This is a genomic window from Streptomyces sp. Da 82-17 (assembly GCF_046098215.1).
Lineage (GTDB): Bacteria > Actinomycetota > Actinomycetes > Streptomycetales > Streptomycetaceae > Streptomyces.
Genome location: NZ_JBJURH010000004.1, coordinates 220108 through 276142, shown reverse-complemented (window position 1 = coordinate 276142; position 56035 = coordinate 220108). Strand labels below are relative to the sequence as shown.

The following is a 56035-nucleotide window of genomic DNA, read 5'->3' as shown; positions in this document are numbered from 1 at the left end:
GGCTGCGCTCGGCGGCGACGGCCTGGGTCAGCTCCCGCGCCTCGGCCAGCGACCAGCGCACACCGCCGGACCGGCCGACGACGGCGGGCTCGTCGCTCACCGCGAGCACGGCGGCGAAGCCGACACCGAACCGGCCGACGGTCGTGTTCCCGCCGCTGTCCCGCTTCGCGGAGGCCCGCAGCGTACTGAGCGACTCGACGCCCGCCGCGTCCAGCGGGGCACCGGTGTTCGCGGCGGCGAGCACCCCGTCCCGCAGGGTCAGCCGCAGCCGCCCGGCGACCCGGGCACGCGCGGCGGCATCGGCCGCGTTCTGCGCGAGCTCCACGATGAGACGGTCCCGGTACCCGCCGAGCGCGAGGTCCTCCTCGGCGTTCGCGTCCTCCCGGAACCGGGCCGGAGCGGCGCCCCACGCGTCGAGCACGGCCCGCCGCAGCCCCACGGTGCCGAACGGGTCGGCCCCCTCGGGCGCGGGCCGGACGAATCTGCTCACGGTGGTCCTCCTTGTGGGCGGCGGGGTGCCGCGTGCGTTGCGCTGCCGCCTGAAGGTACCGGGTGGGGGCGCACCCGGGTCATCCACCCGGCTCGGGCAGGCCGATATCTGTCAACCAGAATGCCGCTCGAGCGGCGAGGCCGCGTCCTGGCCGGGCGTGAGCGCGGTCGTTCATGACCTGCCACTTCAGGCCATGTATGCCGTCACCCGCCACTTCAGGCCATGCACGCCGTCACCGCCCGCGCATCGTCAACACCCCGCGCTGTCCGGATCACGCGTGCAGGCCAGAATCCGCGCGGTCTTGTCCGCCCTGCTGGCCTCGGCAGCGAACGACTCCCGCTTCAGTGCCTTCACTCCGGAGCTTCTCCACTGTGATGCTGCTTGCCGCAGGCACGGACGCCATCGTTTCGGCGCATACCTCTGTCTGCGCATTCCGCAGTCGCGCGTACGCCTGCGGGTCCTCCGACACGGCACGCAGGGCTCTGACGAGGTCGGCCTCGCCCACCGGCATCCGCACCGTCCCCTCCTCCTCCCAGGGCGCCCGATGCCGTCGGGGTCGGTGGCCGTCTTCACCCGCGAGCGTCGCGTGTGTGTCCGCCGCGTAGTCCACCAGGGCATCGGCGAGCGGGCCCCGAAGCCCAGCGGCGATGACCGGGTCCTTGCGCCGCTCTGTCTCCTTGCTGAGCGCGACGACTACGGCCTGCATGTTCCGTGCCTGCACGAGCGTGTGACGCCCAGGGGCGGAGCCCGTCGTCGCGTCCCGCACGGCGGCGCCCAGCTCGCCGCACTCCATGTCCGGCGCGTACCGGTCGCCAAGGAGCCGCTGCACGGCACGGTCCTCGAGGAGACCGTGGCAGCCTGACTCGCGCACGAAGACGTCGTACCCGACCAGCCCGCCGCCGGCCAGGACGAGTGCGGCCGCACCGCAGAGAAGCGCTCGCTTGTTCACTGCGCCCTTCTCGGAGACTTGCAACCGTGTGCTTCGGCCGAGCGCTCGGCGAAGGCCCGGAGGGCAGCCCGCTGCCGGGCGGGGTCGGGTGCGGCCTTGCCGTGCAGGCTCTCCGCGGTGAAGAACGCGGTGCCGCCTTGAGCTGGGCATGAGGCGCTGGTCCAGTACACGCCCTCCGCGCCACCGGACCGGCCTCGGAAGACTCCGTCCTCGCCGCGCTTGTAGGTCTGCACGTGGCCGCCCTCGTCGACGTAGGGGCCGTAGTAGGCGGCAAGCCGGAAGGAGGGTTCGCCGGCCCGGTCCAGGACGAGGCAGTCCTCGACGGGGGCCAGCGGGTCGGCCGCTGTCTCCCAGGTCGGAGCCTCGACGTTCGCGCAGGTGCCGGTGGCCTCGCCGGGTGCCAGGGCCGGGGCGTCGTCAAACCGCGTGGGAACCTGCGCGGCCACGCTTCGGACCGGCTCGCCCTCGGGGGCCTGGCAGTCGGCACGTCGGGCCGCGTTGGCAGCGGTCTCGGTGGCGAGGCGAGCCAGCTGCACACGCTGGCTCGCCGTCATCGGACCCACTGCCTCCAACGGCAGGCGGACGCGGAGGTTCACCACGAGAGGGGACTGCCCGTCACGGTCACACGGCATGACCACCGAGGCTCTGGGGTCCGTGGCACGAGTGTTGAGGAGACCGCGCCAGCCGTTTCCGATGGGCGACACCGTGTAGGTGTCGGCGTCCGACATGAAGCGGTCGAGGTCGAGGAGCAGTTCCCGGCTTCCGGCGGTCCGCGAGGCGGTGACGGTGAGTGACTGATCGTAGCCGTCGGCATCTGGCCGCTCCGCACTCAGCGTGCACTGCTGGGGGCCGCGGGACTCGTCGTGCCAAGTGGTGTCGCCCGAGGTCAGACGGCGGTCACCGAGCAACTCCTCGGCCTGCGCCACAGGGACGAGACCGCCGCACGGAGTCGACGAGTCTGCCCCGCCGACCCAGCCTTCGTATATCCCGGTGAAGTAGACAGCCCCGGCGATGGCAGCCAGCGCACCGGCAGAGGCGACAGCAATGCACGCGGTACGCCGACGACGCGGAGTTGTGTCGTTCATGAGCCGATCGCCTTGTTCGCGAGCTGTTCGCCGGTGGTGTGGTCGTTGCGCATGTCGAGCTGGAGGTCGTTGACGGTCCAGTGGTCCTTGCCCGGATTGCCGTCTTCCTGAGCCCAACTGTCGACCAGAATGCGCATCTCGCGCTGCGACTTGAGGCTTTCGTCGGCAACCTCGTCGGCCGCCTGATCGTTGTTCTCGTCCTTCTCCTTGTTGGAGATGTCGTAGGTCCAAGCGTCGAGCGCGCGTTGCGCGCCGTCACCGATACCGGGAACCGCCGTCACAGGAGCACCGACCAGATGGTAGACGGCCTTGGCCTTCCAGTCCTCCTGAGCGTTGGCATCGTCCCGCTTATCGTTGATGACGTCTTCACGCACGGCGTCATAGGCACCAAGCGCCGCAGCACCCTTGCGGGCAGGGTCCCGCACGGAATCCGCGGTGTTACCGCCTTCCTCCATCTGCTTGGCGGTATGGGCCATCTCTGCCTTGTGCATGGTGCTGTAGGCGTCGGGATCCTCGGCCACACCTCGCATCACCCGGATCAACTTGTCGGAGTCGGGGGCAATGTGGGCGTTCTTGTCGCTTCCGAACAGTCCGTCGCCACCTTCCGCCGGCGCATGGTCCGTGTGTGAACTCTCCACCCCGGAAAGGATCTCGTGCGTGTCGTTGGTGTAGTCGGCGAGACAATTCGCCAGGGGCTGCCGCAAGTTCGGCTTGATCGCCTCGTCCCCGACTGCTGTGTCGAGTCTGCTGATCGTGTCGCGCATGATCCGCGCCTGCCCATCGGAGTGGGGAGGCCCTTCCTGGTCGCCGGTGGTGGCCGACTCCAACAGGCTGCCGAGGCCCACCCGGCTGTTTGACGGATCGCGCCCATACGAATCGATCAGGTTCTCGGTCCTGCGAGCCCGCTCCTCGACGTTGTGCTGGGGCCATTCACGGTCGTCCAGCAGGTACTTGAGGTTGTCGTTGCCGCCCTTGGGATCGAGGTAGTCGGTGGCCGTCCTCGGGTTCTCAGCCATGATCCCGAGCATGTTGTCCACCGGGTCGACGATCTTCCCCTTGTCGGGTTCGTCGCCGGAGCGGATGCGCTGCGTCTCGTCCCAGATATCCGGGTTCTTGCGTTCGGCGGCGATGATGTCGTCGGTGAGGCCCTTGACCATGTGCGCGGGATAGCTCCGCCGGTCACCCTGCTCAAGGAGCGTCGTAAGGGTCTGATAGCCGTACGGGCCGGTCGAGTTGCCCTCGGGCCGCTGCGTACCCAGCTTGGCCATGTCCTTGCGCCACTGCTCCGAGAATTCCTTGTCCCGGTTGGCCGTGGCGATGTTGTTGGCGAGGGCGGACTGGATGCTGCCGTAGCGTTCGGCGGCCTTCCCGTCGCCGGCCTGGGACTTCTCCAGGTCCTCGGCCAACCGCAAAGTGCCTTCCGGGCCGAGGTCGTTCAGCACCATCCGGCTGAACTCCGGGTCCTTGCTGTTGTGCGTCATCACGCGGTCCAGCTCCTCGAGCTGACCCGGGGTGAGCTTCTCGCCCCGCTCGTACTTCTTCAGGAGCTTGCCGGCGCGCTGCGCCTCGTCCTGGTCGATGGAGCTGGTGGTGTTGTCGTTGAAGCCGTCGGAACGCTTGCCGGCGTTGCGCTTGAGTGCCGTTACCGCGGACTGGTCGGCGTTGTGGGCCGTGATCAGGATCAGCTTGATCTGCGCCTGCCAGTACAGGACTTTCGCCTCGTTGTCGGAGGGCAGCAGACCGCCCCCGTTGCGCTCGTCCCCGTCCTTGTCGGGGTCGATCAGACTCACCTTGCCGGTGTCGCTGACGGCGACGCCGTCCTTCTTGGCGTCCCGGACGAGCTGGTGCAGGTCGTCCTGGCACTTCTTCAGGTCGTCGTGGGCATCGCCCAGTACGGCCTTGATGCCCTTGGCCTCGGCCCAGGCGTCGCTGAACTCCTTGTCGGCGGACAGCACTCGCACCCGTGCGGCGGCCGAGGTCGGGTCGAAGCTGTTCCAGCCCGCGGCGTCGAACGGCGCCACGACACCGTTCGTGTACTGCTCGTCGAGCGCCTGAAGCAGCAGAATGCGCTCCTGCCAGCGGTCGGCAGCAGTCTTCAGGACGCTGACGTCCAGGTGGTAAAGGTCTCCGAAGAGAATCATGCGGTTCGTTCGCCCCCTGTCAGCCGAAGTCGGAGAGCGAACCGCGGACCGCGTTCATCTCTGCTTCGTTCGCGGATTCCGTACGGGTGTAACTACCGGCGGTCTGCGCGCAGTTCTCGCCGATGGTGCGGCAGTTGCGGACGAGATCGCCGACCTGCTGATCCCAAAGCTCCATCACTTCACCGATCGCCAACCCGAGCTCCCCGGACCAGAAGTCGGCCCCGAGCCTGCCCCCGGCCGCGATCATCGTCTCGTCGTCCTCGACCCGCCCCTTGGAGTGCAGGATTCCAGCGATCTCCTGGGCGTTCTCGCCGGCCCGGTTGAGCGCCACAGGGTCGGCGACCCCGCTCATGGTCTGCGCCTGGCCTCCCCCGCCCGCCATGGTCTGGATGCCCGCGCCACCGCTGAACCCCGGGTCGGGGGCGAAGCCTCCGGTGGGGTTGAGGTCGCGCACGTCGGCCGGCCGGTCGGGAACGTCCAGGCGGTGCACGGGAGTTGTCCGCCCGTCGGCTGCCGCCGTCATCGGCTGAAGTCCGCCCGAGAAGCCCGGGTCGACCGCGTCCCCCTGAGCGAGATCCCGGTCCCGGACGTCCCGGCTCATGTCCGGGCTCGGCAGCGAGTGCACCGAACGCGGGTCCGGCCCCGTCAGCGGCGTGGTGGGGGCCTGAATCCCGGACCCCGTACCGGAACCGGACGGGACGTCAGCCCCCGTCATCGGCGGCAGGCCCCCGTAGTTGAAGCCCGGGTCCGGGCTCGGAGCGGGATCGACATCGAGGATGCCCCGGTCGCCCGCATCCGGCGGCGGCATCTCGTGGGCCGTCCGCGGATCCCGCCCGGTCAGCGGTGCGGTGGGCGCGACGATCCGTGGATCAGGACCCTCGTACGGTGCGGAAAGCGGACGTACGTCTTCTGAGCCGGTGCTCAACAATCCCCCCTGCTGCAACAGCCCGCCCCCGTTGGCGTGCCTTGGTTCCGTGCTCCACGGCAACTCGGCCCGTGCGCCGCCACCATCGACGACCTGCGGCTTTCTCCCTGAAGCCCGGCCACCCTACGCACAGACGACGGGTTCGCACCATGCCGGGGCGGGGAAGGGAACGGCGCTCCGGACGTAGTGATTCCGGAAATCACCCCCGCGGCCCGAGCCCCCGCTCCGCGAGCCGCTTCCGGGCGCGCTCGGCCCAGGCGGCCCCGCTCGACGGCCTACCCGTCCGGGTGCGCGCCCCGGGCCCGCTCCAACTGTCCGCCGGACAGCCGCGGTTGTACGTACCTGTCCTTGTCGACGGACGCGAAACTCTTCCCGCGTACGGAGAACGCGACCATCCCGAAGCGCGTGCCTTCCGCGGCCTCGGGGGGGCGCGGGCTCCGGTCACCCTTCCTTGAGGGCGTCCACGAACGCGGTCCAGCTGGAAGGCGAGAAGAGGAGGGCGGGGCCGTGGGGGGACTTGGAGTCGCGGACGGGGACGGCGGTGGGGTGGGTGTCGGTCACTTCGAGGCAGGAGCCCGACTCAGAGTTGCTGTAAGACGACTTGCGCCAACCGGTCATCGCCGCAGCGTCGGGAATCGTGCGGTCATCCATGGCGCCTGTGCTCCTCTGCTCGCGCCTTCATGAGAGCCAACGACCCATCCAACGGCAGCGCGTCGCTCAGCGCAACGTCATAGGCGTGCTGGAGGTGCCGGACGACCACCGGGGAGTCGTGGACCTGACCGACGGACACCGCCTCGGTGTACGCGGCCGGCGGCTGGTCGTCGAACCACATCAGCGTCACCATGCCGTGCAGAAGGCCGTAGGCCCCCACGGTCGAGGGCATCACGTGCACCCGGATGCGCCCGCGTTCCACCAGGCCGATCAGGTGCTCGATCTGCTCCGCCATCACCTCGCCACCGCCCACGGGACGACGCAGAACTCCCTCGTCGAGCAGTGCCCAAACCACTGGCGTCAGCGGATCCTGGAGGATCAGCGCCCGTTCCAGGCGTGTGACAACGTGCCTGTCACATTCCTCGGCGCTGCGCGGCTGAGGCCAGGATCCGAGCACGGCGCTCGCGTATCGGCGCGTCTGCAGGATGCCCGGCACATAGATGGGAGCGAACTCCCGGATCATGACGGCCTGTTGTTCCAGTACGCGGGCCGGCTCGAAGTAGTCCGCGAGGGCGGAGTCGCTTCCCGGCCGGAAACTGCTCAGCACATCCCCCGTACCCAGCGCCTTGTCCAAGCGCCGCGCATCCTCCGCCGACGGAACACGCCTCCCCGCCTCGATGTGGGCGATATGGCTGCGCGTCATGTGCGCCTCGTCGGCCAGCTGCTGCTGCGTCAGGCCGAGCCCCTCGCGCTGCGTGCGCAGCCACTCCCCGTACTTGGTGGTCATCCGCCAACCCCCGTTCTCTGCCGCCCACTTGTGACAAATGAGCGGTCACGCCGTACCCCCTGGTCAGGCTAGCGACGGCGACGTCACTCTGTGAGCGGATCACTACGGAGAGCAGGAAGGTGCAGCTCATGAGTACGGCCGAGGAACGGATCCGGGAGGCGGAGTGCGTGCGGGACGTGTTGGGGGTCGCGTTCGCGGGGGTGGGGGTGAAGTTGCCGTCGTTCGGGATCGACCAGGTGTCGTGCGCCCGCGAGGATCCGTACCCGCTGATCGAGTTGGGGCGGTGCGACGTCGCGACGGCGCGGATGCTCGCGGAGGCGCTGCTGCGGGTGGGGTCGACGGTGCGGGACGAGGAGACCGGCCGGGTCGGTGAGGTGATGGGGCACGAGGGCGGGCGTGTGCAGCTGCGGCCGCTGCTCGGCGGGCGGGAGTGGGACGCACGCCCGGACCGCGTACGTCCGGTGACGGCGACGGATTTGCTGAGCGCGCGGGTCGCGGCGGTGAACTCGCTGACGCGGAGGGGCGGTTCGGCGTGAGGCGGCTGTTGCTGCTGTTGCTGGCGTGGCTGTTTCCGGCGCGCGGGGCCCGACGGCGTACGGCGGTCGCGGTCGCCGAGCGTCCGGCGCCGCCGCGCGTACGGGTGCGCAGAAGTCCGTACGCGGAGGACGCGGCGGACGACCGCACCCTGTACATCGACCCGCCCCTGTGGAACACCCTCCGCCCCTACGTCCACGTCCACGCCCGCCCGAGGCTGGTGCCTGCGGAACACCGCGCCCAGGCGCAACGGCGGTGGGCCCTGGAGATGGCCCTACGGGGGCGGGACGTGGGGCCGGAGCGGATTCATGGGGTGCGGGTCGGGGTGGAAGCGGCGTGAGGGGCATGGCCTCTCAGAGGCCCGACGCAATTCCAGGCGGGCCGCACCTGGCCAACATCCCTCTCCCGCCACACGGTTCACTTCCTTAGACTGAATCGCCGAAAACGAAGGCGATCAGCCGAATCGGGGGCCGAGCATGAATCACACGCGCCAACGCGCTGAAAGATGCAACGGGCGCACGGCAGCGAGGGGTCGCAATGACCTCTAAATTTGCATAGTTGAACAAACAGGACTTCTCCGACCTGGAAGCTGCAGCCAAGGCGTGGCGCAAGCTCTCCAGCATCATGGACTCATTGACGGCCCGTCACAGAGAACGAGTGACCGGACCTCTGCATCATTCGTGGAAAGGTGACGACGCCGAAAAGGCCCTGTACTTCCTGGAGGATGTGGAAAGTCGCCTGGGCGTTGCCGAGACTGAGGCAATGGCAATCGCCTCAGTCCTGGAGAACACCAAGTTCTGGATGGAGCAGGCCCAGACAGACCTTCGCAACGCGATACGGCGAGCCGAGGAGGACGGCTTCGAGGTGGATGGCGATGGCTGGGTCAGCGACCCGACCACCTCGGACCTCCCTCGCAATGACCCGGATGCGCAGCAAGTCATAGCCGACCGCAGCGGCTTGCTCGGGGACTACCGTGCCCGTATCGACAAGGCTCTGGCCGACGCGGAACGGGCCAGCGACAAGGGCTCCAAAGCACTGGCAGACCTGAACGGCGACATCCTCACCGACTCGTCGAATCACGACGCCGCAGCCGAGTCCGCAGCCGACGCCAAGAGCGCGATGAAGGCACTCGGGATCCAGGATCCACAGATCCCGAAGGACGATCCGAAAGCCGCCGCAGAGTGGTGGAAGGCTCTTAGTCCTGAGGAACGTCAGGAATACGCAGCGCTCTATCCGAAGCAGATCGGCGCGACAGACGGATTACCTTCCACCGTGAGGGACGATGCGAACCGCACCGCCCTGGCCCAGGAGTTGAACCTCCTGCAGGAGGGCAACATCAAGGAAGCTTATCCGGGAGAGAGCCCCGACTCGTACAACAAGCGCCTCGAAAACGCCCTGAAACTCAACGAACAGCTGAATGAACGAGACGGCGCTCACAAGGGAAAGGAATTATATCTCCTGGGCTACGACTCCAAAGGCGACGGCCGCGCCATTATCGCCATGGGGAACCCCGACACTGCGGCACATACCGGAGTGCTCGTGCCGGGAACCAATACCGATATGAACGAGGTGCCCGGCCAGGTAACACGTATCGGAAAACTCCAATCAGCCGCCGAGAAGAGCTCTGACGACGAATCGGTGGCCATGATCTCCTGGATCGGCTACGACGCCCCGATGGCCAAGGGGGACGGCGGTTACGACGGTGTCGCCACTGACGGACGTGCCCATGAAGCTGGTCCCGATCTCCGCCGTTTCACTGAAGGCATGCGCGCCTCTCACGAGGGTCCGCCAAGTCACACCACGGTCCTGGGACACAGCTACGGATCCACTGTTGTCGGTGCCGCCGCATCCGAGGGCAAGGGGCTCGGCGTGGACGACGTAGTGGTGGTCGGTAGCCCTGGCATGACAGTCGATCACGCAACCGATCTGCAGATGGACCCGGAACACGTCTGGGCGGGCGGCGCCAAGGACGACAGCATCATCAACGACTTCGCTGGCGGCACGCTCGGCCGGGACCCGCTGCGGGAGAACTTCGGCGGCAACAACTTCAAGGTGGACACCCATGGGCACAGCGGCTACTGGGACGGGGACAAGGAGAAGACCAGCGAATCCCTTGCGAATCAAGGAAGAATCATTGCTGGAAAGAGTCCGACGGAAGTTCCCAAGAAGGACTCTTACGACAGCCCGCCGCCAGACCCGATCATCATCGGCTGAAAACCGCACAATTCACCTGGCACCGGCGCTACTGGCCACCATTCTCGCAATTGGAGGTTGCATGTCTTCCCCGAGCCCTGAAAAGAGCCCCAATGCCCCGCTGCCTCGCATGGAGAAGGCCGCGGCGCTGAAGTGGGCCAAGGACTACACCTCCTACATGGCCAAGGTCACCGAGGTCGAACTGATTCAGTCCACCGAGACCGTCGAATACGAGGACTGCCTTGGCGAAAACGATGAGGTGGCCGAAGACGGTCGATACAACCTCTTCTACTACGTGCGCTCACCTGCTCCCACCAAGGAGCACACCCGCGTCGTGCGCATCCTGCATGAAGAGCTCAAGAAGAAGGGCTATGAAATCACCGGCTACCGGGAGTTCAAAAATTCCTATGAATCGGCCATCTTCTCTGCACGGAACCCGAAGAACAACTACTCCGTAGAGGCGGAGACAGTAGGCAGTGGCAGGACCAAGCCTCAACGCCTGACCTTCGCCGTCCGCACCCCGTGCATGCTCCCGCCCGGCGCCAAGCAGCAGCAGTTCTGAGGGAGACGATCCGAAGATGTCCAAAGGGCCACGTGTCGACTCGGCAGTCCTGCGCTCATCCGCCCACGACTGCGACGGCATCGCCGATGAGATGAAGAAGCCGTCGGCCACTGCCACCGAAGAATCCTCGACCGCTGCTTCCTCACTGGCCGGTTGGTCCGTGGGCCAGGCGCTGCAGACCATTGCCACCAGCTGGGAGCCTGCGCTTGAGGGACTACGGCGCCGGACCCAAGCCGGCGCCGAAAACCTGCGGGCCTCCGCGGACGGTCACGACTGGAACGAGAAGCGTATCGAGCAGGACTTCGAGAAGGCCGGGGCAGACATGGCACCCCAGGCTGCGTACGGCGAGCTGCCCCCGTCCATGCGCAACCTTCGGCCGCCACCCTCCAATGGCCACGCGCCTGGGCCTCCTACCAAGAGCGCCGAGGAGATGACGGACCCTCGGCAGTCCTACGGTACGAACATGCCGACCTACGACGACTCCATCAGAACCCAGCCCCATCCGTCACCGTCACTCGGGGACTTCGGCTGAGTCAGTAGGCCCTCGCCTGCGAGGCAGCGCGTCGCGGGAGAGGGCCCAACTTGCCGGTGGGGGCGGGTGGGTGGGCGAGGGGCTGGGCTTGGGCGTGCCGGGTGCTCGGCTGCTTACGACGAGGGCGCCCCGTGCGTGCCGGGTGCCGAAACCTCGTGCCCCATACGTGGCACCCAGCCCCCCCGTACCGCCGAGAAACCTCAGCTGTGGCCCAAGTCCTCCGAGCCGTCCCCCGAAGGTTCCGTCGGGACCGAGCCTTCCGGGGAGGGGCGCAACGGCAGGGCGTCGACGTTCATCGAGTCGAAGACGTGCGGCGCCGGGCGGGGCGGCTTCGGCATGACCGCCGCCTCGGAGTGGCCGCCGCAGCCGTACGCGAGCGACACCACGTGGCCGTCGGCCGGGCTGAACTCGTTGGCGCAGACGCCGAACGCCTGCCGTAGCGAGCCGCCGATCGGCACCAGGAACGCGCAGCTGACGCATGTGGCCGGCGCGGCCTGCGCCATCTGCGTCTTCGCGCCGTACGACTCCTCCCAGCGGTCGGCCGCGACATGCAGCCCGTACCGCGAGAGGACGCGCGCGCGGCGCATGCCGAGCTCCTCGGCGACCGCCGCGATGGAGCCGCGGGACGGGGCGAGCGGCAGGTTGGCGGGCGGGCCGTCGGTGACCTCGGCGTCCTCCGCCTCGACCAGGTCGGCCATCTCCTCGGAGACCGCGGAGTTCGGGGCGGGCTCGTCCTCCCCCGAGTACCCGGGCTCCAGGCGCAGGTCGTCCGCGTCGGTGGGAAGGAGGTCGCCGGGGCCGAGGTCGCCGGGGCGCAGGCGCTCGCTCCACGGCACCCATTCGGGGGCGAGGAGCGCGTCGGGCCCGGGCAGCAGCACCGTTTCGTCGAGGGTGACGACCTTCGCGCGGGAGGCGCGGGCCACGGTCACGGCCCAGCGCCAGCCGCGGTAGCCGATCTCCTTGCACTCGAAGAAGTGCGTGACGACCCGGTCGCCCTCGGAGACCACCTGGACGTGCTCGCCGACGACACCGGGGGCCGCGGCCTCCTCGGCGGCCGCCCTGGCGAGGTCGACCGCCTCGGCGCACAGGCGGTCAGGGGTGCGGCTTCGCGTTGTCGCTGCGCTCACAGGTATCGCTTCTCTCCTACGCCGTCTCACGGGTGCGCCGTCCAATCGGTACGGGGCACGGACGGAGCGGACCAGTGGGCCGCGTCGACGTCCGCGCCCGGTCACTCCCGGGCGCGCCTACGTCATCCATTCTGCGGGATGCCGAAGAGGCGCGCGGCCAAGAACAACCGCCGCAGGCGCGCTACGCACGCTACCCCCTCAAAGCGCCCGAGCCCACACGGCATCCGCTCCGAGGACATCTCCAAATGATCTCGGAACCGGACGCCGGCCGGTTTCCGGGGGGTGTACGGAACCGGTCCGGCAGGTCGTCACCACGATCGGAACGCCCGGCTTGGGGCACTATGACGGGGTGGCCTTTCCGTCAGGATCAAGCCCACGGCCGCCGAAGCCGTCGAGCCCGCCGCAGCGGTCGAGCCCGCTGCGCAAGGCGGGCCGCGCGGTCGGCCGTGCCCTGCACCTGCCGTTCACCGGCCCCGCGCGGGGCATCAGGAAGGCGACCCACGCGCAGGGCGCGGGCGAGTCGGGTCTCGGCAAGCTGATCGAGCTGCACGCCGTGAACGGCGCGGGCGACGTGATGATCACCGTGGCACTCGCGTCGACGGTCTTCTTCTCCGTGCCGACGGACGAGGCGCGCGGCCGGGTCGCGCTCTACCTGGCGATCACCATGGCCCCGTTCACGGTGCTCGCCCCGGTCGTCGGCCCGCTCCTCGACCGGCTGCCGCACGGCCGGCGCGCGGCGATGGCCGGTTCGATGCTGGCGCGGGCGCTCCTCGCGCTCGCCCTGTCGGCGGCGGTGTCGACGGGCTCGATCGAGCTGTATCCGGAGGCCCTCGGCGTCCTCGTCTCGTCGAAGGCGTACGGAGTGGTCCGCAGCGCCGTCGTACCGCGACTGCTGCCGCCGACGTTCTCGCTGGTCAAGGCCAACTCGCGGGTCACCCTCGGCGGGCTCCTCGCCACCGGTGTGGCCGCTCCGATCGGCGCCGGGCTGCAGCAGATCGGGCCGCAGTGGCCGCTGTACGGGGCGTGCGCGGTGTTCCTCTTCGGGGCGTTCCTGTCGTTCCGGCTGCCGCACAAGGTCGACTCGGCGCGGGGCGAGTCGAGGGCGCTGCTGGCCGCCGACGAGCAGCATCTGCATCTGCCGCACGGCAAGAAGCCGGGCCTGCGCACGGTCGGGATCTCGGTGACGCACGGCCTCGCCGCGAACGCCTCGCTGCGCTGCCTCTCCGGGTTCCTGATCTTCTTCCTGGCGTTCCTGCTGCGCGAGGAGCCGCTCGCCGGGCAGAGCGCCGCCGTCTCGCTCGGCATGGTCGCGGTCGCCGCGGGCGTGGGCAACGCCCTCGGCACGGCGGTCGGCGCGGCCCTGCGGAAACGGCCGCCGGAGCTGATCATCGTGGCGTTCGTCGGCCTGGTCCTGCTCGTCTCGATCACCGCGTCGGTGTTCTACGGGGCGCCGGTGATCGCCGCGCTCGGCGCCGTCGCGGGCCTCGGCCAGGCGCTGGCCAAGCTGTCCCTGGACGCGCTGATCCAGCGGGACGTGCCGGAGCTGGTGCGCACGTCGGCGTTCGCGCGCTCGGAGACGCTGCTGCAGATGTCGTGGGTGCTCGGCGGCGGCATCGGCATCACGCTGCCCCTGGAGGGCGGCCTCGGCCTGGGCGTCGGCGCCTGCATCGTGGCCCTCGGCTGGCTGACGACGGTGCGGGGCCTGGTCGTCGCCGCCCACCGGGACCACCCGCACCCGCACTTGAAGTGACCGGCACGATAGCCTTTCGCGCATGACCTCCCTGCGTATGACGGCCAAGGGCCGCCGCACCGCTGCCGCCCTCGGCGCCGTGTCCGCCGGACTCCTCGTCCTCTCGGCCTGCGACAAGCCGACGCCGCTCGCGACCGTGACGGTCAACGGCACGTCCGAGAACACCGAGGCGGCCTGCTACAGCGACGGCAAGGCGATCGGCGAGAGCGAGATCAAGTCCTGCCTGCAGAAGGAAGCCGAGAAGTCCATCACGGTCGGCATGGACGACAAGGTCCGCTTCGGCGTCGACCCGGAGGTCGCCGAGACCGGCTGGACCCTGTTCATCGGCGGCCAGCAGGCCGAGCAGGAGCCGTTCAAGAAGACGTACCGCTCCATCCCCGGCAACGTGTTCTTCTCCTCCGGCCAGGGCGGCCCGGCGCTGAAGAAGGCCCAGGTCTCGCTGGTGCAGACCGACGGCAACCAGCTCAAGGGCATCTGGCACTTCGAGCTCAAGAAGGGTGAGTAGGAGTTCCACGAGCTCCTGAGCACTCGATCTTGACCGAGCACCGGACACCCGCCGAGCACCGGACACCCGCCGAGCCCCGGACTCCGACCCGGCCCGGGACCCCGCCCCGGATCCTGGTCGCCGCAGCGGTCCCCGCCGAGCGGGACGCTGTGGCCCGGGCCGTGGCCGCCGCCCCGCCCGCGCACCGGCCGGCCGTAGACTGCCTCGCCGTCGGCGTGGGCCCGGCCGCGGCCGCCGCCGGCACCGCCATCGCGCTCACCACGGCCGCACTCCGCGGTGAGCCGTACGACCTGGTGGTGTCGGCCGGGATCGGCGGCGGTTTCCAGCCCGAGGCGCCGGTCGGCTCGGTCGTCGTCGCCGACGCGATCGACGCCGCCGACCTGGGCGCCGAGACCGGCGACGGCTTCCTCCCCGTCACCGAACTCGGCTTCGGCACCTCCGTGCACACCCCGCCGCCCGCGCTCGTCCGCGCCGCGGCCGCCGCGACCGGCGCCCGTACCGGCGTCGTCCTCACCGTCTCCACCGTGACCGGCACCGCACGCCGGGCCACCGAGCTGCGCGAGCGGCATCCGCGGGCCGTCGCCGAGGCGATGGAGGGCTTCGGCGTCGCCGAGGCCGCCGCCGCGCACGGCCTCCCGGTGTTCGAAGTGCGGGCCGTGTCCAACCCGGTGGGCCCGCGCGACCGCGCCGCCTGGCGCATCGGGGACGCCCTCAGCGCGCTCACCGACGCGTTCGGCGCCCTCCTCCCCGTACTGGCCGAAGCCCTCGTGGCCGCCGCCGAAGTCACCGAACAGGAGTCGCCGTGAGCCTGCGGATCGCCTACTCGCCGTGCCCCAACGACACGTTCGTCTTCCACGCCTGGGCGCACGGGCAGGTCCCGGGCGCGCCCGAGCTCGACGTGACGTTCGCCGACATCGACATCACCAACGGCATGGCGGAGCGCGGCGAGTTCGACATCCTGAAGGTGTCGTACGCGGTCCTGCCGTACGTCCTCGACGAGTACGCGCTGCTGCCCTGCGGCGGAGCGCTCGGCCGGGGCTGCGGCCCGCTCGTCCTCACCCGGGAGCCCGGCGCGGACCTGGCGGGGAAGACGGTGGCGGTGCCGAGCGAGCGGTCGACGGCGTATCTGCTGTTCCGGCTGTGGGCCGCGGACACGCTGCGCGGTGGGGCGCCGGAGATCGTGGTGCTGCCGTTCCACGAGATCATGCCGGCCGTGCGGGACGGGAAGGTCGACGCGGGCCTGGTCATCCACGAGGCCCGGTTCACGTACCAGGAGTACGGCCTGCACTGCCTCGCCGACATGGGCGAGCACTGGGAGCACACCACGGGCCTGCCGATCCCGCTCGGCGCGATCATCGCGAAGCGCTCGCTGGGCGCGGACACCCTGAACTCCCTTGCGGACGCGGCCCGTTCGTCGGTCCGGATGGCCTGGGACGACCCGCAGGCCTCGCGGGCGTACGTCCTGGAGCACGCGCAGGAGATGGACCCGGCGGTCGCGGACCAGCACATCGGCCTGTACGTCAACGAGTTCACCGCCGACCTCGGCGAGAACGGCTACGCGGCCGTGCGCGGACTGCTCACCCGCGCCGCGGCCGAGGGGCTCGTACCGCCCCTCGGCCGGGATGCGCTGCGGTTTCCGTAGAACGGGCCGCCAGGTTCAGACGTCCAGCTGGTCCGCGACCGCGCGGAGCATGCCCGCGATCTTCGCGCCGTGCGCCTTGTCGGGATAGCGGCCGCGCTCCAGCTGCTGCGAGACGCTCTCCAGGAGCGTCGTCAGGTCCTGCACGATCGACGCCAGCTCGTCGGGCTTGCGGCGCTGCGCCGCGGCGACCGAGGGCGCCGGGTCCAGGAGCGTCACGGACAGCGCCTGGTCGCCGCGCTGGCCCGCGACGACGCCGAACTCGACGCGCTGGCCCGGCTTCAGCGCATCGACTCCGGATGGCAGCACGGACGAGTGAACGAAGACGTCGCCGCCGTCGTCACGGGAGAGAAAGCCGAAGCCCTTCTCGCTGTTGAACCACTTGACCTTGCCGGTAGGCACGTCTGTCCGTCCTCTGTCTGTTCTCGTACGCGCGTCGCACGCGGCCCTGGATAGCAGTCTGGCGGGCCCTTCGACCCGCCGGTACCAAGGCTAATGGTCAGGTGCCGGGTGACAAGACTGGTTTCTCGCTCTCCGTGCGGTGTCCGTCGCGGTCCCCCGGCCCCGTCCCGGCGCCTTCGCGCAGGGAACTACCCTGGCCGTGTGAGTGACACACCTCAGGGCGCGGGCGACCGGCTGGTTCGCATCGGCGCCATCGTCTTCTTCGTGGGCGCCGTGGCCACCCTGGTCACTGTGGCCCCGCTGTTCCTCGGCACCGAGCCGTTCCCGACCGCCGCGTACCTCGTGAGCATGCTGATGGGCGCGGGCTTCGCGATCGCCGCGGCCGGCGTGCTGCGGTCCATCGCGGTGCAGCGCCGCCAGGCCCGCCAGGCGACCCGCTAGGGCGCGTCTCCCGTACGGATCAGGCGCGGTACGACTCCAGCCAGGCCGGGAAGTCCGTGAGGTCGCCGAGCACGACGTCGGCGCCCGCCGCCCGCAGTTCGTCCGGCGCGCACGGGCCGGTCGGCACGGCCACGGAGAGCGCGCCCGCGGTGTGGGCTCCGCGTACGTCCCCGACGTGGTCGCCGACGTACACCGTCGCCCCGTGCTCGCGCAGCGCGTCCGCCTTGGCCTCCGCCCACAGCCAGCCGATCACCGCGTCCGCCTCGATGCCCAGGTGGGCGAGGTGCAGCTTCGCGTTGGGCTCGTGCTTGGCGGTGACGACGATCGCCCGGCCGCCCTGGGCCTGCACTGCGGCGACGGCCTCGCGGGCGCCGGGCATCGCGAGGGTCGGCTCGATCGCGTACGTGGGGTAGATCTCACGGTAGCGGTCGGCCATCTCCGGGATCCGCTCCTCGGGGAACCAGTACGCGAGCTCCTCGTCGAGCGGCGGCCCGAGGCGCGTGACGGCCAGGTCGGCGTCGATGAACGTGCCCGTCTCCGCGGAGAGCGCCCGGTAGGCGGCCCGGATTCCGGGGCGCGAGTCGATCAGGGTCATGTCGAGGTCGAAGCCCACCGTGAGGGGGGCGTCGGGCCGGGGGGACGCGGGGTTCGGTTGCGATGCCATGACGGCCATTGTGCCGACCCCGACCGAAAGCCTGGCCGAAACCCTGCCCCTTACACTTAGCCAAGCCTAAGCAAACGTCACGTCTCGTCGCCTGATCGAACGTCACGTCTCGTCGTCCTCCACACCGTCCTCAAAGGGTCCTATGGCCGCCGCTCCTCCCGCCGCCGCGCGACGCAAGCCGGCGGCCCGACGCATCGCCCTGACCGGCGCGGCCGTCGTGGCCCTCGCGGTCGCCGTCCTGCTGTCCCTCGCGGTCGGCGCCCGCGCCATCGCGCCCACCGCCGTCCTCGACGCGCTGCTGCACGGCGGCCAGAGCGACGCCGCCCAGGTCGTCCGCGAACTGCGGGTGCCGCGCACCGTGATCGGCGTGATGGTCGGCGCGGCCCTCGCCCTCGCCGGGACCGCGCTGCAGGGCATCACCCGCAACCCCATCGCCGACCCCGGCATCCTCGGCATCAGCCAGGGCGCCTCGGCCGCCGTGGTCCTCGCGATCGCGTTCGCCGGGGTGCACGAGCTGAGCGGGTACGTGTGGTTCGCGTTCGTCGGCGCCGGGATCGCCTCGGTCGCCGTGTACGCCATCGCCTCCCGCGGGCGCGGCGGCGCGACGCCGGTGAAGCTGGCGCTCGGCGGCGCCGCGATCAACGCGCTCCTCGTCTCCGTCACGATGGCCGTCCTCACCACGAAGGCCGCGGCGCTCGACGAGTTCCGCTTCTGGCAGGTCGGCGCGATCGCCGGCCGGGACGCCCAAGTGGTCGCGCAGACCTGGCCGTTCCTGCTCGTCGGCGTGGTCCTCGTGGTGTCCGTGGCCCGCGGCCTGGACGCGCTCGCGCTCGGCGAGGACGTGGCGAAGGGCCTCGGCCAGAACGTCGCGGCGGTACGGATCGTCGGCGGGCTCGGCGCGACCGTCCTCACCGGCGTCGGCGTCGCCGCGGCCGGGCCGATCGCGTTCATCGGCCTCGCCGTACCGCACATCGCCCGCGCGGTCGTCGGCAGCGACCACCGCTGGGTGCTGCCGATGGCGGCGCTGCTCGGCCCGGTCATGCTGCTCGTCTCGGACACGGTCGGCCGTGTCGTCTTCCCGCCGAGCGAGGTCCCGGCGGGCGTGATGACGGCCCTGATCGGGGTGCCGTTCCTGGTGACGCTCGTACGACGGAAGGCGGTGGCGGCGTGAGCACGCGTACCGCGGTGGGCGAGGACTCCACGGCTCTGCCCACCCCGAACCGGGAGCGTCGACGTCCAGCCGGATACGCCGTACTGAAGGCGGGGCGGGCCTCGTTCCTCGTCCACCGCCGAGCCGTAGCGGTCGCAGCCACCCTCGCCCTTCTCCTGGCGGCAGCGTCCCTCGCCTACCTCTGCGTCGGCGAAAGCTTCGTACCCCCCGCCGAAGCCCTGAAGGTCGTCCTCGGGCAGCCGTCGGCCGACGAGCTGGTCGTGGGCACGCTGCGGCTGCCGCGCCTCGTCGTCGGCCTGCTCGTCGGCGCCGCGTTCGGGGTGGCGGGCGCGCTGATCCAGACCGTCGCCCGCAACCCGCTCGCGAGCCCCGACATCATCGGCATCAGCCAGGGCGCGAGCGCGCTCACCGTGGGCGCGCTGACCTTCGGCGTCACCTCGTACGCGGTGCTGCCGTACGTGTCGATCGCGGGCGGGCTCGCGGCCGCGGCGCTCGTGTACGTCTTCGCGTGGCGGGGCGGGCTGCAGGCCACCCGGTTCGTGCTCATCGGCATCGGCTTCGCGATCGCGCTGCGGTCCGTGACCACGCTGTTCATGACGAAGGGCGACTACCTCGTCGCGCAGCAGGCGCAGATCTGGATGACCGGCTCCCTCAACGGACGCTCCTGGCCGGAGGCCGAACTCCTCGGCTCCACCCTGCTGATCCTGCTGCCCGCCGTCGCCTGGGCGGCCCGCGCGCAGCGCACCGTCAGCATGGACGACGACACGGCGACCGCGCTCGGCGTGCGGCTCGGGCGGGTGCGGCTCGGGCTCGTGCTGCTCGGCGTCGTCCTCGCGTCCGTGGCGACCGGCACCGCCGGGCCCGTGGACTTCGTGGCGCTGCTGGCCCCGCAGATCGCCCGCCGGATGACGCGGGGCGCGCAGATCCCGCTGGTGTGCAGCGCGTTGACCGGCGCCGTGATCGTGGTCCTAGCCGACCTGCTCGCGCGCCGGCTGTTCTCGCCGACCGAACTGCCCGTGGGCGTGCTCACGGCGGCGGTGGGCGCCCCGTATCTGATCTGGCTGATCGTCCGTAGCCGTACCGTCGGAGGGAAGGCGTAGTCGTGACCCGGCTCCAAGCGCGCGAGTTGACGCTGGCCTACGAGGACCGCACCGTCGTCGACGGCCTCGACCTGGACATACCCGACGGGCAGGTGACGGTGATCGTCGGGCCGAACGCCTGCGGCAAGTCGACGACGCTGCGCGCGCTCGGGCGGCTCCTCAAGCCGCGGGCGGGCTCGGTGCTGCTCGACGGGACGGCCCTCGCGAAGCTGCCGACGAAGCAGATCGCCCAGCAGATCGGGCTGCTGCCGCAGTCGCCGGTCGCGCCCGAGGCGATCACGGTCGCCGACCTGGTGGCGCGCGGCCGGCAGCCGCACCAGCACTGGTGGCAGCAGTGGTCCGAGGAGGACGAGCGGGCCGTCACGGAGGCGATGGCCCGTACGGACGTCGCGGAGCTCGCGGAGCGGTCCGTGGACGAGCTGTCGGGCGGTCAGCGGCAGCGGGTGTGGATCGCGATGGCCCTCGCGCAGGAGACGTCGCTGCTGCTGCTCGACGAGCCGACGACGTTCCTGGACATCTCCCACCAGGTGGAAGTCCTCGATCTCGTACGGCAGTTGAACCACGACAAGGGCCGGACGGTGGTCGTCGTCCTGCACGACCTCAACCAGGCGGCGCGGTACGCGGACCATCTCGTCGCGATGCGCGCGGGCGAAGTGGTGGCCTCCGGGCCGCCCGCCGAGGTCGTGACGGCCGATCTCGTACGGGACGTGTTCGGGCTGGACTGCGTGGTCGTCCCGGACCCGGTGACGGGGTCGCCGCTGGTGGTCCCGGGCGCGCCGTGGGCCGCTTGATCTCTCCCCTACCCGCCCCTGAGAAGGGGCGCGGGGAACTGCGCGAGCAACCACGACGACGGGTCGGCCGAACGAACAGCGCCGCAGGCTTTCGGGAAGGGGCGGGGTGGGGTGACCAGCCCGCCGCAGGCGCCCGTCCACCCGCACCCGTGAACACCACCGCCACCCACCGAAAGGGCACCCCATGAGAACCCGCACCCTGCTCCTCACCGCCACCGCCGCCACCACCGCCCTCGCCCTCACCGCCTGCGGCGCGGGGGACGCGGGGGACTCCACGGAGGCCGCGAAGGGCAGCACGCACACCGTCAAGACCGCCATGGGCGACGTGAAGGTCCCGGACGCCCCGAAGCGCGTCGTCGTGCTCGACACCGCCGAACTCGACTCGGCGATCACGCTCGGCGTGAAGCCGGTCGGCGCCACCCACGCCGACGTGCAGTCGGGCTTCCTCGACTACCTGCCGAAGGACGAGGTCAAGGGCATCGAGGACGTCGGCGCGATGATGACGCCGAACGTCGAGGCCATCGCCGGCCTGAAGCCCGACCTGATCCTCACCAGCAAGATCCGGCACGAGAAGCTGTACCCGCAGCTCAGCAAGATCGCCCCGACCGTCATGACGGAGAACACCGGCTACCCCTGGAAGGAGAACTTCCAGGTGCACGCGGACGCGCTCGGCAAGAAGGCGGAGGCGAAGCAGGTCGTCGAGGAGTACGAGACCCACGCCGCCGACGTCACCGAGGCCCTCGGCGGCGACGCGAAGGCCGCGGCCACGAAGGTCAACGTCGTCCGCTTCGTCGAGGGCGCCGACATCCGTATCTACGGCAGGAAGAACTACATCGCGACGATCCTGAAGGACGTCGGTCTGGGCCGCCCCGCCGTCGCGGACAAGGCCGTGGACGGCTTCTCGTACGACGTGAGCCCGGAGAAGATCGACGCCGCCGACGCCGACGTCATCTTCCACTCCACGTACGGCGACCCGAAGAAGGCCAAGGAGACCCAGACCACGGGCGGTTCGCTGTGGAAGGGGCTCAAGGCGGTCGAGGACGGCAAGGTGTTCGCCGTCGACGACCAGCTGTGGATCCAGGGCATCGGCTACACCGCCGCGAACAAGATCCTCGACGAGCTGCAGGCCGACCTCACCAAGTAGCCGTAGGCGTACGGCAGTTGCTACTCCGGCCGTTGCCGCTGCGACCTCCACACCAGGAACAGCGCGGAGGCGACGGCCGCGAGGCGCACCACCCACGGCCAGGTCTCCGCGAACGCGTCGGCCGTCGCGCCCTTCGGCACGGCCTCGCCCCACCGCCCGTCGAACCGCCCCCACAGCCACACCACTCCGGCCGCCGCGGCCAGGCCGGGGATGCCGAGCGACGCGAACTTCGCCTCGCGCTGGGTGAGCCGGCGCGAGGTGTACGCGATCGCCCAACCGACGCCCAGCGCGACCCAGTTGCCGATCGCCGCCCCCACGACGAGTGCCGCGGCGGCGAGCAGGAGCAGCGGGTTGCTGAAGCTGGGCGCTCCCCGCGCGGCGCTCGCCCGACGCAGGAACGGCAGCTTCCGCCCGCCGCCGTCGGGCTCCTCCTCGCCCTCCGCCGCTGCGTCACCGGTTTCCGCGTCCGCCTTCCTCAGCGACGGCTTCCGGTCCGCGTCGGACGCGCCGCCCTCGCCGTCCTCGTCCTCGTCGCCCCCATCGTCCTCGTTCTGCGGGCGGGGCGGGCGCAGTATCTCCGGGATCTCCACGCCGCCCACGAAGCCCGGAACGGAGTCGGTGAAACCCTGCGGACCGTCGTCGATGCGCCACCAGTCGGGCGTTGACCCGCTCGGGCCCATCTCGTCCTCGCCCGCGAGGTGTGGCGGCGTACTCCGCACCGGCGGCGGCTCGACGGCCGCCTCGGGCTCCTTCGCTTCCTTCGTCAACCGCGGCCGCGGCACGAACCGCCGCCGGTGCCCCGTGCGGCCCTCCCCGTCCGGCGCCTCGTCGGCCCGCTGCTCGGGCACGGAAAGGAACGACCACAGGCGGGACTTGGGCGACGCGGGGGCGGCGGGTCCGGAGGCGGCGGGTTCGGGGGCGGGTCCGGAGGCGGCGGGTTCGGGGGCGCGCGGCTCAGGCGCGGGCGCGGGCTCGGGCTTCGGTTCGTGCGCGGGCTCGGGCTTCTCCTCGTACGACGGCTCCGGCCGCGCCGCCGGTGGCGCGGGGGCGTCGCCGGCCGCCCGGTCCACGACCTCCTCCGGCGTGCCGAGGCGGTCCAGGATGCGGCGGACGCCGGACGGGCTGTCGCCGGGGGTCTTGCCGCCGGACACCGTGGCGCGGCGGCGGTCGATCTCGGAGCGGAGGTCGGCGACCAGGCGCATCCGGGTCTTCGACGGGAGCTGCCGCTGCTGGGCGAGGTCGCCGACCCGGCTCAGGTAGTCGAAGACGAGCTGATCGCTCTCGATCGCCACGAGTTCCCCCTGCGTACTGGGCTGAGTCCCTTCCGGTAAGTCCCTTCCGGGGCGCGCGCGTTGTGCTGTCGGGCCACCCGACCGTATCGCGCGAGGGACCGCCGTGTCGGTCCCACCTACTACCGTGTGAAGGATGACGACCGAGAGCACGGCAGGCGCGGCGGCTCCCCGCACGCTCGCCGAAGAGCTGAGGCAGCGCGACGACGCGTCGCTCGCCACCCTCCTGCGAGCCCGCCCCGACCTGCTGTCCCCCGTGCCGAACGACCTGACGCAGCTGGCCACGCGGGCCGGCACGAGAGCGTCGGTGGTGCGCGCGCTCGGCCGGCTCGACACGTTCGCGCTGCAGACCGCCGAGGCCCTGGCGGTGGCCCCGGAGCCCGCGTCGTACGAGACGCTGCGCGCGCTGCTCACCGGGGACGACGGGGACGCGGAGGTGGACGCCGCGCTGCCCGGCGCGCTCGGCACGCTGCGCGACCAGGCGCTGGTGTGGGGCGGGGACGAGCGGCTGCGTCTGGTGCGCACGGCCCGCGAGTTGCTCGCGCCCTCGCCGCAGCACCCGTCGCCGACGGGGCTCGGGCCGACGGTCGCCGAGGCCACGTCCGGGATGTCCCCCGGCCGGCTGCAGCAGCTCCTCGAAGCCGCGGGCCTGACGTCGACGCACGACCCGGTGTCGGCGGTCTCCGCCCTGACAGACCTCTTCACGGACCGTACGCGGATGTCCGCCCTGCTCGACGAGGCCCCGGTCGACGCCCTGGACGTCCTCGGCCGCCTCACCTGGGGCCCGCCGTACGGGCAGGTCACGGCCGACCCGGCGGCGCATCTGCGGTGGCTGCTCGACCGCGGGCTGCTCGTGCCGACCTCGCCGGGCACGGTCGTACTGCCCCGCGAGGCCGCCCTGCACCTGCGCGGCGGCCGCGCCCACCGCACCACGCAGCCGCTGCCGCCCGAGGTCCCGGCCGCGGCGGAGCACCGGCCGCGGATCGTCGACTCGACGGCGGCCGGGCAGGCCCTGACCGCGGTCGCGACGGTCGAGGAGCTGCTCAAGGAGTGGCACGAGGGCGGGCCCGCGGTGCTGCGCGCGGGCGGCCTGAGCGTGCGCGACCTGAAGCGCACGGCGGTCGCCCTCGACGTCCCGGAGCCGACGGCCGCGTTCTGGGTCGAACTCGCCTACGCGGCGGGCCTGTTGGCGTCGGACGGCGGCTTCGAGGGCGCGACCTTCGACCCGTACGCGGAGGACGCGGCGTCCCGCCGGGCCGACGAGCGGTACGCGGCGACGCCCGCGTACGACGAGTGGCTGGAGCTCACCGCCGCCGAGCGCTGGGCCCGCCTCGCCGTGGCCTGGCTGTCGGCGACACGCACGCCGGGGCTCGTCGGCGGGCGGGACGGCAAGGACCGGGTGCTGTCCGCGCTCGGCCCGCACCTGGACCGCTCGGCCGCGCCCGAGGTGCGGCACCGGGTCCTCGGGCTGCTCGCCGAACTGCCTCAGGGCGCGGCCCCGGACCCGGAGGCGGTCCTGGCCCGGCTGCGCTGGGAACGCCCGCTGCGCACCGGCCCGGCCGCCGACCCGAGCGGCGCCGACCTTCGCGCCCGCCTGGCCCGCTGGACCCTGGAGGAGGCGGAACTCCTCGGCGTGACGGGCCGCGGGGCCCTGTCGGCGACGGGACGGGCGCTGGTGTCGGGAGCGGGGTCCGTACGCACGCAGGGCGCGGATTCCGTACGCGGGGAGAACACGCAAAGCGAGGGCGGGCTGCAATCCACCCTCGCCGAACTCCTCACCCCCCTCCTCCCCGAGCCCCTCGACCACGTGCTGTTGCAGGCCGACCTGACGGCGGTGGCGCCCGGCCCGTTGGAGCGGCCGCTCGCCGAGACCCTCGGGGTGCTCGCGGACGTGGAGTCGAAGGGCGGTGCGACGGTCTACCGCTTCACGCCCGGCTCGGTCCGCCGCGCCCTGGACGCGGGCCGCACGGCCGACGACCTGCACACGTTCCTGGCGACCCACTCCCGTACGCCGGTGCCGCAGCCGTTGTCGTACCTGATCGACGACGTGGCGCGCAGGCACGGCCACCTGCGGATCGGCGCCGCCTCGGCGTACGTCCGCTGCGACGACGACTCGGTGCTCGGCGAGATCCTCGCCGACAAGCGCGCCGCCGCCCTGCGCCTGCGCCGCCTCGCGCCGACGGTCCTGGCCGCGCAGGCCGACCCGGCGGCGCTCCTCGACGGCCTGCGGGCGATGGGCTTCGCCCCGTCCGCGGAAACCCCCGAGGGCGACGTCCTGATCGCCCGCGCCCACGCCCACCGCACCCCGCCGCGCACCCCGCCCGCCCCCGTGCCGGAGGGCCCGCCGGTGCCGGACGGCACCCTGCTCGGCGCCGCGGTCCGCGCGATCCGCGCCGGGGACATGGCGTCGACGGCCCCCAAACGCCAGGCCCCGGCCGCCGCGTCCCGCCCGGCCCCCGGCGAACTCCCCCGCACCACATCGGCGGAGACCCTCGCCACGATGCAGGCCGCGGTCATGACGGGCGAGGCCCTGTGGATCGGCTACGTCAACGCGGAAGGCACAGCCAGCCAACGCGTCATCGCCCCGGTCCGAGTGGAAGGCGGCTTCGTCACGGCCTACGACCACACGGCCGACGAGGTCCGCACGTACCCCTTGCACCGGGTGACGGGGGTGGCGGAGCTGGGGGAGGACTGAGGGCCGGGCACTGAGTCCCACGCCACACCGCGTTCCCCCCGTTTGCGGCACACTGGACGTTTGGCCTCTCGGGTTGCGAGGGGTGTTGATCGGAAAGGGTGCGTGCGTGAACGGTCCCCTCATCGTCCAGTCGGACAAGACCCTCCTGCTCGAGGTCGACCACGAGCTGGCCGACGCCTGTCGTCGGGCCATCGCGCCGTTCGCGGAGCTGGAGCGGGCGCCCGAGCACATCCACACGTACCGGCTGACCCCGCTCGGGCTGTGGAACGCGCGGGCGGCCGGGCACGATGCCGAGCAGGTCGTGGACGCGCTGGTCGAGTTCAGCCGGTACCCGGTGCCGCACGCGCTGCTCGTCGACATCGCCGAGACCATGGACCGGTACGGCCGCCTCACCCTCACCAAGCACCCCGCGCACGGTCTGGTGCTGACCACCACCGACCGGCCCGTGCTCGAAGAGGTCCTCAAGTCGAAGCGGATCACGCCGCTCGTCGGCGCCCGGATCGACCCGGACAGTGTGGCCGTGCACCCGTCGGAGCGCGGGCAGATCAAGCAGACGCTGCTGAAGCTCGGCTGGCCGGCCGAGGACCTCGCCGGGTACGTGGACGGTGAGGCGCACGCCATCGATCTCGACGAGAACGGCTGGGCGCTGCGCCCCTACCAGCAGCAGGCCGTGGAGAACTTCTGGCACGGCGGCAGCGGTGTCGTCGTACTGCCCTGCGGCGCCGGTAAGACCCTGGTCGGCGCGGGCGCGATGGCGCAGGCCAAGGCGACCACGCTGATCCTCGTCACCAACACCGTGTCCGCGCGGCAGTGGAAGCACGAGCTGGTCAAGCGGACCTCGCTGACCGAGGACGAGATCGGCGAGTACAGCGGTACGAAGAAGGAGATCCGGCCCGTCACCATCGCCACCTACCAGGTGCTGACGACGAAGCGGAAGGGGATCTACCCCCACCTTGAGCTCTTCGACTCCCGCGACTGGGGCCTGATCGTCTACGACGAGGTGCATCTGCTGCCCGCGCCCGTCTTCAAGTTCACCGCCGATCTGCAGGCGCGGCGGCGGCTCGGGCTGACCGCGACGCTCGTACGCGAGGACGGGCGCGAGTCCGACGTGTTCTCGCTGATCGGGCCGAAGCGGTTCGACGCGCCGTGGAAGGAGATCGAGGCGCAGGGGTACATCGCCCCGGCGGACTGTGTCGAGGTGCGGGTCAATCTCACGGAGTCGGAGCGGCTCGCGTACGCCACCGCCGAGACCGAGGAGAAGTACCGCTTCTGCGCCACCACGGCCACGAAGCGGAAGGTCACCGAGGCGCTCGTACGCAAGCACAAGGGCGAGCAGACCCTCGTCATCGGGCAGTACATCGACCAGCTCGACGAGCTCGGCGCGCACCTGGACGCCCCCGTCATCAAGGGCGAGACGTCCAACGCGGTGCGGGAGAAGCTGTTCGACCAGTTCCGCGAGGGCGAGATCTCCGTGCTCGTCGTGTCCAAGGTCGCTAACTTCTCCATCGACCTGCCCGAGGCGACGGTCGCGATCCAGGTGTCCGGCACGTTCGGCTCGCGGCAGGAGGAGGCGCAGCGGCTCGGCCGGGTGCTGCGGCCGAAGGCCGACGGCCACGAGGCCCGCTTCTACTCCGTGGTCGCCCGCGACACCATCGACCAGGACTTCGCCGCGCATCGGCAGCGGTTCCTGGCGGAGCAGGGGTATGCGTATCGGATCGCCGACGCGGATGATGTGCTGGCGGGTGAGGGTGCGTAGGCAGGGCTAGGTACGCCGGGTCCGTCCCGTTGACTCGGTGTCCGTCGATCGCCCTTCGGGCTCGTCCTCGAACGCCGGACGGGCCGACCCCGCCCGCTGGGTCGGCAGTGCGACCGTCCCTGTCGTACGTCCCGTCCGTACCGCCACCCACACCAGCAGCGCCAGCCCGAACACCGGATACGGCGAGGCGAGCGGCTGTTGCCACCAGGGGTATTGGAGGTCCAGCTTGCCGTCGTGCGGCAGGAGCCAGTGGGTGCGGGCCGTGAAGAGGAGGGCGACGAACGCGGCTGTCCAGACGCGGCGTTCGGCGAGCAGCAGCGCGCCGAGGGGCACGCACCAGACCCAGTGGTGGGACCAGCTGATCGGCGAGATGAGCAGCGCCGTGAACGCGGCGGTCAGCAGGCCCCACTGCGTGTGGCCGCCGCGGTGCGCGCGCCGGGCCACCCACAGGCCGAGCAGCGCGACGAGCACGGCGGGCGCCGCCCACAGGAGGCCCGGTTCCTCGTTGCGCAGGACGCGGGCGACGAACCCCTGCAGTGACTGGTTGTCGACGATCCACGCCTTGCCGACGCGGGCGGTCTCGAACATCCGCCGGGTCCAGAAGTCGACGCTCGCGCCGGGCAGGACGAGCACGCCGAGCAGCACCGTGCCGATGAACGACGCGGTGGCCGTGACGGCCGTACGGATGCGGCCGATCAGCAGCAGGTAGACGACGAAGAAGCCGGGCGTGAGCTTGATGCCGGCGGCGATTCCCAGCGCGAAGCCCTTGCCGACGGCGCCCTCGGGCCGGCCGAGGTCCCACAGGACGAGGCAGGCGAGGGCGAGGTTGATCTGCCCGAACAGCAGGGTCTGGAAGACGGGTTCGAGCCAGATGCCGAGCGCGGTCGCGGCGAGCGGCAGCCAGGGGCGGGAGCGCATCCCGGCGAAGCGGAACGACAGGTGGGCGAGGAGCGCGAGGAGCGCGACGTTCCCGACGACGAAGGCGATCTTGAGCAGCGGTATCGGCAGCCAGGTCGTGGGCACGAAGAGGATCGCGGCGAACGGCGGGTACGTCGCGGGGAGGTTCCACTCGGTGACCGTGAAGCCGTAGAGGTCGGTGCCGCCGACGACGGCCGCGCCCTCCGCCCGGTACACGAGCGTGTCGGCCATGGGGATGCGCAGGGTCACGCAGAGAGCGGTGAGGGCCGCGAGGGAGACCAGGAGCAGCACGCCGGAGGCGATGACGCGGGGTGAGCGCGGGGTCACAGTCCGGTGGATCACGGGCGTGACCTTACCTGTCAGTTACGGCGGCTTTACGACGGGGCGATCAACGGCACGGTACGGCCGGGTGGCAGGGAGGTTCAAGGGCGTTACCGGACATACGAGTTGGGGGTACCCGACGCGGACGCCGACCGGTCGCCGTCCCCGCCGGTGGGGGCCCGTCACCGCCGGTGGGCGCCCGTCACCGCGCTGGGCGCCCGTCACCGCCGGTGGGTGCCCGTCACCGCCGGTGGGTGCCCGTCTCCTCGCCGTACTCGCCGAGTACGGCCACGCTGATCGCGGCCGTCGCGAAGACCTTGGCGGCGCGCAGGGCGTCGCCGAGGCGGTGGCTGTGCCGCGCGCCCGTCGCGGCGGTGGCGCCGCTGCCCGGGCCGGGGCGGCCGGGTGCTGGGGTGAAGGTTGCGCTGCTCATGCCTCCAGTGTCGGACCCGGCACATAAGGACGGCGAAAACCGTTCGCCCCTCCCTTGCCGCCTGACCTAAACTCGCGCTTTCCCCGCCTCCCTCCCGGAGAGCCGCCGCCCGCTCGGAAACCGGCCGGCGCCCCCACACCCGTACCTGCGTACTTGCGTACCTTCCGCCGGAGGCTGCCCCCGTGACCGCCGTGTCCTCTGCGTCGACGCCCGCGTCCGACGACCCGCTCGCGCGTGAGCGTGCCCATCTGACCGCCTCGCGTGCCGCGCTGCGCGCGATGCGGGCCGACGTCGAGGCCCTCGACATCGCCGACGTGACCGCGAACTGGGTCAACAAGGCCGTCCTGCAGGGCCAGATCGACGACCGGATCAAGGCGCTCGCCGACCTCGCGCACACCCCGCTGTTCTTCGGCCGGCTCGACTTCCTGCACGAGGTCGGCGCGGACGAGGCGGAAGGCGGCGAGGGGTCGAGCTTCTACATCGGGCGGCGGCACGTGCACGACGCCGACGGGGACCCGATGGTGATCGACTGGCGTGCGCCGGTCTCGCAGCCGTTCTACCGGGCGTCGAAGAAGGACCCGATGGACGTGGCGCTGCGCCGCCGCTTCGGGTACACGGGCGGCGAGCTGACCGCGTACGAGGACGAGCATCTCTCCGATCCGGCCGAGGCGGCGCAGGTCAGCGCGTTGCTGCAGCAGGAGATCGAGCGGCCGCGCGTCGGCCCGATGCGGGACATCGTCGCGACGATCCAGCCGGAGCAGGACGAGATCGTCCGCAGCGGCCTCGGCGGCACGGTGTGCGTGCAGGGCGGGCCCGGCACCGGCAAGACGGCGGTGGGCCTGCACCGGGTGGCGTATCTGCTGTACGCGCACCGGGAGCGGCTGGCCCGTACGGGCACGCTGGTGATCGGCCCGAACTCCTCGTTCCTGCACTACATCGAGCAAGTGCTGCCCGCGCTCGGCGAGTTGGAGGTCAAGCAGGCCACGGTCGCCGATCTCGTCGCGCACGTGGAGGTGCGCGGGTCCGACGATCCGGCGGCGGCGCTCGTGAAGGGCGACGCGCGGATGGCGGAGGTGCTGCGGCGGGCGGTCCGCTCGCACGTGAGCATGCCGACGGAGCCGCTGATGGTGGTGCGCGGCTCGCGCCGCTGGCGGATTCCGGCGTACGAACTGGAGGAGATCGTCCGGGAGTTGCTGGACCGGGACATCCGCTACGGCGCCGCTCGGGACGCGCTGCCGCAGCGCATCGCGCACGCCGTGCTCGTACGGATGGAGCAGGCGGGCGAGGCGCCGGACGACCGGGTGCAGGACGCGGTGGCGCGGAACGCGGCGGTGAAGGCGGCCGTGAAGGCGGTCTGGCCGGCGGTGGACCCGGCGAAGCTGGTGCTGCGGCTGCTCTCCGACGCGGAGTTCCTGGCCGAGCACGCGGCGGGGGTCCTCGACGAGGAGGAGCAGAAGGCGATCCTGTGGGCGAAGCCGGCGCGGTCGGTGCGGTCCGCGAAGTGGTCGGCGGCGGACGCGGTGCTGATCGACGAGGCGCACGACCTGGTGGCGCGCACGCACTCGCTCGGGCATGTGGTGCTCGACGAGGCGCAGGACCTGTCACCGATGCAGTACCGGGCGGTGGGCCGCCGCTGCACGACGGGCTCGGCGACCGTCCTCGGCGACCTCGCGCAGGGCACCACGCCCTGGGCGACGCGGAGTTGGGCCGAGGCGCTCGCGCACCTGGGCAAGTCGGACGCGGTGGTGGAGGAGCTGACGGCGGGCTTCCGCGTGCCGCGCGAGGTCATCGCGTACGCCTCGCGGCTGCTGCCGCACATCGCGCCGGGGCTCACGGCGGTCGAGTCGGTACGGGAGGCTCCGGGGTCGCTGGAGGTGCGGCGGGTGCCGGACGGGCAGGACGGGCAGGACGGGCAGGACGCGGCGGTCGTCCGGGCCTGCGTGGAGTCGCTCGCGCACGAGGGGTCGATCGGGCTCATCGCGGCGGATGCGCGGGTGCCGGTCCTTGCGGAGGCGCTGGGCGCGGCGGGGGTGCCGTACCTCGAACCCGGCACGGAGACCACCCCGGACGTCCGCCTCACCCTGGTCCCGGCGTCGCTCGCCAAGGGTCTGGAGTACGACTACGTGGTGCTGGACGAGCCCGCCGCGGTGGTCGACGGCGAGCCCGACGAACGCACGGGCCTGCGGCGTTTGTACGTGGCGCTGACGCGCGCGGTGTCGGGGCTTGTCGTCGTCCACGGCGCAGCCCTGCCCTCACAGCTGCACCCCTAGAGGGCTCCGCCCCCTGGACCCCCGCTCCTCAAACGCCGGAGGGGCTCCCGGGGTTCGTCGTCGGCTCTCCGCCGGTGGGTGGGCACAGCAGGGCGGGTGGGGCCCGCCCATCCACAGCGGGGGGGACGTGCCCCGATAGGGGCGCGGGGAACTGCGCGACCAGCCGCGACGGCAGGAAAGCCGGGCAGCAAGCCGAAGGGGGCAGGGCGTGCCCCGATAGGGGCGCGGGGAACTGCGCGACCAGCCACGACGAAAGCCGCAGACGAAGGACGACCGGGGCCCCCCGGGGGGGCGGGCCGGGGGCTACCCGTCCAGTACCCCCCGCCACAACGCCACCGCCTCCGGCGAGACGGGCGCCGCCCACCCCTCCGGCCGCGCCGCACCCCCGATGTGGAACGCATCGATCCCGGCCGCACGGAGCTGCGGAACGTGGTCGAGGGTGAGGCCGCCGCCGACCAGGATCTGCTGGCGGTACCCGGGCTCACCCGCCCGCAGCGCCTCCGCGAGCAGCACGGGCAGCCCGTCCCCGACGCCCGCCGCCGACCCCGCGGTCAGATACGTGTCGAGCCCGGGCAGGTCCGCGAGTTGCTTGCGGAGCGCGTCCCGGTCCGCGGCGCGGTCGATGGCCCGGTGGAACGTCCACCGCGCCCCGTCGAGCGCGGCCACGACCTCCTCGACCGCCGGGAGGTCCGCCGCCCCCGTCTCGTCGAGGAACCCGAGCACGAACTCGTCGGCGCCTTCGGCCCGCAGGGCGCGCGCGTCCCGTACGAGCGCGGCGACCGCCGCCGCGTCCCCGGCGGCGAAGCCGTCCGAGGCCCGCAGCATGACGCGCAGCGAGATGTCGACGGCGGCGCGGATCTCGGCGAAGGTCGCGAGGTCGGGCGTGAGGCCGTCCGCCGCCATGTCCGTGACCAGTTCCAGGCGGTCCGCACCACCGGCCTGGGCGGCGACCGCGTCCCGGGCGTCGAGCGCGATCACCTCCAGGACTGCACGCTTGCTCATGGGCCCTCTTCCTACGCAGCCGACCGATACAGGTCTAGTCCAATCTCCGGTTTCCAGACTAATGGCTGTGCCCGGAGTCCGCCCCACCGTCGCGCTCCTGGACACCCTCACCCGCGGAGCCGTCGGTCCGCACCGTGAAGTCCGCCGTCCGCACCTTCCCGTCGTGCTTGAAGTCGAGGAACAGCCGGTACGTGCCGCCGCTCGGCACCTCGGCCGTGAACGGGACGACCGGGCCGGGCCCGCTCTTCCCGGGGTGGACGTGCAGATACGCGAGGTCGCCGGAGCGCAGCGCGACCAGGTGGCCGTACGCCCCGAGGTAGGGCTCCAGGTCGGTGACCGGCTTGCCGTCCTTCTCGACGCGGAGCTTCAGCTCGCTCGCCCGGCCGGGGGCGAGGCTGCCGTCGAGCGTCACCTCGTACCCGCCGGGCAGCTCGTCGCGGGCGGCGGGCTCGGCGAGCGGCGCGGGCTCGTAGTCACCGGCGACCGCGAGGTCCGCGCCGAGTGTGAGGCCCTCGCCGCCCTTGGGCTTGAAGTCGGCGAACACCCGGTACCCGCCGGCCTTCGGCAGGTCGACGGGGGTCGACCAGGTGCCGTCGGCGGCCCGCGTCGGGTGCAGGTGCCGGTAGGTGTCGAGCTCCCGCGAGGCGACGATCAGGTGCAGTTCCTTGCCGTGCTCCTTCTCGTACGCGGTGACCTTGCGGCCGTTGCCGTCCTCGACGGTGAAGCTGAGGCGCTCCTTCTCGCCCGCTTCGAGGCGCGGGGTGTTCAGGTCCAGGCTGTACCCGTCCTGGGAGACCTGGAGTCCGCCGGGCGGTTCGGTGCCGGCCCCGTCGCTCGGGGCGGGCTGCTCGTGTCCGCCGCCGTGCCCTTCATCCGGCTCGTGCGACTCCTTCGCCGTCTCCTCCTGCACGACCGGATCCGCGGCTCCGCCCACCGCGTACGCGGTTCCGAAGGTGGCGCCGATCGCTGCGACGAAAACGGTGATCTTCCCTGCGGTGTTCATGGCTCGCTCCCCTGGTCTCCCGTGATCTCCATCTCCGGCGATCTCCCGGTGTCCACACCACCGAGGTTACCCCCCGGGGGTATCAAGTCAAGTCGGGGAAAGGCTTGCGCGGCGAACCCCCCAGGGGTATACATGAACCCGTCGCAAAGATACCCCCCAGGGGTAATAGGGAGGCAGGAGTCATGACCACCACCACACCCGGCACGGCCGCGGACGCGGAGGTCGCAGCGGAGGTCGAACTGGCCATCGGCGGCATGACCTGCGCCTCGTGTGCCGCGCGGATCGAGAAGAAGCTGAACCGCATGCCGGGCGTCGAGGCGACCGTCAACTACGCCACCGAGAAGGCCAAGGTCAGCTTCGCGGGGGACGTCGCGGTCGCCGACCTGATCGCCACCGTCGAGGCCACCGGCTACACGGCGCAGGAACCGGCCCCCGAGCCCGTACGCGGAGAGTCCGCGCCCGACGAGGGCGGGCCGGACGACGAACTCCGGCCGCTGCGGCAGCGGTTGACGGCCGCCGTGCTCCTCGCGGTCCCGGTGATCGCGATGGCGATGGTCCCGGCCCTGCAGTTCGAGTACTGGCAGTGGCTGTCCCTGACGCTGGCCGCGCCCGTCGTCACGTACGCGGCCTGGCCCTTCCACAAGGCGGCCTGGACGAACGCCCGGCACGGCGCGGCCACGATGGACACGCTGATCTCGGTCGGTACGTCGGCGGCGTTCCTGTGGTCGCTGTGGGCGCTGTTCTTCGGTACGGCCGGGACGCCCGGCATGACGCACCCCTTCGAGCTGACCATCGCCCGCAGCGACGGCGCCGGGAACATCTACCTGGAGGCCGCCGCCGGTGTCACCGCGTTCATCCTGGCGGGCCGCTACTTCGAGGCGCGCTCGAAGCGGAAGGCGGGCGCCGCGCTGAAGGCACTGCTCGAACTGGGCGCGAAGGAGGTCACGGTTCTCCGGGACGGCCGTGAAGTCCTCGTTCCGGTCGGCGAGTTGAAGGTCGGCGACCACTTCCTGGTGCGGCCCGGGGAGAAGATCGCCACGGACGGCACGGTCGTCGAGGGCTCCTCGGCCGTGGACGCGTCGATGCTGACCGGCGAGTCCGTGCCCGTGGAGGTCGGCGTCGGCGACTCCGTGACCGGTGCGACGCTGAACGCCGGCGGGCGGCTCGTCGTCGCCGCCACCCGCGTCGGCGCCGACACCCAGCTCGCCCGCATGGCCAAGCTGGTGGAGGACGCGCAGAACGGCAAGGCGGCGGCGCAGCGGCTCGCCGACAAGATTTCCGCCGTGTTCGTGCCGGTCGTCATCGCGCTCGCCGTGGCCACGCTCGGCTTCTGGCTCGGCAACGGCGCCGGTCTGACCGCCGCGTTCACCGCCGCCGTGGCCGTGCTGATCATCGCCTGCCCCTGCGCCCTCGGGCTCGCGACGCCGACCGCGCTCATGGTCGGTACGGGGCGCGGCGCCCAGCTCGGCATCCTCATCAAGGGCCCGGAGGTCCTGGAGTCCACCCGCCGCGTCGACACGATCGTCCTCGACAAGACCGGCACCGTCACCACCGGCCGCATGACCCTCCTCGCCACGCACACCGCCGACGGCGTCTCCGAGGCCGAAGTGCTGCGTCTCGCGGGCGCGTTGGAGCACGCCTCCGAGCACCCGATCGCCCAGGCCGTCGCGGCGGGCGCCGCCGAGCAGGTCGGCGCGCTGCCGGTCCCGGAGGACTTCGCGAACGTCGCGGGCCTCGGCGTCCAGGGCGTCGTCGAGGGGCACGCGGTCCTGGTCGGCCGGGAGAAGCTGCTGGCCGAGTGGGCGATCGAGCTGCCGGCCGACCTTGCCCGGGCCAAGGCGGAGGCGGAAGCGTCGGGCCGTACGGCGATCGCGGTGGCCTGGGACGGACAGGCGCGGGCGGTCCTCGTGGTCGCCGACGCGATCAAGGAGACCAGCCCGGAGGCGATCCGCCGCCTGCGCGGGCTCGGCCTCACCCCGATCCTGCTGACCGGCGACAACCGGGCGGTCGCGGAGTCCGTGGCGGCGGAGGTCGGCATCGCTCCCGAGCACGTCGTCGCGGAGGTCCTCCCGCAGGACAAGGTCGATGTGGTGAAGCGGCTGCAGTCCGAGGGCAAGTCCGTCGCGATGGTCGGCGACGGCGTCAACGACGCGGCCGCCCTCGCCCAGGCCGACCTGGGCCTGGCGATGGGCACGGGCACGGACGCGGCAATCGAGGCGGGCGACCTGACCCTGGTCCGCGGCGACCTGCGGGCGGCGGCGGACGCGATCCGGCTGTCCCGCAAGACCCTCGGCACGATCAAGTCCAACCTGTTCTGGGCGTTCGCCTACAACGTGGCCGCGCTGCCGCTGGCCGCGGCGGGGCTGCTGAACCCGATGATCGCGGGCGCGGCGATGGCGTTCTCGTCGGTCTTCGTCGTCGGCAACAGCTTGCGGCTGCGGGGGTTCAAGGCGGCGGAGTAGGCGCCCCTGGGACCGGCCCCGGGCCCGGCGAGGGCGGACACGAGCAACGGCCCGTGCCCGTCCTTGCCGCATGCCCAACTCCCAGTGGGGCGCGGAAGGTTGGGGTGTCTCATTCACGGCATGGATGCTGCGGAACGTGACTACACTGAAACAGCGAGTCAACCCGCAGGAAGGGGAGAGCGATGAGGCGCACAGCACTCCACTGGTTCAAGTCGAGCTACAGCAGCAGCGAAGGCGGCCAGTGCCTCGAAGTCGCCTACGACTGGCGGAAGTCCAGCTACAGCGCCAGCGAGGGCGACCACTGCGTGGAGATCGCCGCGCACCCCACCGCCGTCCACGTCCGCGACTCCAAGAACCCCGACGGTCCCGTCCTCACCGTGAGCCCCGCGACCTGGACCGCCTTCGCGCGCGAGGCCGGCCGGAACGCCATCTCGTGACCCGACCCGTTGTCACGTACGACGAACTCTGCCAACTCGTCGATGGGTACGAGGAGTTGGCGAAGGCACAGGGCCTGCTGGTGCGGGCGGACATCGCGGAACTAGAGATCACCGTCCGCACGATCGACGCCACACCCCGGCGGGGCCGCATCCTCTCGGAGCTCGCTTTCCAGATACAGACCCAGGACGACAAGGCCGCCCCACTCGTGGGATGCCGCGCGCACCACCCCGACCTGGGCCTCTGCCGTACGGCAGACCTACTCGTCGTCACCGAGGACGCGCTGGACGGACAGTCCGACGACTTCGCGGTGTTCGGCCCGGAGGTTTCCATCGCCATCGAGGTCTCCTCCGCCGACGACGGGCACGCCGCCCCGCCCGTCTACGGCCGCATGGGCGTCCCCGCGTACGCGCACATCGACCCCAGGAACGCCACCATCACCGTCCACGACGGGCCCACCCGTACGTACAAGTTCGGGGACGCAGTCCGGCTCAACGACTGGACAATCGACACGTCCAAGTTCCCCACCTGCTGAGAGGCGGCTCCTCTGAGTCAAGGCGCGCGGCGTGCGCGCGCGAACTCGCACCACACCACCTTCCCCGGCACCCTCGCCCCCACCCCCCACTTGTCGGCCAGGCACGACACCAGCAGCAGCCCGTGCCCGCCCTCGTCGCGCGCCTCGCAGGGGATGTGCGGCTCCCCGTCCCCGCTGTCGTGCAGCTCGACGCGCAGTACGGTCCCGTCGTACGCCAGCCGCACCAGGAACCCCCGCCCCGGCGGGACGCCGTGCAGCAGGGCGTTGGTGGCCAGCTCGCTCACGCATAGCAGTACGTCGTCGCCGCCGGGGGCCAGGCCCCAGTCCCCGAGGGCCTCCCGCGCGAACCGCCTGGCTGCGGGCACGGAGCGGCGCTGCCGGTGCAGGAACTTCTCACGAAATACGGGCAGTTGGAGTGTCTCGTTCACCCCGCGAGCGTCGCGGAGCGTGACTACGCTTCGGCAGTGCGTCGACCCCGACAGATTTCTTGTCGGGGTCCGTTCGAGGTCGAGGGCCACCGGGGGTGGGGACGTGGGCATCATGAGCCCTGGCAAGCGTCAGAAGAAGAACCCGTCGGCGATGCGGATGGTGGGTGAGCGGCTCTCCCTGTTCCGTAGAGCGGCGGGCATGACCCAACGGGTGCTGGCGAGTCGACTGGTCGTGGCGGAGGCGACGATCGCGGCGATCGAACAGGGGCGACGACCCCTGTTGCCGGACATGGCCGAGGCTCTGGATCAACTTCTGGCCACCAAAGGAGCGTTGTCAGTCGCGGTGGCCAACATGCCGGAGATCGACGAGTTCCCGCTGTGGGCCGAGTCGTACATCAAGCACGAGCGTGAGGCGATCGCGCTGTCGCTGTACGCAAACCAGGTACTGCCCGGCCTGTTGCAGACCTGGGATTACGCGGAAGCGGTGTTCCGCGAACGGGTCCCCTCGTACGACGAGGACGAGATCAGCGCCAAGACCGCGGCTCGGGTGGAGCGTCAGTCGATCCTGCAGCGGAAGAATCCGCCGACCGTCAGTTTCGTCATCTGGGAACCGGTACTCGGCCTCAAGATGGGGGACCGGCCCACGCAGGTCGCGCAGCTGCAGCACCTGCGGGAGTGCGCCCAACTACCTTGCGTATCCCTGCAGATCCTGCCACTGGACAGCAGGCACCATGCCGCGCTCGACGGCCCCTTCGTACTGTTGGAGACGCCCGAGCACCAGCACCTCGCGTACACGGAAACCCAGCGCGGGAGCCAATGGGTTGCCGACCGAGACGAGGTGTCCATCCTTCAACGCAAATATGCGATGCTGCGAGCCCAGGCCCTCACCCCAGACCACTCCTTGGGCCTGCTGGATGGCCTGCTAGGAGAGCGATGAGCACCGCATTGCACTGGTTCAAGTCGAGCTACAGCGGCAGCGAGGGCGGCGAATGCCTCGAAGTCGCCTACGACTGGCGGAAGTCCAGCTACAGCGCCAGCGAGGGCGACCACTGCGTGGAGATCGCCGCGCACCCCACCGCCGTCCACGTCCGCGACTCCAAGAACCCCGACGGGCCCGTCCTCACCGTGAGCCCCGCGACCTGGGCCGCCTTCGCGCGCGCGGCTAGGGCCTGTCCGGCGGATCTTGTATGACGGTGCCCATCGGACTCATCAGTCCGATGGGTAAGAGCGTGGTTCGGGCCGTATAGGGGGCGGGTAACGATTGATCGCTATCGATCACCCCACAGGAGGTACGGATATGGCGGAGAAGCAGCCCGCGCCTGAGATCCCCGGCTTGACGATCGTCGAAGCCTCGCAGGTGGCGGAGGAGGACAAGGCTTCGCTCACTGTCGACTGGCAGGACGACGAACTGGTTCTCAAAGCCCGTGACGGTGATGCTGTCCCCTCACGGATTCGCCTCACCGATGCCGACGGCAACACGGTGGCCACCTATGTACTGGCTCCTGCCGGTCGCGCGGCCGCGGCCCCGTACGCGGAGGTCACGGATCCCGATGGTGGCGAAGACTGGCAGATCAAGCACTCGCCGTTCTACAAGCTCAGGTGACACAGGGCTGGCGTAGTAGGTGCGTCAGCGGAGCCAAAGTTTGATCGCTGCGAGGGTGACAGTGCCGTGGAAGACGTAGGCGCGCTTGTCGAACCTCGTGGCCACGGCACGGAAGTTCTTCAGTGCGTTGATCGTCCGCTCGACCTCGTTCCTGCGTTTGTAGATCGTCTTGTCGAAGCCGGTGGGCCGGCCGCCTCTGCTGCCACGGCGCTTCCGGTTGGCCCGCTGATCCTTCGGCTCGGGGATGGTGTGCTTGATCTGCCGTCTGCGCAGGTAGCGTCGGTTTCGGCGGGAAGAATACGCCTTGTCACCCCCGAGGTGATCGGGGCGAGTGCGGGGACGTCCGCCGTCCTGACGGGCGACCCGGACACGCTCCATGACCGGGATGAGCTGCGGGGCATCACCCCACTGCCCCGGTGTGAGCAGAAACGCGAGCGGACGGCGGCCTCCCTCGCCGGCCAGGTGGATTTTGCAGGTCAGTCCGCCCCGGGAGCGTCCGAGTCCCTCGTCGGGGCGGTGCTGCCGGGGCGTGCGTCTTTTCCCGGCACTCGCGGCGGCTTCTTGCGTGCTCTGGCGGCGTGCTGGTGAGCGCGGCATGAGGTCGAGTCCACGCTCACCATCGACCAGTCGATGCGGCCGTCCGCGTCCGCGTCGGCCAGGCCCTAGCCGTGCCGGAACCGCCCCCGGTACTCCGTAGGCGTCGTCCCGAGCCTTCGCCTGAAGGCTCGGATCAGAGTGTCCACCGTGCCGAAGCCGCACGCCGTCGCCACCCGGTCGAGGGTGTCGTCCGTGGACTCCAGGCGCTGGCGGGCCACTTCGACGCGGGCCGACTCCACGTAGGACGCCGGTGTCACGCCGAGTTCCGTCTTGAAGAGGCGGGTCAGCTGGCGTTCGCTGAGGTGCGCCGCCGCCGCGAGATCCGGGACCGTGAGCCGCCCGGCGAGGTTCTGCGTGACGTACGCGCGCAGCTCGTCCATGCGCCGCGTCGTCGAGCCCGGTTCCGTCGGCACGCTGAATTGGCTCTGCCCGCTGGGGCGTTTGAGGTACATCACCAGTTGCCGCGCCACCCGCAGCGCCGTCGCCTCGCCGAAGTCCTCCGCGACCAGCGCGAGCGACAGGTCCAGGCAGGCCGTGATGCCCGCGCCCGTCCACACCCGGCCCTCGCGGATGAAGATCGGGTCCGCGTCGACCCGTACCGCCGGGTGCTCGGCGGCCAGCTGGCGCGCCGTCGACCAGTGCGTGGTGGCCCGCTTGCCGTCCAACAGGCCCGCCGCGGCGAGGAGATGGGCGCCCACGCACACCGAGGCGGTACGACGAGCGACAGCCGCCAGCTTGCCCACCCAGCCGACCGTCCGCGGGTCCGTCACCGCCCGCACCCCGCCCGCCCCGTCCGGCTCGACCGAGCCCGGGACCAGGAGCGTGTCGATGGGGCCGCCCGCCACCTCGTCGTACGTCACGTCCGGGAGGACGCGGACACCGGCCGCCGTGCGCACCGGGTCCAGGGACTCCGCGGCGAGCACGACCCGGCAGCCGGACGCCTCCGGCCGCTCCCGGCGCAGCAGCGCGAAGACCTCCGGCGGGCCCGTCACATCCAGCAGGTCGACGCCCTCGAAGAGCATCACCACGATCAGCCGGTCCACGGTCGCCCCTTTCCACCTCGCACCGATGTCCGGATCTGCAAGTTACATGACATTGCCGCCATCACCGCGCGTCCCTAGCGTGGAACGCATGGCAACCACGAGCACGACCACGAGCACCACCACGACCCTGCGCGAACTCAGCGGACTCGACCAGACCCCCGCCCGGCTCGGCGACGCGACGCTGATCCTCGTCGACTACCAGAACACCTACACCCGCGGCACCCTCGAACTCACCGGCTGGAGCGAGGCGTTGGACGCCGCCGCCGACCTCCTCGCCCGCGCGCGGGCCGCCGGCGCGAAGGTCGTGCACGTGATCCACGACGGCGGCGAGGGCAGCGCGTACGACATCCGCGCCGAGATCGGGCAGATCCACGAGCGGGTCGCGCCGGTCGACGGCGAACCGGTCGTCGTGAAGGGCGCGCCCGACTCCTTCCACGGCACCGACCTCGGCGAGCACGTCGACGCCGCCGGGCACAAGGACGTCGTGGTCGTCGGCTTCATGACCCACATGTGCGTGACGTTCACCGCGCAGGGCGCGTTCCTGCGCGGCAACCGGCCCACCGTCGTCGCCGACGCCTGCGCCACCCGCCCGCTCCGGCACGGCGCCCGCGACACCGACGTCCCGGCCGAGCAGGTCCACCACAGCGCCCTCGGCACGATCGCCGACCTGTACGGGGTCGTCGTGCCGTCGGCGGACCACCTGGGGTGAAGCGCAGCGGAGCCCACCGCCTAGGCTCCCTGGCATGACCGTCGACCTTCAGCAGCGCTGGGCCGCCGCCCTGCTCGCCGTGCGCGGTGCGGGCGGCGGACCCGACCCCGCCCCGTACGCCGCGAACCTCCTGGAGCGGTGGGCCGAACCGCAGCGGAAGTACCACACCCTCGGCCACCTCACCGCGGTCCTCGACCACCTCGACGTCCTCGCCCCGCACGCCGAGGACGCGGACGTCGTCCGGCTCGCCGCCTGGTTCCACGACGCGGTGTACCTGCCGGAGCGGTCCGAGAACGAGGAGCGCTCCGCCCGGCTCGCCGAACGCGCCCTGCCCGAGGCCGGGGTCGGCCCGGAGGCGACCGCCGAGGTGGCCCGGCTCGTCCGCCTCACCGTCGGCCACGACCCCGCCGAAGGCGACCGCAACGGCGAGACCCTCTGCGACGCCGACCTCGCGATCCTCGCCGCCGAGCCCGACGCGTACGCCGCCTACGCCGCGGCCGTGCGCGAGGAGTACGCCTTCGTGCCCGACGAAGCCTTCCGCGACGGGCGCGCGGCCGTGCTGCGCCAACTCCTCGACCTGCCGAGGCTGTTCCGCACCCCGCACGGCGCCGCCGAGTGGGAGGAGCGGGCCCGCCGGAATATCGCTGTCGAGCTGGAGCTGCTCACGGCATGATCGGGACATGGCCTCCCGAACCCCCGGCGCGGACGCCGAGACCTCGCTCGTCACGCTGCACGAGATCGCCCCGCCCGCCGCCGCCGACCTCGCCCTCGGCGGCACCGGCGGCTTCCACTGGATCGACGGCGGGCCCGAGGAGGGCACCCGGATCGGCGCCGGCCTCGTCGCCAAGGCCGACGGGGAGGGCACGTACGTACCGGGCTGGGGCGTGTACGTCATCGCGCGCGCCGGGGACGCGCGGGCCGTCGGCGCGATCGGCTTCCACACGGCGCCCGCCGACGGCCGCGTCGAGATCGGGTACGACATCGTGGCCGCCGCCCGCCGCAACGGATACGCGACCGCCGCCGTCCGCGCCCTCACCGCCCGCGCCCTCGCCGACCCCGGCGTCACGACGGTCCGCGCCCGCACCACCCCCGACAACACGGCCTCCCGACGGGTCCTGGAGAACGCCGGGTTCCGCCTCGTCGGCCGGGACGGGGAGGAGCTGACGTACGAGGTCGGGGAACTCGGGGAGCTCGGAGAGGTCGGGGAACTCGGGGAATAGGAAAGCGTTCGGTCACTGTTCGCAACGGATATGGCCGACCCTGTGACCGATCCCGGTCCCCCCGCCCCCTCCCGTACCGATAAGCGCTCCAAGACCCGGATGCCGATCGCCGTGCACACGCTCGGCCTCGCCGTCTTCGCGCTCGGCACCAGCGAGTTCATGCTGTCCGGGCTGCTCCCCGAGATCGCCCGGGACATGGACGTGTCCATTCCCAGCGCCGGCCTGCTGATATCGGCCTTCGCGATCGGCATGGTCGTCGGCGCCCCGGTGCTCGCCGCCGCCACCCTGCGGCTGCCCCGGCGCACCACCCTGATCTCCCTCATCACCGTGTTCGGCCTCGGCCAGATCGCCGGCGCCCTCGCCCCCTCGTACGAGATCCTCTTCGCCTCCCGGGTCGTGAGCGCCCTCGCCTGCGCCGGGTTCTGGGCGGTCGGCGCGGGCGTCGCCATCGCCATGGTCGACAAGGGCGCGCGGGCCCGCGCCATGGCCGTGATGATCGGCGGCCTGTCCATCGCCAACGTCCTCGGCGTGCCCGCGGGCGCGTTCCTCGGCGAGCACTTCGGCTGGCGGTCGGCGTTCTGGGCGGTCGGCGCGGCCTCCGCCATCGCCCTCGTCGGCGTGGCCACGCTCATCCCGCGCATCCCCGTGCCCGCCGAGAAGCCCCGGCTCCGCAGCGAACTGGTCATCTACCGGGACCCGCAGGTGTGGGTGCAGATCGCGCTCATCACACTCGCGGGCGGCGGCGTCTTCTGCGCGTTCAGCTATCTCGCGCCACTCCTCACCGACGTGTCCGGGCTCGCCTCCGGCTGGGTCCCGACGGTCCTCGCGCTGTTCGGCATCGGCGCGCTCGTGGGCACGACGGTCGGCGGGCGGATCGCCGACGCGCACCTCTTCGGCGTCCTGTTCAGCGGCATCGTCGCGTCGACGGTGTTCCTGGTCGTGCTCGGCGCGTTCGCGTCCGTCGCCGCGGTGTCCATCGCGGTGGCGTTCCTCATCGGCGTCTCCGCGTTCTACACGGCGCCCGCGCTCAACGCCCGCATGTTCAACGTCGCGGGCGCCGCCCCGACCCTCGCCGGGGCCACCGCCACCGCCGCGTTCAACCTGGGCAACACGACCGGCCCGTGGCTCGGCGGCCTGGTCATCGACGCGGGCCTCGGCTTCACCTCCCCCGCCTGGGCGGGCGCGGGCATGACCCTCCTCGGCCTCGCGGCGGTGATCCTGGCCCTGCGCATGCAGAAGGGGCGTTCCGTACGCGTAGCCACCGGCGGCCCCACCCCCACCGCCCGCGCGGGCGAGCCCGCGACGCCCACGGCGACGGCCCCGCCCGCGTAAACAGCCCGAGGCTCTCGTGCAGCCCGGTTCGGGGCAGCCCGGTTCGGGGCAGCCCGGTTCGGGGCCGTCCACCGGGTCGTCCAGGAGGCCCTGGCCTACCTGCACCAGCACTCGGACGACGCCCCGCCCGGGTCCGGGTCCGGGTCAGGGCTCGGGCTCGGGCTCGGGGCGAGCGCACACCCCGGCCGCACCCCCGTACCGCCGCGCGGCGGCCACGGCCTGCTGGGATCGCGGCTGAGAACCCGGCGCACTTGAGAACTCGGCGCCGCTGACGGACAGCCCCGGCAACGCCCGTCGCCCCAGCTGGGCTCGGCCCGGGCCAGGCGACGGCACCCTGACCACGCCTGGCCGGGGCCAAGGGGTCCGAGTCCGGCCCCCGCTGGAGGGCCACGCCCCGCACAGAAACCCAGTCCCCGCCACCAGTCATGAGACCACAACTCGCCCCAGCGGGCGCCTGCGTCTCGCCCCGGCAGAAACCACCCCCCGCCCCAGCAGGGACCGACCTCATCCGGCCAACAGGCCCCCGCCCCCGCCCCAGCAGGGACCACCCCCTCACCGACGCAGGGGAACTACGACTGCGGCTACGACTCCCCCCGGCCAGGGGACCGCTTCCGTCGCCTGAGTCCCGCCCGGGTGAGCAGCCGCACGATCTCGCGGCTCGACACCTCCACCGCCCCCGCCCGGACCGCGTCCGCGTACCGGTGGGAGGGGACGTCGTAGTGGTCGCGCTCGAAGGCGCGGCGGGGGCAGCCGACCTGTTCGGCGAAGGCGTGCAGCTCGTCGTACGACACGTCGCTGACCATGTGCGACCAGAGGCGGCCGTGGCCGGGCCAGGTCGGCGGGTCGATGTAGACCGTCATCGGGCCCGCACCGCCCGAGCGCTCACCGGGACACCGAGCCCAGCGACCCCACCGCCGCGACCACGATGCCCGCCTTGCCGCAGACCCAGTGCGGGTCGGCGCCCAACTCCGGCTCCACGTCGAGCGCGTGCGGATCGCCGGAGCCGCAGGCGGGGCACAGCGGCCAGCGGCCGTACTTCTCCAGGAGCCGGTCCTGGACGTCCTGCGCCACCAGACCGGCGACGAACTCCGCGCCCTGAGGCCACTGCTCGACCCACCAGCGGCGGTGGGTCACGGCGTCCTCGACGAGCGAGACGACGTCGGCCTCGGCCACGTCGCCCGCCACGAGGTCGGCGAGGACGAGCGCTCGGGCCGCGTGCAGCGCCTGCTCCAGGTGACTGGTGGGGTCCGGGGCGTTCATGCGTCCATTGTGCGCCCCACCCCCGGGGTGCCCGAAAGTCCCTCCCCCTCTCGCACCGTGAGGCCGTATGCACCACCCGTACTCGGCGCCGATGGACCCTTGACCCCCGACCGGACGGAAAATATCTTTCAAGCGTGAGCAATGACCTGAAGGAAATTTTCACCGGCGGCAACGGCGGCGCCCCGCCCGCACCCGCGGCCCTCGCCGCGAAGGTGCGCACGCTCGCGCCGTCCATGACCCGCTCCATGCAGCGCGTCGCCGAGGCAGTCGCCGGCGACCCGGCCGGCTGCGCGGCCCTCACGGTCACCGGGCTCGCCGAGCTCACCGGCACCAGCGAGGCCACCGTCGTCCGCACGGCCCGCCTCCTCGGCTACCCCGGCTACCGCGACCTGCGCCTCGCCCTCGCCGGTCTCGCCGCCCAGCAGCAGTCGGGCCGCGCCCCGGCCGTCACCGCGGACATCGCCGTCGACGACCCGATAGCGGACGTCGTCGCCAAGCTCGCCTACGACGAACAGCAGACCCTCGCCGACACCGCCGCCGGACTCGACACCGCCCAGCTCGGCGCGGCCGTCTCCGCCATGGCCGCCGCCCGCCGCATCGACATCTACGGCGTCGGCGCCTCCTCCCTCGTCGCCCAGGACCTGGCGCAGAAACTCCTCCGCATCGGCCTCGTCGCGCACGCGATGGGCGACCCGCACCTGTCCGTCACCAACGCGGTGCTGCTCCGCTCCAAGGACGTCGCCGTCGCCATCACCCACTCCGGCTCCACCGGCGACGTCATCGAACCGCTCCGCGTCGCCTTCGAGCACGGCGCGACCACCATCGCGATCACCGGCCGCCCGGACGGCCCGGTCTCCCAGTACGCCGACCACGTACTGACCACGTCCACGGCCCGCGAGAGCGAGCTCCGGCCCGCCGCGATGTCGTCCCGTACGTCCCAACTCCTCGTCGTCGACTGCCTGTTCGTCGGCGTCGCACAGCGGACGTACGAGACCGCCGCGCCCGCGCTCGCCGCGTCGTACGAGGCGCTCGCGCACCGCCACAGCCCACGCAGCCGATGACCGCGCCCGCCCCGGCACCCCACACCCCTCACCCGCCGCGTCACGAAAGAGCCGCCGCACCCATGACTGCCACCACCCCCGACAACTACGGCGAACTGCGCGCCGAGCTCGCCACGCTCACCACGGAGGCGTTCCGGCCCGAGCTCGCCGAGATCGACCGGCTGTCCACCCTGGATATCGCCCGCACGATGAACGGCGAGGACGCCTCCGTTCCCGCCGCCGTCGCCGAGCAGTTGCCGCAGATCGCCGCCGCCATCGACGCCACCGCCGAACGCATGGCCCGCGGCGGTCGCCTGATCTACGCGGGCGCCGGCACCGCCGGACGGCTCGGCGTGCTCGACGCCAGCGAGTGCCCGCCCACCTTCAACACCGACCCGGGCGAGGTCGTCGGCCTGATCGCGGGCGGCCCGGCCGCGATGGTCACCGCCGTCGAGGGCGCCGAGGACTCCAAGGAGCTCGCCCGCGAGGACCTGGAGCGGCTCGGCCTGACCGCGGACGACACGGTGGTCGGCATCTCCGCCTCCGGCCGCACCCCGTACGCGATCGGCGCCGTCGAAAACGCCCGTGCCGAGGGCGCGTTGACGATCGGCCTGTCCTGCAACGCGTCCTCCGCGCTCGCAGCTTCCGCGGAGCACGGCATCGAGGTCGTCGTCGGACCCGAACTCCTCACCGGCTCCACCCGGTTGAAGGCCGGCACGGCGCAGAAGCTCGTCCTCAACATGCTGTCGACGATCACGATGATCCGGCTCGGCAAGACCTACGGAAACCTGATGGTCGACGTCCGCGCCTCCAACGACAAGCTGCAGGCCCGCTCCCGCCGCATCGTCGCCCTCGCCACGGACGCGCCGGACGCGGCCATCGAGACCGCGCTCGCCGCGGCCGACGGCGAGGTGAAGACGGCGATCCTGATGATCCTCGCCGACATCGACGCCGGCACCGCGAACACCCTCCTGGCCGGTTCCCACGGCCACTTGAGGGCCGCCCTCACCGCCGCGACCGACCCCACGACCCCCTGACCCCACGCCCCACGGCACCTCAGCGCCCCACGGCACCTCCGCACAGCAAGGCCCGTACATGAGCACCGACAACAAGAACCGCGCCATCGCCGCCGCGATCCTGCCCCTCGTCGGCGGCGCCGCCAACATCGACTCCGTCGCGCACTGCATGACCCGGCTCCGGCTCGGCCTCCGCGACCGCAGGCTCGTCCAGGACGAGGCCCTCGCGGCCCTGCCCGACGTGATGGGCGTCGTCGAGGACGAGACGTACCAGATCGTGCTCGGCCCCGGGAAGGTCGCCCGGGTCACGCCGGAGTTCGAGCAGCTGGTGGCGGAGGAGCGGGAGGCCGCGCCGACCGGGCCCGACACGGACACGGAACCGCCCGCCGGTACCGCCGACGAGCCGCACGCCCGTACCGCCGACGAACTGGCCACTCAGGGCGCCGAGATGAAGGCCGCGCAGAAGACCAGGAACCAGACCCCGGTCAAGCTGTTCCTGCGCCGCATCGCCAACATCTTCGTCCCGCTCATCCCGGCCCTGATCGGCTGCGGCATCATCGCCGGACTCAACGGCCTGCTCGTGAACCTCGGCTGGCTGCCGTCCGTGACGCCCGCGCTCGCGGCGATGGCCTCCGGGTTCATGGCGCTGATCGCGGTGTTCGTCGGCCTCAACACGGCCAAGGAGTTCGGGGGTACGCCGATCCTGGGCGGCGCGGTCGCGGCGATCATCGTCTTCCCCGGCGTCGCGAACATCGAGGCCTTCGGCCAGAAGCTCTCTCCGGGGCAGGGCGGCGTACTCGGTGCGCTGGGCGCCGCGATCCTCGCCACGTACATCGAGAAGTGGTGCCGGAATGGGGTCTCCCCTGGTCGAGCGAAGTCGAGAGCTTGGGGAAGGGTGCCGGAGGCGGTGGACGTGCTCGTCACGCCGACGCTCACCGTGCTGCTCTCCGGACTCGTCACGATCTTCGGCCTGATGTTCGTCGCGGGCGAGGTGTCCACGGCGATCGGCACGGCCGCCGACTGGCTCCTCGACAACACCGGCGCGTTCGCGGGCCTCGTCCTCGGCGGGCTGTTCCTGCCGCTCGTGATGCTCGGCCTGCACCAGGCCCTCATCCCCATCCACACCACCCTCATCGAGCAGCAGGGCTACACGGTGCTGCTGCCCATCCTCGCCATGGCGGGCGCCGGCCAGGTCGGCTGCGCCATCGCCGTCTTCAAGCGCCTGCGCCACAACCACTCGGTCCGTACGACCATCAAGTCCGCGCTCCCCGCCGGTTTCCTGGGCGTCGGCGAGCCCTTGATCTACGGCGTCTCGCTCCCCCTCGGCCGCCCCTTCGTCACCGCGTGCGTGGGCGGCGCGGCGGGCGGCGCGTTCGTCGGGTTCTTCTCGATGATCGGCGAGAAGGTCGGCTCCACGGCCATCGGCCCGTCCGGCTGGGCCCTCTTCCCCCTCCTCGACGGCAACAAGGGCCTCGGCACGACGATCGCGATCTACGCGGGCGGCCTCCTCGTCGGCTACGTCGTCGGCTTCGTCGCCACGTACTTCTTCGGCTTCAGCAAGCAGATGCTGACGGAACTGAACGTTCCGCAGGAGCGGCCGACCCCCGCGACGCCCGCGGAACGCCCGAAGGAACCGGCGGGGGTCTGAGCCGCCGGGCCTTCCCGGGGGAGGCGTTGTCAGTGGCGGGACCTAACCTTCCCGCCATGAGCAACGAACCGAACGACGCCTCCCCCAGCCCCACTTGGGACGCCCTGCGCGCGCTGCCGACGGCGGAGCTGCGCAGGCGTACGGCGATCGTCACCGAGGTCACGGAGATCGCCCCGATGACGGTGGACGGCGCGGAACGCCACGCGTGGAACGACGGCGGCGGCCAGTCCGCGGTCTGGTACTTCACCACCGACGGCCGCGTCCTGCTGCTGACCTTCGACCACGAGTCGGACCTGAACCTGTATGCGGAGGGCACCCACGCCCTCCAGAAGTCCCTGTACGACGGCGTCCCCGCCGACCTCCGCGCCCTGGTCGAGAACCGCCCGGAGAACTACGAGTCCCTGAACCTCGTCGACGAGGACACCGGCGCCGCGATCCACTACGCGGGCGGCGTCTTCTGGCACGACGGCGAGCAGTGGCACATAGCGGAGGGCCTCCGCACCCACTGCGCACGCGAAGAGCTCGACCTCTTCACGGACTCCGGCTTCGACTACTGCCTCTCCGAATACCTCCTCACCCAGCCCCGTTTCACCCCCGAAGCCCTGACGGCGTACCGGAAGGAGGAGGGGCTGTACGAGGACGCGGACGAGGAGCGGGCCGACCTGGCCGCCCTCAAGGCCGTCTTCGAGCGGCACGACCAGCCCCAACTCCCGTATGCAGCAAGGATGTAGGGTCCCTCTGTCGTATCGCGGGGACGGGGGGAGTCGGCGAAGTGGCAGACAGCACGGCGGGGGTCACACCTCCCCAGCAGGAGCCGGAACCGGACCCCACGCCGCCGGCACCCACGCCGCCGGCACGCGCACCCCAGGACCCGGCGCCGCAGGACCCAGCCCCTCAGGCCCCGGCCCCACAGGCCCCGGCGCCGCAGGAACCCGCACCGCAGGCCGGCCCCGCCTCCGCCTCCCGCGCCGTCAGGGCCTGGCGGGGGTTCCAGTCGCTCGGGGCCGCGAACAAGATCGGCGCGCTCGGCCTGCTCGTCGCCGTGGTCACCCTCGTCACCCCCTGGCTCACCGCCGCGTACAGCGCGCTGTTCGAGGACGACGCCCTGGCCGTCCTCGCCGAGCAGCAGAACGACGTCTGCTCCACCCGCTGGCTCACGACCGAGAGCCACGCCGACCTCGCCCAGCGCGTGCCGGAGATCACCGACGCCACCCGCGCCCGCTGGCAGCGCGAGGGCAAGATCGTCCACCGCGGTCAGGTGAACGCGTCGATCAGCGTGCGCGGCAACATGAACAAAGCCGTCCAGCTCCGGGACGTGTCCATCACCGTGACCAAGCGCCACCAGCCGGGCGCCCTGGCCGCCGCCGAAGAGGGCGAGTGCGGCGGCGGCAGCGACCGCAAGCAGCAGGTCCTCGTCGTCGACCTGGACACCCTGCCCGTGGGACAGCCCGTCTCCGGCCAGTACCTGCTGACCAGCCCGCACCAGAAGGCCGCACGGAAGGCCGCCGCCGAATTCGGCCGCCCCCTCCTCGACCTGCCGACCGACGTGACCACGAGCTCGGTGTACGACCTGGTCCTCACCGGCCGCACCCAGCACTACACGACCGAGTGGCGGGCCACCCTCACCTGGTGGGACGGCAAGGAGACCCACACCACGACGATCGACAACGAAGGCCGCCCCTTCCGCGTCTCCGCCCTCCCCCGGTGAACGTCGGCAAGGCGCTGCACCGCGCCCCGCTCGCCGCCACCCTGCTCGCCGTCCTCGCCGCACACCTGGTCGGTGTGCTCCCGCAGCAGACCGCCTGGGCCGAACTGCCCGCCGACGGCAGCCCGTTGAGCGCGCTCCGCCGCCTCACCGTGGCACCGAACCCGCTGTTCAGCGAGCAGACCGGGCTGGCGGCCCTCGGACCGGACGCCCTGTGGACGGCGGTGTTCCTGCTCGTCCTGGCCGCGCTCGGCTCGGCGGTCCGCGCGGTCGCGCCCGAGCGGGTGCGGATGCTCGTACTCGCCGCGCTGCTCCCCGCGTTCGCCCCGCTCGCCGGGCTGCTCGCGCTGGCCACGGTCCGCCTGCCCGAGCTGTCCTTCGACCCGTACACGCGCGGCGACGCGGCGAACCGGCTGCTCACCGACGCCGCGCAGAGCCACGGCCACACGCTGCTGCTCGGCCTGGTCGGCGCGGCCGTCGCCGGTTGCCTCGGCCTCTCGGCGCTCGCCCGCCACCTCGCCGCCACCGAGCCCCGGTTCACGTCCGAGCCGGTCGGCTGGCTGCGCGATCAGGCCCGGCTCCTGCTGCGTTCGACCGGCCCCGCCCTGCTCGCGCTGGCCGGCGGCGCCGTGGTGCTGCTCGCCTTCACGGCAGGCCTGCCCGTGCTCCTGCTCGACCCGCTCGTCCGGATCTGGTGCGGCAGCGCGGAACTGCCCGCCCCCTGCGCCGTCCAGCTGTCGGGCGACCTCGACACCCTGCCCTCCACGTCGTGGAGCGCCCAACACCCGCTGCTGTACCGCCTGTTGACCCTCTACGCCTGGCAGAGCTTCGCGCTCCTGTACGTCGGCGGCTACGTGATCGTCCGCCGCCTCACCCGGTCCCTGCCGCGGGTCGTCGGCGCCGCCGTGTCCGCGTACGCCGCCTACCCGCCGGCCGTCTGCACGTACGTCGCCCTCCTGGACGGAGTCGACACCGCCCTGGACTCGGGGCGGCAACTCCTCACCGGCGACGAGCTGTTGCTGCAGGCACTGCCACCGGCCGGGCTGTACCACGCCCTGTTCGCGGCCCCCGTGGCCGCCGCGGTGTGCGCGGGCTCCCTGGCGCTGCGCCTCCGCCTCCGCCGCGCCCCCGCCGACACCGCCGACGGCGAGGCGCAGGACGGCGACGGCCACACGCAGGACGGGGACACGCGACAGGGGCGGCACCCCTCCCGTACGGGAGACGTGCCGCCCCTGCGGAGCTGACGCTCAGGGCTGCTGATCCGGAGGATCAGAAGTCCATGTCACCGCCCGGCATGCCGCCCGGAGCGGCCGCGGCGGCCTTCTCCGGCTTGTCGGCGATGACGGCCTCGGTGGTGAGGAACAGCGCGGCGATGGAGGACGCGTTCTGCAGGGCGGAACGGGTCACCTTCGCCGGGTCGATGATGCCCTCGGCGATCATGTCGACGTACTCGCCGGTGGCGGCGTTCAGGCCGTGGCCGACGGTCAGGTTGCGCACCTTCTCGACGACGACACCACCCTCGAGGCCACCGTTGACGGCGATCTGCTTGAGCGGGGCCTCCAGGGCGAGCTTCACGGCGTTGGCGCCGGTCGCCTCGTCACCCTCGAGCTCCAGCTTCTCGAAGACCGCGGAGGCCTGCAGCAGGGCGACGCCACCGCCGGCGACGATGCCCTCCTCGACGGCCGCCTTCGCGTTGCGAACGGCGTCCTCGATGCGGTGCTTGCGCTCCTTGAGCTCGACCTCGGTCGCGGCGCCGGCCTTGATGACGGCCACGCCGCCGGCCAGCTTCGCGAGGCGCTCCTGCAGCTTCTCGCGGTCGTAGTCCGAGTCGGACTGCTCGATCTCGGCGCGGATCTGGTTCACGCGGCCGTTGACCTGGTCGCTGTCGCCGGCACCGTCGACGATGGTGGTCTCGTCCTTGGTGATGACGACCTTGCGGGCGCGGCCGAGCAGGTCGATCGTCGCGTTCTCCAGCTTGAGGCCGACCTCCTCGGAGATCACCTCGCCGCCGGTGAGGATCGCGATGTCGTTCAGCATGGCCTTGCGGCGGTCACCGAAGCCCGGGGCCTTGACGGCGACGGACTTGAAGGTGCCCTTGATCTTGTTGACGACCAGGGTCGACAGGGCCTCGCCCTCGACGTCCTCGGCGATGATCAGCAGCGGCTTGCCGGACTGCATGACCTTCTCGAGGAGCGGGATCAGGTCCTTGACGGAGCCGATCTTCGAGTTGGCGATCAGGATGTACGGGTCGTCGAGGACGGCCTCCATACGCTCCATGTCGGTGGCGAAGTACGCCGAGATGTAGCCCTTGTCGAAGCGCATACCCTCGGTGAGCTCCAGCTCCAGACCGAAGGTCTGGGACTCCTCGACGGTGATGACGCCTTCCTTGCCGACCTTGTCCATGGCCTCGGCGATGAGCTCGCCGATCTGGGAGTCGGCGGCGGAGATGGAGGCGGTGGAGGCGATCTGCTCCTTGGTCTCGACCTCCTTGGCCTGGTCGAGCAGGGCGGCGGAGACGGCCTCGACGGCCTTCTCGATACCGCGCTTCAGAGCCATCGGGTTGGCGCCGGCGGCCACGTTGCGCAGGCCCTCGCGGACCAGGGCCTGGGCGAGCACGGTCGCCGTGGTCGTACCGTCACCGGCGACGTCGTCCGTCTTCTTGGCGACTTCCTTGACCAGCTCGGCGCCGATCTTTTCGTACGGGTCCTCGAGCTCGATCTCCTTGGCGATGGACACACCATCGTTGGTGATCGTGGGGGCGCCCCACTTCTTCTCGAGGACGACGTTGCGACCCTTGGGGCCCAGGGTCACCTTGACGGCGTCGGCGAGCTGGTTCATGCCGCGCTCGAGGCCGCGCCGTGCCTCCTCGTCGAACGCGATGATCTTGGCCATGTGAAGTGGTCCTCCCGGACGCGGTGGAAACGCAAACAGACCGGCGCCGATGCCCGCGACGGACGGCCTGCAGCCCTTGTGGTTCCTTGCCCCACCCGGCCTGCGGGCCTCACCGACCCGATCCAAGTTCTGTCACTCTCACCTTCAGAGTGCTAACGCCAATGATTAGCACTCACCCCACCCGAGTGCAAGACGCTTCCGGAGTACGAGCCCGACCTCGGGCCCACCCGAGGACCGGGCCCGGGCACGCCGAAGGGCCCGCACCCCGTGGGTGCGGGCCCTTCGTCAGCTGTGCAGTCGCGTCGGCGCGATCAGCCGGCTGCCACGCGGACCATGTCGGCCTGCGGGCCCTTCTGACCCTGCGAGATCTCGAACTCGACCCGCTGACCCTCTTCAAGGGTGCGGTATCCGTCCATCTGAATCGCGCTGTAGTGGACGAAAACATCCGCACCACCGTCGACCGCGATGAAGCCGTACCCCTTCTCCGCGTTGAACCACTTGACGGTGCCCTGAGCCATGCCTAACTCCCCTATTACTGGCCCTTGCACAGATCCGCACTTCGCGGATCCGGGTCAGACCTCACCCCCCGACAGGTGGGGGCGTGCGCCGGAACGCGTCGACCGCCGCTGAATGTATCTGCCCAACTGCCGTCTGCAACAGGTCAATTCGACGAGAAATCTGGGCGCGACCGATCGGCTGAACAGGGAGAATTCGCCGGATCCCAGAACAAGTCGGACCGGGCGAACGGAACAAAGCGTGCGAATTGCGGGGGCTCTTCGACCGCAAGTCGTCGGCGAAACCGGGAGTTCTCATATGCGCGCGGCATGCGCGGAGACCGAAAGCGGAACAGCTTTCCCAACTCTATCGCGCCCAACCATGCAGAATTGCCCCCTCCGCTTCCTGCGGAGGGGGCAATTCTGCATGTTTCCTGCGTAACGGGGCCGCAGGTCGGCCGCGGGTTCAGCAACCGCCGGCGACGGCCGGGATGATCGAGACGCCGGCGCCGTCCGGGGTGGCGGTCTCCAGGCCCTGCTCGAAGCGGACGTCGTCGTCGTTGACGTACACGTTCACGAAGCGGCGCAGCTTGCCCTGGTCGTCCAGGACGCGCGCGGCGATGCCCGCGTGGTTCTTCTCCAGGTCCGAGATGACCTCGGCGAGGGTGGCCCCCTCGGCGGCGACCTCGGCCTGACCGCCGGTGTAGGTGCGCAGGATGGTGGGGATGCGGACGTTGACGCTCATGGGATCACCTTCAGTAAGACGGTTTGGTGGCGCCCCTGAAAGGGGCGCGGGGCTGTGTCAATTTGCGGCTGGCGCCGCGCGGGCGCGAGGACGGACCACTGCCCGCAGTCGGCTACGGACAGCGGCCCCTACGGCGACTAACCGGCAAGCCCCGCCGCACGGAACGCGTCAAGCGACGGCTTGATGGTCGCGGTGGCCTGCGAGGTGGGCGCCACGGCGTCGAGCGTCTTGAGCCCGTCGCCCGTGTTCAGCACGACCGTGGTCAGCGTCGGATCGATGAGCCCGGCCTCGATCAGCTTCTTCGTCACGCCGACGGTCACACCCCCGGCCGTCTCCGCGAAGATCCCCTCCGTACGGGCGAGCAGCTTGATCGCGTCGACGACCTGCTCGTCGTTCACGTCCTCCACGGCCCCGCCGGTGCGCCGGGCGATGTCCAGGACGTACGGGCCGTCGGCGGGGTTGCCGATCGCGAGGGACTTGGCGATGGTGTCCGGCTTCTGCGGGCGGACCACGTCGTGGCCGTTCTTGAAGGCCGTGGACACCGGGGAGCAGCCCTCGGCCTGGGCGCCGAAGATCTTGTACGGCTTGTCCTCGACCAGGCCGAGCTTGATCAGCTCCTGCAGGCCCTTGTCGATCTTCGTGAGCTGCGAGCCGGAGGCGATCGGGATGACCAGCTGGTCGGGCAGCTGCCAGCCGAGCTGCTCGCAGATCTCGTACGCGAGCGTCTTCGAGCCCTCGCCGTAGTACGGCCGCAGGTTCACGTTGACGAAGCCCCAGCCCTCGCCCAGCGGGTCGCCGATGAGCTCGGAGCAGAAGCGGTTGACGTCGTCGTAGTTGCCCTCGATGCCGACGAGCTCGCCGCCGTACACCGCGGCCATGACGACCTTGCCCTGCTCCAGGTCGTGCGGGATGAACACGCAGGAGCGGAAGCCGGCGCGGGCGGCGGCGGCGCCGACGGCGCCGGCGAGGTTGCCGGTGGACGAGCAGGAGAGCGTGGTGAAGCCGAAGGCGCGGGCGGCCTCCAGGGCCTGGGCGACGACGCGGTCCTTGAAGGAGTGCGTCGGGTTGCCGGAGTCGTCCTTGATGAACAGGCCGCCGGTGACGCCGAGTTCACGGGCCAGGTTGTCGGCCTTGACGAGCTTGGTCCAGCCGGGGTTGAGGTTCGGCTTGGTGGCGACGTCGGCGGGGACGGGCAGCAGCGGCGCGTACCGCCAGATGTTGTCCGGGCCTTCGGCGATCTTCTTCTTCAGCCCCTCCGGGTCGCCGACCGGCAGGTCGTACGCGACCTCGAGAGGCCCGAAACACAGCTCGCAGGCGAAGATCGGGCCGAGGGGGAAACGCTCACCGCACTCGCGGCAGGAGAGGCCCGAGGCGGGGCCGAGGTCCACGGTGGTGGTGGTTTCTGCGGTCTGTACAGCCATGAGAGGCGAGGCCCTTTCTCCTCATCTTCCTCGCGACGCACTTCGCCACGAGACGGATTTGGCACCTTCCCTAGCCGGGAGCCTCGCGCGCCCAGTTGCGCAAGTAACCAGCTGGAGGGTTGCCGGGGCTTCAACGGGCCGTATCCCTCTGCCCCTCTGGATGAGCGGTATTCGATTGTC

At 71.4% G+C, this 56035-nt stretch carries 56 protein-coding genes, 1 pseudogene and 1 riboswitch (1 of these 58 cut by a window edge); of the genes and pseudogenes, 33 read left to right on the top strand and 24 right to left on the bottom strand.

Annotation, left to right across the window (positions count from 1 at the left end; all coding sequences use genetic code 11):
- The 7 genes from ACIDOF_RS09020 to ACIDOF_RS08990 form a co-directional block, all read right to left on the bottom strand.
- Positions 1–490, bottom strand: the 5' portion of a protein-coding gene (locus tag ACIDOF_RS09020; RefSeq protein WP_409005203.1) for a sacsin N-terminal ATP-binding-like domain-containing protein. It extends 2648 nt beyond the left edge of the window; the window shows 490 of its 3138 coding nt (coding positions 1–490); the start codon lies at positions 488–490; its stop codon lies beyond the left edge, outside the window.
- A 271-nt stretch (positions 491–761) separates the two neighbouring features.
- A complete protein-coding gene (locus tag ACIDOF_RS09015) occupies positions 762–1439 on the bottom strand; it encodes a hypothetical protein (protein ID WP_409005202.1) in 678 nt (225 codons plus the stop codon).
- On the bottom strand, positions 1436–2365 hold the full coding sequence (locus ACIDOF_RS09010; RefSeq protein ID WP_409005201.1) for a hypothetical protein: 930 nt from the start codon (positions 2363–2365) through the stop codon (positions 1436–1438). The genes ACIDOF_RS09015 and ACIDOF_RS09010 overlap by 4 nt, the downstream gene beginning before the upstream one ends.
- Positions 2366–2520: 155 nt before the next feature.
- Positions 2521–4665, bottom strand: coding sequence for a hypothetical protein (locus tag ACIDOF_RS09005; RefSeq protein ID WP_409005200.1), 2145 nt, complete (start codon positions 4663–4665; stop codon positions 2521–2523).
- Between the two features lie 19 nt (positions 4666–4684).
- Entirely contained in the window at positions 4685–5473 is a 789-nt protein-coding gene (locus tag ACIDOF_RS09000) for a hypothetical protein (protein ID WP_409005199.1), read from the bottom strand.
- Between the two features lie 558 nt (positions 5474–6031).
- On the bottom strand, positions 6032–6241 hold the full coding sequence (locus ACIDOF_RS08995) for a DUF397 domain-containing protein (protein WP_409005198.1): 210 nt from the start codon (positions 6239–6241) through the stop codon (positions 6032–6034).
- Positions 6234–7028 carry a Scr1 family TA system antitoxin-like transcriptional regulator gene (locus tag ACIDOF_RS08990; protein ID WP_409005197.1) on the bottom strand — a complete coding sequence of 265 codons (795 nt, stop codon included), beginning with the start codon at positions 7026–7028 and terminating at the stop codon, positions 6234–6236. Before ACIDOF_RS08990 ends, ACIDOF_RS08995 begins: the two co-directional genes overlap by 8 nt.
- Before the next feature lie 128 nt (positions 7029–7156).
- Here ACIDOF_RS08990 and ACIDOF_RS08985 point away from each other — a divergent pair, with 128 nt between their 5' ends.
- The 5 genes from ACIDOF_RS08985 to ACIDOF_RS08965 all read left to right on the top strand — a co-directional run bounded on the left by ACIDOF_RS08985 (position 7157) and on the right by ACIDOF_RS08965 (position 10849).
- On the top strand, positions 7157–7564 hold the full coding sequence (locus ACIDOF_RS08985; RefSeq protein WP_409005196.1) for a hypothetical protein: 408 nt from the start codon (positions 7157–7159) through the stop codon (positions 7562–7564).
- Positions 7561–7902 (top strand): hypothetical protein, encoded by a 342-nt coding sequence (locus ACIDOF_RS08980; protein WP_409005195.1) that lies wholly within the window; start codon positions 7561–7563, stop codon positions 7900–7902. Before ACIDOF_RS08985 ends, ACIDOF_RS08980 begins: the two co-directional genes overlap by 4 nt.
- A 218-nt stretch (positions 7903–8120) precedes the next feature.
- Positions 8121–9776 carry an alpha/beta hydrolase gene (locus ACIDOF_RS08975; protein WP_409005194.1) on the top strand — a complete coding sequence of 552 codons (1656 nt, stop codon included), beginning with the start codon at positions 8121–8123 and terminating at the stop codon, positions 9774–9776.
- 109 nt (positions 9777–9885) lie between these two features.
- Positions 9886–10317 (top strand): hypothetical protein, encoded by a 432-nt coding sequence (locus ACIDOF_RS08970; protein ID WP_409005193.1) that lies wholly within the window; start codon positions 9886–9888, stop codon positions 10315–10317.
- Positions 10318–10333: 16 nt separating this feature from the next.
- Positions 10334–10849, top strand: a complete 516-nt coding sequence (locus ACIDOF_RS08965) for a hypothetical protein (RefSeq protein WP_409005192.1) — start codon at positions 10334–10336, stop codon at positions 10847–10849.
- A gap of 200 nt (positions 10850–11049) precedes the next feature.
- Here the strand turns inward: ACIDOF_RS08965 and ACIDOF_RS08960 are convergent, their stop codons facing one another.
- On the bottom strand, positions 11050–11976 hold the full coding sequence (locus ACIDOF_RS08960) for a DUF3027 domain-containing protein (RefSeq protein WP_409005191.1): 927 nt from the start codon (positions 11974–11976) through the stop codon (positions 11050–11052).
- A 418-nt stretch (positions 11977–12394) separates the two neighbouring features.
- Here ACIDOF_RS08960 and ACIDOF_RS08955 point away from each other — a divergent pair, with 418 nt between their 5' ends.
- The 4 genes from ACIDOF_RS08955 (at position 12395) to ACIDOF_RS08940 (ending at position 15873) form a co-directional block, all read left to right on the top strand.
- The gene (locus ACIDOF_RS08955) at positions 12395–13726 is read left to right on the top strand and encodes an MFS transporter (protein WP_409005356.1); all 1332 of its coding nucleotides are present in this window, start codon (positions 12395–12397) and stop codon (positions 13724–13726) included.
- Between the two features lie 22 nt (positions 13727–13748).
- Positions 13749–14231, top strand: coding sequence for a DUF2771 domain-containing protein (locus tag ACIDOF_RS08950; protein ID WP_409005190.1), 483 nt, complete (start codon positions 13749–13751; stop codon positions 14229–14231).
- A 110-nt stretch (positions 14232–14341) separates the two neighbouring features.
- Positions 14342–15037: a futalosine hydrolase gene (locus ACIDOF_RS08945; protein WP_409005355.1), complete on the top strand. Its 696-nt coding sequence runs from the start codon at positions 14342–14344 to the stop codon at positions 15035–15037.
- Positions 15034–15873, top strand: a complete 840-nt coding sequence (locus ACIDOF_RS08940) for a 1,4-dihydroxy-6-naphthoate synthase (RefSeq protein ID WP_409005189.1) — start codon at positions 15034–15036, stop codon at positions 15871–15873. The genes ACIDOF_RS08945 and ACIDOF_RS08940 overlap by 4 nt, the downstream gene beginning before the upstream one ends.
- A 15-nt stretch (positions 15874–15888) precedes the next feature.
- On the opposite strand, the gene ACIDOF_RS08935 is transcribed toward ACIDOF_RS08940, so the two are convergent.
- Positions 15889–16272 (bottom strand): cold-shock protein, encoded by a 384-nt coding sequence (locus tag ACIDOF_RS08935; protein ID WP_409005188.1) that lies wholly within the window; start codon positions 16270–16272, stop codon positions 15889–15891.
- 201 nt (positions 16273–16473) lie between these two features.
- Between ACIDOF_RS08935 and ACIDOF_RS08930 the strand changes: the two genes are divergently transcribed.
- The gene (locus ACIDOF_RS08930; protein WP_409005187.1) at positions 16474–16713 is read left to right on the top strand and encodes a hypothetical protein; all 240 of its coding nucleotides are present in this window, start codon (positions 16474–16476) and stop codon (positions 16711–16713) included.
- A 19-nt stretch (positions 16714–16732) separates the two neighbouring features.
- Here ACIDOF_RS08930 and ACIDOF_RS08925 read toward each other — a convergent pair whose 3' ends face one another.
- Positions 16733–17377 carry an HAD family hydrolase gene (locus ACIDOF_RS08925; RefSeq protein WP_409005186.1) on the bottom strand — a complete coding sequence of 215 codons (645 nt, stop codon included), beginning with the start codon at positions 17375–17377 and terminating at the stop codon, positions 16733–16735.
- A gap of 142 nt (positions 17378–17519) precedes the next feature.
- Here ACIDOF_RS08925 and ACIDOF_RS08920 point away from each other — a divergent pair, with 142 nt between their 5' ends.
- From ACIDOF_RS08920 to ACIDOF_RS08905, 4 genes are all read left to right on the top strand, one after another.
- Positions 17520–18548 (top strand): FecCD family ABC transporter permease, encoded by a 1029-nt coding sequence (locus tag ACIDOF_RS08920; protein ID WP_409005185.1) that lies wholly within the window; start codon positions 17520–17522, stop codon positions 18546–18548.
- 14 nt (positions 18549–18562) lie between these two features.
- Positions 18563–19648 (top strand): FecCD family ABC transporter permease, encoded by a 1086-nt coding sequence (locus tag ACIDOF_RS08915; RefSeq protein ID WP_409005354.1) that lies wholly within the window; start codon positions 18563–18565, stop codon positions 19646–19648.
- A 2-nt stretch (positions 19649–19650) separates the two neighbouring features.
- On the top strand, positions 19651–20439 hold the full coding sequence (locus ACIDOF_RS08910; protein WP_409005184.1) for an ABC transporter ATP-binding protein: 789 nt from the start codon (positions 19651–19653) through the stop codon (positions 20437–20439).
- Positions 20440–20623: 184 nt separating this feature from the next.
- Entirely contained in the window at positions 20624–21583 is a 960-nt protein-coding gene (locus tag ACIDOF_RS08905) for an ABC transporter substrate-binding protein (RefSeq protein ID WP_409005183.1), read from the top strand.
- A 20-nt stretch (positions 21584–21603) separates the two neighbouring features.
- On the opposite strand, the gene ACIDOF_RS08900 is transcribed toward ACIDOF_RS08905, so the two are convergent.
- Positions 21604–22875, bottom strand: a complete 1272-nt coding sequence (locus ACIDOF_RS08900) for a hypothetical protein (protein WP_409005182.1) — start codon at positions 22873–22875, stop codon at positions 21604–21606.
- Between the two features lie 133 nt (positions 22876–23008).
- Here ACIDOF_RS08900 and ACIDOF_RS08895 point away from each other — a divergent pair, with 133 nt between their 5' ends.
- On the top strand, positions 23009–25567 hold the full coding sequence (locus ACIDOF_RS08895; RefSeq protein ID WP_409005181.1) for a helicase-associated domain-containing protein: 2559 nt from the start codon (positions 23009–23011) through the stop codon (positions 25565–25567).
- A 106-nt stretch (positions 25568–25673) separates the two neighbouring features.
- Complete coding sequence (locus ACIDOF_RS08890) at positions 25674–27323, top strand: DNA repair helicase XPB (RefSeq protein WP_409005180.1); 1650 nt, start codon at positions 25674–25676, stop codon at positions 27321–27323.
- 6 nt (positions 27324–27329) lie between these two features.
- Here the strand turns inward: ACIDOF_RS08890 and ACIDOF_RS08885 are convergent, their stop codons facing one another.
- The gene (locus ACIDOF_RS08885; RefSeq protein ID WP_409005179.1) at positions 27330–28583 is read right to left on the bottom strand and encodes a glycosyltransferase 87 family protein; all 1254 of its coding nucleotides are present in this window, start codon (positions 28581–28583) and stop codon (positions 27330–27332) included.
- Positions 28584–28803: 220 nt separating this feature from the next.
- Positions 28804–28995: a hypothetical protein gene (locus ACIDOF_RS08880; protein WP_409005178.1), complete on the bottom strand. Its 192-nt coding sequence runs from the start codon at positions 28993–28995 to the stop codon at positions 28804–28806.
- A gap of 182 nt (positions 28996–29177) precedes the next feature.
- Between ACIDOF_RS08880 and ACIDOF_RS08875 the strand changes: the two genes are divergently transcribed.
- On the top strand, positions 29178–31265 hold the full coding sequence (locus ACIDOF_RS08875; RefSeq protein ID WP_409005177.1) for a HelD family protein: 2088 nt from the start codon (positions 29178–29180) through the stop codon (positions 31263–31265).
- Between the two features lie 303 nt (positions 31266–31568).
- Here ACIDOF_RS08875 and ACIDOF_RS08870 read toward each other — a convergent pair whose 3' ends face one another.
- Both ACIDOF_RS08870 and ACIDOF_RS08865 read right to left on the bottom strand, forming a co-directional pair.
- Positions 31569–32267: a copper homeostasis protein CutC gene (locus tag ACIDOF_RS08870; RefSeq protein ID WP_409005176.1), complete on the bottom strand. Its 699-nt coding sequence runs from the start codon at positions 32265–32267 to the stop codon at positions 31569–31571.
- Positions 32268–32325: 58 nt separating this feature from the next.
- Entirely contained in the window at positions 32326–33270 is a 945-nt protein-coding gene (locus ACIDOF_RS08865) for a hypothetical protein (protein WP_409005175.1), read from the bottom strand.
- 182 nt (positions 33271–33452) lie between these two features.
- Between ACIDOF_RS08865 and ACIDOF_RS08860 the strand changes: the two genes are divergently transcribed.
- The 3 genes from ACIDOF_RS08860 (at position 33453) to ACIDOF_RS08850 (ending at position 36702) form a co-directional block, all read left to right on the top strand.
- Entirely contained in the window at positions 33453–35732 is a 2280-nt protein-coding gene (locus tag ACIDOF_RS08860) for a heavy metal translocating P-type ATPase (protein WP_409005174.1), read from the top strand.
- 182 nt (positions 35733–35914) lie between these two features.
- Positions 35915–36169: a DUF397 domain-containing protein gene (locus ACIDOF_RS08855; protein ID WP_409005173.1), complete on the top strand. Its 255-nt coding sequence runs from the start codon at positions 35915–35917 to the stop codon at positions 36167–36169.
- Positions 36166–36702, top strand: coding sequence for a hypothetical protein (locus ACIDOF_RS08850; protein ID WP_409005172.1), 537 nt, complete (start codon positions 36166–36168; stop codon positions 36700–36702). The genes ACIDOF_RS08855 and ACIDOF_RS08850 overlap by 4 nt, the downstream gene beginning before the upstream one ends.
- Positions 36703–36719: 17 nt before the next feature.
- On the opposite strand, the gene ACIDOF_RS08845 is transcribed toward ACIDOF_RS08850, so the two are convergent.
- Positions 36720–37130, bottom strand: coding sequence for an ATP-binding protein (locus ACIDOF_RS08845; RefSeq protein ID WP_409005171.1), 411 nt, complete (start codon positions 37128–37130; stop codon positions 36720–36722).
- A gap of 112 nt (positions 37131–37242) precedes the next feature.
- Here ACIDOF_RS08845 and ACIDOF_RS08840 point away from each other — a divergent pair, with 112 nt between their 5' ends.
- From ACIDOF_RS08840 to ACIDOF_RS08830, 3 genes are all read left to right on the top strand, one after another.
- Positions 37243–38067 (top strand): helix-turn-helix domain-containing protein, encoded by an 825-nt coding sequence (locus tag ACIDOF_RS08840; protein WP_409005353.1) that lies wholly within the window; start codon positions 37243–37245, stop codon positions 38065–38067.
- Positions 38064–38321: a DUF397 domain-containing protein gene (locus ACIDOF_RS08835; protein WP_409005170.1), complete on the top strand. Its 258-nt coding sequence runs from the start codon at positions 38064–38066 to the stop codon at positions 38319–38321. Before ACIDOF_RS08840 ends, ACIDOF_RS08835 begins: the two co-directional genes overlap by 4 nt.
- Positions 38322–38427: 106 nt before the next feature.
- On the top strand, positions 38428–38733 hold the full coding sequence (locus ACIDOF_RS08830) for a hypothetical protein (RefSeq protein ID WP_409005169.1): 306 nt from the start codon (positions 38428–38430) through the stop codon (positions 38731–38733).
- 24 nt (positions 38734–38757) lie between these two features.
- Here the strand turns inward: ACIDOF_RS08830 and ACIDOF_RS08825 are convergent.
- Positions 38758–39389, bottom strand: a pseudogene (locus tag ACIDOF_RS08825) (IS5 family transposase); the annotation flags it as partial.
- Positions 39390–39395: 6 nt separating this feature from the next.
- Positions 39396–40352: a GlxA family transcriptional regulator gene (locus ACIDOF_RS08820; RefSeq protein WP_409005352.1), complete on the bottom strand. Its 957-nt coding sequence runs from the start codon at positions 40350–40352 to the stop codon at positions 39396–39398.
- Between the two features lie 109 nt (positions 40353–40461).
- Here ACIDOF_RS08820 and ACIDOF_RS08815 point away from each other — a divergent pair, with 109 nt between their 5' ends.
- The 4 genes from ACIDOF_RS08815 to ACIDOF_RS08800 all read left to right on the top strand — a co-directional run bounded on the left by ACIDOF_RS08815 (position 40462) and on the right by ACIDOF_RS08800 (position 43634).
- Positions 40462–41082: an isochorismatase family protein gene (locus ACIDOF_RS08815; protein WP_409005168.1), complete on the top strand. Its 621-nt coding sequence runs from the start codon at positions 40462–40464 to the stop codon at positions 41080–41082.
- A 34-nt stretch (positions 41083–41116) separates the two neighbouring features.
- On the top strand, positions 41117–41755 hold the full coding sequence (locus tag ACIDOF_RS08810) for a hypothetical protein (RefSeq protein ID WP_409005167.1): 639 nt from the start codon (positions 41117–41119) through the stop codon (positions 41753–41755).
- 7 nt (positions 41756–41762) lie between these two features.
- Positions 41763–42302 (top strand): GNAT family N-acetyltransferase, encoded by a 540-nt coding sequence (locus tag ACIDOF_RS08805; protein ID WP_409005166.1) that lies wholly within the window; start codon positions 41763–41765, stop codon positions 42300–42302.
- Positions 42303–42401: 99 nt separating this feature from the next.
- The gene (locus ACIDOF_RS08800; RefSeq protein ID WP_409005165.1) at positions 42402–43634 is read left to right on the top strand and encodes a Cmx/CmrA family chloramphenicol efflux MFS transporter; all 1233 of its coding nucleotides are present in this window, start codon (positions 42402–42404) and stop codon (positions 43632–43634) included.
- Between the two features lie 581 nt (positions 43635–44215).
- Here the strand turns inward: ACIDOF_RS08800 and ACIDOF_RS08795 are convergent.
- Entirely contained in the window at positions 44216–44494 is a 279-nt protein-coding gene (locus ACIDOF_RS08795) for a DUF4031 domain-containing protein (RefSeq protein WP_409005164.1), read from the bottom strand.
- 22 nt (positions 44495–44516) lie between these two features.
- On the bottom strand, positions 44517–44894 hold the full coding sequence (locus tag ACIDOF_RS08790; protein WP_409005163.1) for a hypothetical protein: 378 nt from the start codon (positions 44892–44894) through the stop codon (positions 44517–44519).
- A gap of 134 nt (positions 44895–45028) precedes the next feature.
- On the opposite strand from ACIDOF_RS08790, the gene ACIDOF_RS08785 reads away from it, so the two are divergent.
- The 6 genes from ACIDOF_RS08785 (at position 45029) to ACIDOF_RS08760 (ending at position 51547) form a co-directional block, all read left to right on the top strand.
- Positions 45029–45955, top strand: coding sequence for a MurR/RpiR family transcriptional regulator (locus tag ACIDOF_RS08785; RefSeq protein WP_409005162.1), 927 nt, complete (start codon positions 45029–45031; stop codon positions 45953–45955).
- Positions 45956–46017: 62 nt separating this feature from the next.
- Entirely contained in the window at positions 46018–46971 is a 954-nt protein-coding gene (gene murQ, locus ACIDOF_RS08780) for an N-acetylmuramic acid 6-phosphate etherase (protein ID WP_409005161.1), read from the top strand.
- A gap of 58 nt (positions 46972–47029) precedes the next feature.
- Positions 47030–48598 carry a PTS transporter subunit EIIC gene (locus ACIDOF_RS08775; RefSeq protein ID WP_409005160.1) on the top strand — a complete coding sequence of 523 codons (1569 nt, stop codon included), beginning with the start codon at positions 47030–47032 and terminating at the stop codon, positions 48596–48598.
- A gap of 56 nt (positions 48599–48654) precedes the next feature.
- Positions 48655–49329, top strand: coding sequence for a hypothetical protein (locus tag ACIDOF_RS08770; RefSeq protein WP_409005159.1), 675 nt, complete (start codon positions 48655–48657; stop codon positions 49327–49329).
- A 41-nt stretch (positions 49330–49370) separates the two neighbouring features.
- Positions 49371–50306, top strand: a complete 936-nt coding sequence (locus tag ACIDOF_RS08765) for a hypothetical protein (RefSeq protein ID WP_409005158.1) — start codon at positions 49371–49373, stop codon at positions 50304–50306.
- On the top strand, positions 50303–51547 hold the full coding sequence (locus tag ACIDOF_RS08760) for a hypothetical protein (protein ID WP_409005157.1): 1245 nt from the start codon (positions 50303–50305) through the stop codon (positions 51545–51547). The genes ACIDOF_RS08765 and ACIDOF_RS08760 overlap by 4 nt, the downstream gene beginning before the upstream one ends.
- A gap of 25 nt (positions 51548–51572) precedes the next feature.
- On the opposite strand, the gene groL is transcribed toward ACIDOF_RS08760, so the two are convergent.
- From groL to thrC, 4 genes are all read right to left on the bottom strand, one after another.
- A complete protein-coding gene (gene groL, locus ACIDOF_RS08755) occupies positions 51573–53195 on the bottom strand; it encodes a chaperonin GroEL (RefSeq protein ID WP_409005156.1) in 1623 nt (540 codons plus the stop codon).
- 311 nt (positions 53196–53506) lie between these two features.
- Positions 53507–53713 (bottom strand): cold-shock protein, encoded by a 207-nt coding sequence (locus ACIDOF_RS08750; protein WP_030576453.1) that lies wholly within the window; start codon positions 53711–53713, stop codon positions 53507–53509.
- Between the two features lie 442 nt (positions 53714–54155).
- Complete coding sequence (locus ACIDOF_RS08745; protein WP_409005155.1) at positions 54156–54434, bottom strand: MoaD/ThiS family protein; 279 nt, start codon at positions 54432–54434, stop codon at positions 54156–54158.
- 137 nt (positions 54435–54571) lie between these two features.
- Positions 54572–55855, bottom strand: coding sequence for a threonine synthase (gene thrC / locus ACIDOF_RS08740; protein WP_409005154.1), 1284 nt, complete (start codon positions 55853–55855; stop codon positions 54572–54574).
- An 18-nt stretch (positions 55856–55873) separates the two neighbouring features.
- A riboswitch (SAM riboswitch) is annotated at positions 55874–56022 on the bottom strand.
- Between the last annotated feature and the right edge of the window lie 13 nt (positions 56023–56035).

What these genes read in the sequence shown, in the direction of transcription:
- ACIDOF_RS09005 (WP_409005200.1), bottom strand. Translation starts at nt 4,665, where the DNA reads ATGATTCTCTTCGGAGACCTTTACCACCTGGACGTCAGCGTCCTGAAG.
- ACIDOF_RS09000 (WP_409005199.1), bottom strand. Translation starts at nt 5,473, where the DNA reads ATGCCGCCGCCGGATGCGGGCGACCGGGGCATCCTCGATGTCGATCCC.
- ACIDOF_RS08995 (WP_409005198.1), bottom strand. Translation starts at nt 6,241, where the DNA reads ATGGATGACCGCACGATTCCCGACGCTGCGGCGATGACCGGTTGGCGC.
- ACIDOF_RS08990 (WP_409005197.1), bottom strand. Translation starts at nt 7,028, where the DNA reads ATGACCACCAAGTACGGGGAGTGGCTGCGCACGCAGCGCGAGGGGCTC.
- ACIDOF_RS08985 (WP_409005196.1), top strand. Translation starts at nt 7,157, where the DNA reads ATGAGTACGGCCGAGGAACGGATCCGGGAGGCGGAGTGCGTGCGGGAC.
- ACIDOF_RS08970 (WP_409005193.1), top strand. Translation starts at nt 9,886, where the DNA reads ATGGAGAAGGCCGCGGCGCTGAAGTGGGCCAAGGACTACACCTCCTAC.
- ACIDOF_RS08965 (WP_409005192.1), top strand. Translation starts at nt 10,334, where the DNA reads ATGTCCAAAGGGCCACGTGTCGACTCGGCAGTCCTGCGCTCATCCGCC.
- ACIDOF_RS08950 (WP_409005190.1), top strand. Translation starts at nt 13,749, where the DNA reads ATGACCTCCCTGCGTATGACGGCCAAGGGCCGCCGCACCGCTGCCGCC.
- ACIDOF_RS08925 (WP_409005186.1), bottom strand. Translation starts at nt 17,377, where the DNA reads ATGGCATCGCAACCGAACCCCGCGTCCCCCCGGCCCGACGCCCCCCTC.
- ACIDOF_RS08920 (WP_409005185.1), top strand. Translation starts at nt 17,520, where the DNA reads ATGGCCGCCGCTCCTCCCGCCGCCGCGCGACGCAAGCCGGCGGCCCGA.
- ACIDOF_RS08905 (WP_409005183.1), top strand. Translation starts at nt 20,624, where the DNA reads ATGAGAACCCGCACCCTGCTCCTCACCGCCACCGCCGCCACCACCGCC.
- ACIDOF_RS08895 (WP_409005181.1), top strand. Translation starts at nt 23,009, where the DNA reads ATGACGACCGAGAGCACGGCAGGCGCGGCGGCTCCCCGCACGCTCGCC.
- ACIDOF_RS08880 (WP_409005178.1), bottom strand. Translation starts at nt 28,995, where the DNA reads ATGAGCAGCGCAACCTTCACCCCAGCACCCGGCCGCCCCGGCCCGGGC.
- ACIDOF_RS08870 (WP_409005176.1), bottom strand. Translation starts at nt 32,267, where the DNA reads ATGAGCAAGCGTGCAGTCCTGGAGGTGATCGCGCTCGACGCCCGGGAC.
- ACIDOF_RS08865 (WP_409005175.1), bottom strand. Translation starts at nt 33,270, where the DNA reads ATGAACACCGCAGGGAAGATCACCGTTTTCGTCGCAGCGATCGGCGCC.
- ACIDOF_RS08860 (WP_409005174.1), top strand. Translation starts at nt 33,453, where the DNA reads ATGACCACCACCACACCCGGCACGGCCGCGGACGCGGAGGTCGCAGCG.
- ACIDOF_RS08855 (WP_409005173.1), top strand. Translation starts at nt 35,915, where the DNA reads ATGAGGCGCACAGCACTCCACTGGTTCAAGTCGAGCTACAGCAGCAGC.
- ACIDOF_RS08840 (WP_409005353.1), top strand. Translation starts at nt 37,243, where the DNA reads ATGAGCCCTGGCAAGCGTCAGAAGAAGAACCCGTCGGCGATGCGGATG.
- ACIDOF_RS08835 (WP_409005170.1), top strand. Translation starts at nt 38,064, where the DNA reads ATGAGCACCGCATTGCACTGGTTCAAGTCGAGCTACAGCGGCAGCGAG.
- ACIDOF_RS08830 (WP_409005169.1), top strand. Translation starts at nt 38,428, where the DNA reads ATGGCGGAGAAGCAGCCCGCGCCTGAGATCCCCGGCTTGACGATCGTC.
- ACIDOF_RS08820 (WP_409005352.1), bottom strand. Translation starts at nt 40,352, where the DNA reads ATGCTCTTCGAGGGCGTCGACCTGCTGGATGTGACGGGCCCGCCGGAG.
- ACIDOF_RS08815 (WP_409005168.1), top strand. Translation starts at nt 40,462, where the DNA reads ATGGCAACCACGAGCACGACCACGAGCACCACCACGACCCTGCGCGAA.
- ACIDOF_RS08810 (WP_409005167.1), top strand. Translation starts at nt 41,117, where the DNA reads ATGACCGTCGACCTTCAGCAGCGCTGGGCCGCCGCCCTGCTCGCCGTG.
- ACIDOF_RS08805 (WP_409005166.1), top strand. Translation starts at nt 41,763, where the DNA reads ATGGCCTCCCGAACCCCCGGCGCGGACGCCGAGACCTCGCTCGTCACG.
- ACIDOF_RS08800 (WP_409005165.1), top strand. Translation starts at nt 42,402, where the DNA reads ATGCCGATCGCCGTGCACACGCTCGGCCTCGCCGTCTTCGCGCTCGGC.
- ACIDOF_RS08795 (WP_409005164.1), bottom strand. Translation starts at nt 44,494, where the DNA reads ATGACGGTCTACATCGACCCGCCGACCTGGCCCGGCCACGGCCGCCTC.
- ACIDOF_RS08790 (WP_409005163.1), bottom strand. Translation starts at nt 44,894, where the DNA reads ATGAACGCCCCGGACCCCACCAGTCACCTGGAGCAGGCGCTGCACGCG.
- murQ (WP_409005161.1), top strand. Translation starts at nt 46,018, where the DNA reads ATGACTGCCACCACCCCCGACAACTACGGCGAACTGCGCGCCGAGCTC.
- ACIDOF_RS08775 (WP_409005160.1), top strand. Translation starts at nt 47,030, where the DNA reads ATGAGCACCGACAACAAGAACCGCGCCATCGCCGCCGCGATCCTGCCC.
- ACIDOF_RS08770 (WP_409005159.1), top strand. Translation starts at nt 48,655, where the DNA reads ATGAGCAACGAACCGAACGACGCCTCCCCCAGCCCCACTTGGGACGCC.
- groL (WP_409005156.1), bottom strand. Translation starts at nt 53,195, where the DNA reads ATGGCCAAGATCATCGCGTTCGACGAGGAGGCACGGCGCGGCCTCGAG.
- ACIDOF_RS08750 (WP_030576453.1), bottom strand. Translation starts at nt 53,713, where the DNA reads ATGGCTCAGGGCACCGTCAAGTGGTTCAACGCGGAGAAGGGGTACGGC.
- ACIDOF_RS08745 (WP_409005155.1), bottom strand. Translation starts at nt 54,434, where the DNA reads ATGAGCGTCAACGTCCGCATCCCCACCATCCTGCGCACCTACACCGGC.
- thrC (WP_409005154.1), bottom strand. Translation starts at nt 55,855, where the DNA reads ATGGCTGTACAGACCGCAGAAACCACCACCACCGTGGACCTCGGCCCC.